The sequence below is a fragment of the Roseburia sp. AM16-25 genome, assembly GCF_003473825.1.
GTDB classification, from domain to species: Bacteria; Bacillota; Clostridia; order Lachnospirales; family Lachnospiraceae; genus Pararoseburia; species Pararoseburia lenta.
In genome coordinates this window covers 424,135-481,805 of the sequence record NZ_QUCW01000001.1, presented here as the reverse complement: position 1 = coordinate 481,805, position 57,671 = coordinate 424,135, and the positions used below count along the sequence as shown (strand labels likewise).

At 42.2% G+C, this 57,671-nt stretch carries 56 protein-coding genes and 2 pseudogenes (2 of these 58 only partly in view); 44 read left to right on the top strand and 14 right to left on the bottom strand.

Annotated features, from left to right (window positions below; translation table 11 throughout):
• Positions 1-3,007: the 3' portion of a glycoside hydrolase family 3 C-terminal domain-containing protein gene (locus tag DW183_RS02370; RefSeq protein ID WP_158572999.1), read on the top strand. It extends 116 nt beyond the left edge of the window; only the last 3,007 of its 3,123 coding nucleotides appear in the window; its start codon lies beyond the left edge, outside the window; it ends in the stop codon at positions 3,005-3,007.
• Positions 3,008-3,051: 44 nt separating this feature from the next.
• On the opposite strand, the gene DW183_RS02365 is transcribed toward DW183_RS02370, so the two are convergent.
• Positions 3,052-4,116 (bottom strand): undecaprenyldiphospho-muramoylpentapeptide beta-N-acetylglucosaminyltransferase, encoded by a 1,065-nt coding sequence (locus tag DW183_RS02365; RefSeq protein WP_118280455.1) that lies wholly within the window; start codon positions 4,114-4,116, stop codon positions 3,052-3,054.
• A 148-nt stretch (positions 4,117-4,264) separates the two neighbouring features.
• Here DW183_RS02365 and DW183_RS02360 point away from each other — a divergent pair, with 148 nt between their 5' ends.
• From DW183_RS02360 to dusB, 9 genes are all read left to right on the top strand, one after another.
• The gene (locus DW183_RS02360; RefSeq protein ID WP_118280454.1) at positions 4,265-4,591 is read left to right on the top strand and encodes a hypothetical protein; all 327 of its coding nucleotides are present in this window, start codon (positions 4,265-4,267) and stop codon (positions 4,589-4,591) included.
• 148 nt (positions 4,592-4,739) lie between these two features.
• Positions 4,740-5,876, top strand: a complete 1,137-nt coding sequence (locus DW183_RS02355; protein ID WP_118280453.1) for a cell wall hydrolase — start codon at positions 4,740-4,742, stop codon at positions 5,874-5,876.
• A 64-nt stretch (positions 5,877-5,940) separates the two neighbouring features.
• Positions 5,941-6,120 (top strand): diguanylate cyclase, encoded by a 180-nt coding sequence (locus DW183_RS02350; protein WP_178009481.1) that lies wholly within the window; start codon positions 5,941-5,943, stop codon positions 6,118-6,120.
• 90 nt (positions 6,121-6,210) lie between these two features.
• Positions 6,211-7,128 (top strand): SPFH domain-containing protein, encoded by a 918-nt coding sequence (locus tag DW183_RS02345; RefSeq protein WP_118280451.1) that lies wholly within the window; start codon positions 6,211-6,213, stop codon positions 7,126-7,128.
• Between the two features lie 139 nt (positions 7,129-7,267).
• On the top strand, positions 7,268-8,254 hold the full coding sequence (argF, locus tag DW183_RS02340) for an ornithine carbamoyltransferase (RefSeq protein ID WP_118280450.1): 987 nt from the start codon (positions 7,268-7,270) through the stop codon (positions 8,252-8,254).
• A 24-nt stretch (positions 8,255-8,278) separates the two neighbouring features.
• Positions 8,279-9,052, top strand: coding sequence for a biotin--[acetyl-CoA-carboxylase] ligase (locus DW183_RS02335; protein WP_118280449.1), 774 nt, complete (start codon positions 8,279-8,281; stop codon positions 9,050-9,052).
• A gap of 17 nt (positions 9,053-9,069) precedes the next feature.
• Positions 9,070-9,408, top strand: a complete 339-nt coding sequence (locus tag DW183_RS02330) for a DUF6145 family protein (protein ID WP_118280448.1) — start codon at positions 9,070-9,072, stop codon at positions 9,406-9,408.
• Between the two features lie 11 nt (positions 9,409-9,419).
• Complete coding sequence (locus tag DW183_RS02325) at positions 9,420-10,208, top strand: type III pantothenate kinase (protein ID WP_118280447.1); 789 nt, start codon at positions 9,420-9,422, stop codon at positions 10,206-10,208.
• Between the two features lie 13 nt (positions 10,209-10,221).
• On the top strand, positions 10,222-11,205 hold the full coding sequence (gene dusB / locus DW183_RS02320) for a tRNA dihydrouridine synthase DusB (protein WP_118280446.1): 984 nt from the start codon (positions 10,222-10,224) through the stop codon (positions 11,203-11,205).
• Here dusB and DW183_RS02315 read toward each other — a convergent pair.
• Positions 11,197-13,455 carry a glycogen/starch/alpha-glucan phosphorylase gene (locus DW183_RS02315; protein ID WP_118280445.1) on the bottom strand — a complete coding sequence of 753 codons (2,259 nt, stop codon included), beginning with the start codon at positions 13,453-13,455 and terminating at the stop codon, positions 11,197-11,199. The two genes, dusB and DW183_RS02315, sit on opposite strands and share 9 nt — an antisense overlap.
• Positions 13,456-13,590: 135 nt before the next feature.
• Here DW183_RS02315 and DW183_RS02310 point away from each other — a divergent pair, with 135 nt between their 5' ends.
• The 14 genes and pseudogenes from DW183_RS02310 (at position 13,591) to DW183_RS02240 (ending at position 28,083) form a co-directional block, all read left to right on the top strand.
• Positions 13,591-14,478: a helix-turn-helix transcriptional regulator gene (locus DW183_RS02310; protein ID WP_118280444.1), complete on the top strand. Its 888-nt coding sequence runs from the start codon at positions 13,591-13,593 to the stop codon at positions 14,476-14,478.
• 166 nt (positions 14,479-14,644) lie between these two features.
• Complete coding sequence (locus DW183_RS02305; RefSeq protein ID WP_118280443.1) at positions 14,645-15,655, top strand: LacI family DNA-binding transcriptional regulator; 1,011 nt, start codon at positions 14,645-14,647, stop codon at positions 15,653-15,655.
• A gap of 114 nt (positions 15,656-15,769) precedes the next feature.
• Complete coding sequence (locus DW183_RS02300) at positions 15,770-17,077, top strand: ABC transporter substrate-binding protein (protein WP_118280442.1); 1,308 nt, start codon at positions 15,770-15,772, stop codon at positions 17,075-17,077.
• Positions 17,078-17,235: 158 nt separating this feature from the next.
• A complete protein-coding gene (locus tag DW183_RS02295) occupies positions 17,236-18,087 on the top strand; it encodes a carbohydrate ABC transporter permease (protein ID WP_118280441.1) in 852 nt (283 codons plus the stop codon).
• Positions 18,087-18,929, top strand: a complete 843-nt coding sequence (locus tag DW183_RS02290) for a carbohydrate ABC transporter permease (RefSeq protein WP_118280440.1) — start codon at positions 18,087-18,089, stop codon at positions 18,927-18,929. Before DW183_RS02295 ends, DW183_RS02290 begins: the two co-directional genes overlap by 1 nt.
• A gap of 35 nt (positions 18,930-18,964) precedes the next feature.
• Positions 18,965-20,449 (top strand): 4-alpha-glucanotransferase, encoded by a 1,485-nt coding sequence (gene malQ / locus DW183_RS02285; protein ID WP_118280439.1) that lies wholly within the window; start codon positions 18,965-18,967, stop codon positions 20,447-20,449.
• 124 nt (positions 20,450-20,573) lie between these two features.
• Positions 20,574-21,053, top strand: coding sequence for a transcription elongation factor GreA (greA, locus tag DW183_RS02280; protein ID WP_118280438.1), 480 nt, complete (start codon positions 20,574-20,576; stop codon positions 21,051-21,053).
• 18 nt (positions 21,054-21,071) lie between these two features.
• The gene (gene lysS, locus DW183_RS02275; RefSeq protein ID WP_118280437.1) at positions 21,072-23,120 is read left to right on the top strand and encodes a lysine--tRNA ligase; all 2,049 of its coding nucleotides are present in this window, start codon (positions 21,072-21,074) and stop codon (positions 23,118-23,120) included.
• 149 nt (positions 23,121-23,269) lie between these two features.
• Positions 23,270-23,668, top strand: coding sequence for a cytidine deaminase family protein (locus DW183_RS02265; RefSeq protein WP_118280436.1), 399 nt, complete (start codon positions 23,270-23,272; stop codon positions 23,666-23,668).
• Between the two features lie 276 nt (positions 23,669-23,944).
• Positions 23,945-25,285 carry an MATE family efflux transporter gene (locus tag DW183_RS02260; protein WP_118280435.1) on the top strand — a complete coding sequence of 447 codons (1,341 nt, stop codon included), beginning with the start codon at positions 23,945-23,947 and terminating at the stop codon, positions 25,283-25,285.
• A 22-nt stretch (positions 25,286-25,307) separates the two neighbouring features.
• A complete protein-coding gene (locus DW183_RS02255; protein WP_118280434.1) occupies positions 25,308-26,660 on the top strand; it encodes an MATE family efflux transporter in 1,353 nt (450 codons plus the stop codon).
• Positions 26,654-26,845, top strand: a pseudogene (locus DW183_RS02250) (LysR family transcriptional regulator); the annotation flags it as partial. The gene DW183_RS02255 and the pseudogene DW183_RS02250, both read left to right, overlap by 7 nt.
• A gap of 88 nt (positions 26,846-26,933) precedes the next feature.
• A complete protein-coding gene (locus tag DW183_RS02245) occupies positions 26,934-27,518 on the top strand; it encodes a LysE family transporter (RefSeq protein WP_118004843.1) in 585 nt (194 codons plus the stop codon).
• 328 nt (positions 27,519-27,846) lie between these two features.
• Positions 27,847-28,083, top strand: a complete 237-nt coding sequence (locus DW183_RS02240; protein WP_118280433.1) for a DUF6061 family protein — start codon at positions 27,847-27,849, stop codon at positions 28,081-28,083.
• 265 nt (positions 28,084-28,348) lie between these two features.
• Here DW183_RS02240 and DW183_RS02235 read toward each other — a convergent pair whose 3' ends face one another.
• From DW183_RS02235 to DW183_RS02220, 4 genes are all read right to left on the bottom strand, one after another.
• Entirely contained in the window at positions 28,349-29,266 is a 918-nt protein-coding gene (locus DW183_RS02235) for a sensor histidine kinase (RefSeq protein ID WP_118280432.1), read from the bottom strand.
• Between the two features lie 19 nt (positions 29,267-29,285).
• Entirely contained in the window at positions 29,286-30,041 is a 756-nt protein-coding gene (locus tag DW183_RS02230) for an ABC transporter permease (protein WP_118178324.1), read from the bottom strand.
• Positions 30,034-30,948 (bottom strand): ATP-binding cassette domain-containing protein, encoded by a 915-nt coding sequence (locus DW183_RS02225; protein ID WP_118178323.1) that lies wholly within the window; start codon positions 30,946-30,948, stop codon positions 30,034-30,036. Before DW183_RS02225 ends, DW183_RS02230 begins: the two co-directional genes overlap by 8 nt.
• A 79-nt stretch (positions 30,949-31,027) precedes the next feature.
• On the bottom strand, positions 31,028-31,711 hold the full coding sequence (locus DW183_RS02220) for a response regulator transcription factor (RefSeq protein ID WP_118178322.1): 684 nt from the start codon (positions 31,709-31,711) through the stop codon (positions 31,028-31,030).
• 197 nt (positions 31,712-31,908) lie between these two features.
• On the opposite strand from DW183_RS02220, the gene DW183_RS02215 reads away from it, so the two are divergent.
• The gene (locus DW183_RS02215) at positions 31,909-32,235 is read left to right on the top strand and encodes a helix-turn-helix transcriptional regulator (protein WP_118178321.1); all 327 of its coding nucleotides are present in this window, start codon (positions 31,909-31,911) and stop codon (positions 32,233-32,235) included.
• A gap of 75 nt (positions 32,236-32,310) precedes the next feature.
• On the opposite strand, the gene DW183_RS02210 is transcribed toward DW183_RS02215, so the two are convergent.
• From DW183_RS02210 to DW183_RS02190, 5 genes are all read right to left on the bottom strand, one after another.
• The gene (locus DW183_RS02210; RefSeq protein WP_118178320.1) at positions 32,311-33,018 is read right to left on the bottom strand and encodes a DUF6040 family protein; all 708 of its coding nucleotides are present in this window, start codon (positions 33,016-33,018) and stop codon (positions 32,311-32,313) included.
• A complete protein-coding gene (locus DW183_RS02205; RefSeq protein WP_118280431.1) occupies positions 32,996-34,717 on the bottom strand; it encodes a MobA/MobL family protein in 1,722 nt (573 codons plus the stop codon). Before DW183_RS02205 ends, DW183_RS02210 begins: the two co-directional genes overlap by 23 nt.
• Positions 34,674-34,958 carry a hypothetical protein gene (locus tag DW183_RS02200; protein ID WP_243069495.1) on the bottom strand — a complete coding sequence of 95 codons (285 nt, stop codon included), beginning with the start codon at positions 34,956-34,958 and terminating at the stop codon, positions 34,674-34,676. The genes DW183_RS02205 and DW183_RS02200 overlap by 44 nt, the downstream gene beginning before the upstream one ends.
• Before the next feature lie 86 nt (positions 34,959-35,044).
• Positions 35,045-35,359 (bottom strand): hypothetical protein, encoded by a 315-nt coding sequence (locus tag DW183_RS02195; RefSeq protein ID WP_006859028.1) that lies wholly within the window; start codon positions 35,357-35,359, stop codon positions 35,045-35,047.
• Between the two features lie 140 nt (positions 35,360-35,499).
• Positions 35,500-35,730, bottom strand: a complete 231-nt coding sequence (locus DW183_RS02190) for a helix-turn-helix domain-containing protein (RefSeq protein WP_004843519.1) — start codon at positions 35,728-35,730, stop codon at positions 35,500-35,502.
• 171 nt (positions 35,731-35,901) lie between these two features.
• Between DW183_RS02190 and DW183_RS02185 the strand changes: the two genes are divergently transcribed.
• From DW183_RS02185 to DW183_RS02140, 10 genes are all read left to right on the top strand, one after another.
• Positions 35,902-36,531 carry a helix-turn-helix domain-containing protein gene (locus DW183_RS02185; protein WP_118280429.1) on the top strand — a complete coding sequence of 210 codons (630 nt, stop codon included), beginning with the start codon at positions 35,902-35,904 and terminating at the stop codon, positions 36,529-36,531.
• Positions 36,532-36,617: 86 nt separating this feature from the next.
• Complete coding sequence (locus DW183_RS02180; RefSeq protein WP_008400148.1) at positions 36,618-37,913, top strand: tyrosine-type recombinase/integrase; 1,296 nt, start codon at positions 36,618-36,620, stop codon at positions 37,911-37,913.
• A gap of 514 nt (positions 37,914-38,427) precedes the next feature.
• Positions 38,428-39,141 (top strand): lantibiotic protection ABC transporter ATP-binding protein, encoded by a 714-nt coding sequence (locus DW183_RS02175; protein ID WP_055176472.1) that lies wholly within the window; start codon positions 38,428-38,430, stop codon positions 39,139-39,141.
• A complete protein-coding gene (locus DW183_RS02170; protein ID WP_004853398.1) occupies positions 39,134-39,865 on the top strand; it encodes a lantibiotic immunity ABC transporter MutE/EpiE family permease subunit in 732 nt (243 codons plus the stop codon). Before DW183_RS02175 ends, DW183_RS02170 begins: the two co-directional genes overlap by 8 nt.
• Before the next feature lies 1 nt (position 39,866).
• The gene (locus DW183_RS02165; protein ID WP_118203774.1) at positions 39,867-40,607 is read left to right on the top strand and encodes a lantibiotic immunity ABC transporter MutG family permease subunit; all 741 of its coding nucleotides are present in this window, start codon (positions 39,867-39,869) and stop codon (positions 40,605-40,607) included.
• A 14-nt stretch (positions 40,608-40,621) separates the two neighbouring features.
• Positions 40,622-41,284 carry a response regulator transcription factor gene (locus DW183_RS02160; RefSeq protein WP_118280428.1) on the top strand — a complete coding sequence of 221 codons (663 nt, stop codon included), beginning with the start codon at positions 40,622-40,624 and terminating at the stop codon, positions 41,282-41,284.
• Positions 41,272-42,648, top strand: coding sequence for a sensor histidine kinase (locus tag DW183_RS02155; RefSeq protein WP_118280427.1), 1,377 nt, complete (start codon positions 41,272-41,274; stop codon positions 42,646-42,648). Before DW183_RS02160 ends, DW183_RS02155 begins: the two co-directional genes overlap by 13 nt.
• Before the next feature lie 73 nt (positions 42,649-42,721).
• On the top strand, positions 42,722-43,588 hold the full coding sequence (locus DW183_RS02150) for a TrmB family transcriptional regulator (protein WP_118280426.1): 867 nt from the start codon (positions 42,722-42,724) through the stop codon (positions 43,586-43,588).
• The gene (locus tag DW183_RS02145) at positions 43,572-45,011 is read left to right on the top strand and encodes an MFS transporter (protein WP_118280425.1); all 1,440 of its coding nucleotides are present in this window, start codon (positions 43,572-43,574) and stop codon (positions 45,009-45,011) included. The genes DW183_RS02150 and DW183_RS02145 overlap by 17 nt, the downstream gene beginning before the upstream one ends.
• A gap of 2 nt (positions 45,012-45,013) precedes the next feature.
• Positions 45,014-45,796: an SGNH/GDSL hydrolase family protein gene (locus tag DW183_RS02140; protein ID WP_118280424.1), complete on the top strand. Its 783-nt coding sequence runs from the start codon at positions 45,014-45,016 to the stop codon at positions 45,794-45,796.
• A gap of 488 nt (positions 45,797-46,284) precedes the next feature.
• Here DW183_RS02140 and DW183_RS02130 read toward each other — a convergent pair whose 3' ends face one another.
• The gene (locus DW183_RS02130) at positions 46,285-47,502 is read right to left on the bottom strand and encodes an AraC family transcriptional regulator (RefSeq protein ID WP_118280423.1); all 1,218 of its coding nucleotides are present in this window, start codon (positions 47,500-47,502) and stop codon (positions 46,285-46,287) included.
• Between the two features lie 120 nt (positions 47,503-47,622).
• On the opposite strand from DW183_RS02130, the gene DW183_RS02125 reads away from it, so the two are divergent.
• The 6 genes from DW183_RS02125 (at position 47,623) to DW183_RS12830 (ending at position 54,235) form a co-directional block, all read left to right on the top strand.
• Positions 47,623-48,972: an MFS transporter gene (locus tag DW183_RS02125; RefSeq protein ID WP_118280422.1), complete on the top strand. Its 1,350-nt coding sequence runs from the start codon at positions 47,623-47,625 to the stop codon at positions 48,970-48,972.
• Positions 48,973-48,985: 13 nt separating this feature from the next.
• On the top strand, positions 48,986-51,313 hold the full coding sequence (locus DW183_RS02120) for a glycoside hydrolase family 2 TIM barrel-domain containing protein (RefSeq protein WP_118280421.1): 2,328 nt from the start codon (positions 48,986-48,988) through the stop codon (positions 51,311-51,313).
• A 326-nt stretch (positions 51,314-51,639) separates the two neighbouring features.
• Positions 51,640-53,133, top strand: a complete 1,494-nt coding sequence (locus tag DW183_RS02115) for a family 43 glycosylhydrolase (RefSeq protein ID WP_118280420.1) — start codon at positions 51,640-51,642, stop codon at positions 53,131-53,133.
• A gap of 245 nt (positions 53,134-53,378) precedes the next feature.
• Positions 53,379-53,723 carry a DUF4143 domain-containing protein gene (locus DW183_RS12835; protein WP_243069494.1) on the top strand — a complete coding sequence of 115 codons (345 nt, stop codon included), beginning with the start codon at positions 53,379-53,381 and terminating at the stop codon, positions 53,721-53,723.
• The gene (locus DW183_RS12610; protein WP_243069493.1) at positions 53,704-53,943 is read left to right on the top strand and encodes a hypothetical protein; all 240 of its coding nucleotides are present in this window, start codon (positions 53,704-53,706) and stop codon (positions 53,941-53,943) included. The genes DW183_RS12835 and DW183_RS12610 overlap by 20 nt, the downstream gene beginning before the upstream one ends.
• Positions 53,944-54,022: 79 nt before the next feature.
• Positions 54,023-54,235, top strand: a complete 213-nt coding sequence (locus DW183_RS12830; RefSeq protein ID WP_118280419.1) for a DNA alkylation repair protein — start codon at positions 54,023-54,025, stop codon at positions 54,233-54,235.
• 28 nt (positions 54,236-54,263) lie between these two features.
• Here DW183_RS12830 and DW183_RS02100 read toward each other — a convergent pair.
• Positions 54,264-54,422, bottom strand: a pseudogene (locus tag DW183_RS02100) (PrgI family protein); the annotation flags it as partial.
• 31 nt (positions 54,423-54,453) lie between these two features.
• Between DW183_RS02100 and DW183_RS02095 the strand changes: the two are divergent.
• Both DW183_RS02095 and DW183_RS02090 read left to right on the top strand, forming a co-directional pair.
• A complete protein-coding gene (locus tag DW183_RS02095; protein WP_243069491.1) occupies positions 54,454-54,591 on the top strand; it encodes a hypothetical protein in 138 nt (45 codons plus the stop codon).
• 30 nt (positions 54,592-54,621) lie between these two features.
• A complete protein-coding gene (locus DW183_RS02090; protein WP_118280418.1) occupies positions 54,622-55,524 on the top strand; it encodes a hypothetical protein in 903 nt (300 codons plus the stop codon).
• 18 nt (positions 55,525-55,542) lie between these two features.
• Here the strand turns inward: DW183_RS02090 and DW183_RS02085 are convergent, their stop codons facing one another.
• Positions 55,543-56,736 carry a helix-turn-helix domain-containing protein gene (locus tag DW183_RS02085; protein ID WP_118280417.1) on the bottom strand — a complete coding sequence of 398 codons (1,194 nt, stop codon included), beginning with the start codon at positions 56,734-56,736 and terminating at the stop codon, positions 55,543-55,545.
• 122 nt (positions 56,737-56,858) lie between these two features.
• Between DW183_RS02085 and DW183_RS02080 the strand changes: the two genes are divergently transcribed.
• A protein-coding gene (locus DW183_RS02080) for a glycoside hydrolase family 1 protein (protein WP_118280698.1) crosses the window boundary here: on the top strand, positions 56,859-57,671 show its 5' portion. Its footprint extends 507 nt past the window's final position; the window shows 813 of its 1,320 coding nt (coding positions 1-813); its start codon is at positions 56,859-56,861; its stop codon lies beyond the right edge, outside the window.

The following is a 57,671-nucleotide window of genomic DNA, read 5'->3' as shown; positions in this document are numbered from 1 at the left end:
TATGATGTCAACCACGATCGATACCTATATTGGCGGTGGCACATCTTATGTGAACACGGATGCGGTCAAAAACAAGGAAGACGGTAATTATTATGAAAATGCTGATATTTCAGCCAAGGATGCGAAAGATGCAGCCTATGAAGTAGCACAAAAAGTAGCAGAGGAGGGATCAACTCTCTTAAAGAATGATGGTATTTTGCCGCTGGCAAAGGAGTCTAATGTCATGCCATTTGGTTATGCCTATGAAAATCCGATCTACGGACAACTTTCCAGCGGTGGATCTGCAAAATGGGTAGTAGATCCGATCACACCGGAAGAAGGATTAGCTGCTTTTACGATCGATACGGCAGCCGTAGAGAAGATGGATGCGACCGATGATCCCGAAGGATTGACGGAAGCAGAAGGTACCAGCAGTGCAGGAGAAGCCGGATCTGTACTTGGTGGTGATTGCAAGATCTATGAGTATGATCCGGCCATCTATGAAGATATTGCACAGGCAGAGGATACAACCGGTATCGTATTCATTACCCGCTCCGGTCAGGAGGGACAGGACCAGAAGTTTGATGCCTATGCCGATGGAACACCACATTATCTGGCACTTTCCGAGAATGAAAAAGGAACGATCCGTGCGGCAAAGGAGATCTGCGGCAAGGTCGTTGTTGTCTTAGTATCTTCCGCGCCGATGGAAATGGGCGATCTGATGTCCGGGGAACTTGAGGCAGATGCTATCCTTTGGGTTGGTCATCCGGGAGAAAAAGGATTTTCTACCTTATCTTCTTTATTAGATGGTGACGTAAATCCATCCGGCAAGACGGTCGATACCTGGGCGGCTGATTTTACCAAGGATCCGTCTTACCAGAGTCTGGGCGAAAATACTTATTCCAACTTTACGATCACCAGCGGAGCTCTTATCGATGGTGGAGAATATGCTGCTATGTATAACGAATACATGGAAGATATGTATATGGGCTACCGTTATTATGAGACGGCAGATGCTATGGATGCAGGCTTTGTCTATGGTACTTTGGACGGACAAGGTGCAAGCGTTGAGGCGGGTGCTGTCTGCTATCCGTTCGGCTATGGTCTGTCCTATACCACTTTTTCACAGGAACTTTTATCCCTTGAAGATGATGGTTATACCATTACAGCAAAAGTAAAGGTAACAAACACAGGGGATGTGGCTGGAAAGGATGTCGTACAGTTGTATTACGGAGCACCATATACCCAGCTAGATCAGGAAAATAAGATTGAAAAGCCGGTAGCAAATCTTGTGGCATATGATAAGACAAAGGAGTTGAAACCGGGCAAGAGTGAAGAAGTTACCCTGACATTTACATGGGACGATCTGACTTCATACTGCTATACATATGATAACGGAAACGGAACAATGGGCTGTTATATGTTAGAGGCTGGAGATTATACGATCTCACTGCGTTCTGACTCACACAATGTCATTGATGAGCAACAGATCCAGAGAGCCGAGACCATCTGGTATGACGGATCTGACGAGGATCACATTCGCCAGACAGAAAAAGATGCACAGTCTGTCATGAATGATGACGGTACGATCAGCGATGAGACTGGCGATGGTGCTGACTATGTTGCCGCGAGCAACCAGTTCCAGACAAGCAGTGATTATATGAATGAAGTTTCTACCCTTCTTAGCCGTTCTGATTGGAATGGCACGCAGCCAGTAGGAACGGATACCAAAGAGATCCCGGAGAAATATTCCGAACAGTTGAATACAGAAGTATCTTTTGATGTGGAAAATGATCCGGAACTCGGAAATGTGGAAGGCAGCAAGGTCTACAGTGATAGCATGCCGACCTCCAATGCGGATAATGGTTTAGCACTTTCTGATATGCGTGGACTTTCCTATGACGATCCGCAGTGGGATGCATTTTTGGATCAGATCGACTGGGATGCCGATAAGGCTGACATTATCCAGAATTTCTCAGGTGATGCTTATACGACAGCGGCCATTGATTCTCTGGGCTTGCCGGCGACGGTAGCACAGGATGGTGCCAATGGTTTAAAAGTCAATGGTGTGACTGAGGACAAATCCGGTTATGATATGTCAAAGAGTTCGTCCTTTGGATTTGCACCGCTGATGGCAGCAACCTGGAATAAGGATCTGATGTACGAAGTGGGACAGGCATTCGGCGTAGAATCTTTAGCGAATGGTATCAGTGGCTGGTATGCTCCGGCGATCAATCTGCATCGGTCTATGTTCTCCGGTCGTGTCTTTGAGTATATGTCAGAGGATCCGGTACTTTCCGGCAATATTGCTGCAAAGATGATCTCAGGTGCCGGCGATCAGGGAATGTTCTGTTATGTCAAGCATTTTGCTTTAAATGAGACCGAGACAGGTCGTGCAAAACTCAGCAGTTACTGGGCAGATGAGCAGACCATGCGTGAACTTTACATGAAAGCATTTGAAATTGCGATCAAGGATGCCAAGATGACCATCAAGTATTATGATGCGGATGGCAATATGACAAGCAAGACTATGCGCGCAGCAACCGCAGTAATGGCAGCACAGAACGGTGTCGGCGTGGTAGCCGGAGAATGTAACTATAGTCTTTTGACCTCTGTTCTGCGTCAGGAATGGGGATTTGAAGGAATGGTCATTTCTGATTACTGGGTATGGAATGGTGATAATCTGCGTGACTATGCATTGCGTGCAGGTTGTGATACCTACTTATGTATGAATGTGCCGACCATGTGGACGATTTCAGACTACACAAGTGCAACGGCAAGAACTGCCATGCGAAAAGCCATCAAGAATCTCTGTTATGCGGTCGCAAATTCCAATGCTATGCAGGGAATGGCACCGGGAGCCAAGGTTGAGGTAAGTATGTCCCCTTGGAAGAAAGTCTTGATCGGACTTGACATTCTCGTTGTATTACTTGTTCTCTTAAATATCTGGAAGGTTGTCCATCGTTATAAGGTGGCGGCAGAGCACCCGGAATTATTTAAGGAAGATACAAAGAAAAAGAATAAATAAGCATAAAAAATCCCGGCATGATTTCGTGCCGGGATTTTTTATGGCTAGCGGCTGACTTCCTCGATCAAGCCCATAATGGTCTCAATCGCGTTCATTTGCCCGCTGTTTTTCATAGCATCGATATATTTGCTGCGATGTGCCATGACATCATCAATGGTTGCCATGAGTTTTTCGGATGTGACTTCTTCTTCCTCAAGTACCGCAGAAAAGCCCTGCTTTGCAAAGGAATTGGCATTTAAGATCTGATCGCCACGGCTGGCATTTCTGGATAGTGGGATCAGGATGTTTGGTTTATGTAGTGCCAGAAGTTCACAGATGGAATTGGCACCGGCTCTTGCAACAACGAGGTCTGCGGCTGCAAAAAGATCCGGGAGGTTCTCACTGATATATTCAAACTGTGCATATCCTTTTTTATCCTTGAGGGACTCATCGATATTTCCCTTGCCGCACAGATGGATGATCTGGTATTTGGTCAGCAGGGTATCAATGCATCCACGGATGGCATTGTTGATATAGACGGATCCGATGCTGCCGCCCATGACCATGAGGATAGGCAGGTCGCCGGTAAATCCGCAGAAATCTTTGGCTGCCTGCTTATTGCCGTGTAAAAGTTCCTGACGGATCGGAGATCCGGTAAGGACGGCTTTTTCTTTTGGCAGATAAGGCAGTGTTTCCGGGAAATTGCAGCATACCTTGGTAGCTGATGGCATCGCAAGTTTGTTTGCCAGACCCGGGGTCAGGTCGGATTCATGGATGATGACCGGGATATGTCTTGTCTTGGCTGCCATAACGACCGGCACAGAGACAAAACCACCTTTGGAAAAGACAACATTGGGACGGATCCTTCCCAGCAGGCGTCTTGCCTGAAAGAAGCCGTGAAGCACACGGAAAGGATCGGTCAGGTTTTTCCAGGAACGATAACGGCGGAACTTGCCGGAACTGATACCATAGTAAGGGATCTTCTTATCCTCGATCAATCCTTTTTCAATACCTTCGTAGGAACCGATATAATGGATCTCATATCCATCTTTTTGTAAAGAATCAAACAGAGCAATATTGGGCGTTACATGTCCTGCGGTACCGCCGCCTGTCATAACTATTTTTTTCATACAAAAACTCCTTTATTCTAATCTATATCAATCTTACCTTGCTTTTGCTAATTGTCAAGATGGTGACTGTCTACTTTTTACGTCATTTTTTGCAGACAAAGGCTTGTACCATTTTATATAGGAAGAAAAGCAAGAGGAGGAAGAACAGGTGGATATGACATGGCTGGAAAAATTAGCGGGAGCAGAGGGCTGGATCGGGCTGGGACTTTTGGCTTTACTGGTCCTGCTTTTGCTGATCTTTATCATTCGCTTTTCACGTTTTGCAAAAAAGTGTGAGCAGGCGGCAGGACAGATCCAAGTATATGTGCAGGATGTGCTGGGAGACTATGAGGAGACAGGCGAGGCGGCAGAAAAAAAGCCTTGGGCGACAGGGGAAGATCCCATCATAAGAGAGAAGAAAGAGGAAACGGATGCCATGACACCTGCGGAGCAGGAAGCCCTTTTACAGGAGATGCTGGGAAACCTTTTGGGATGAAAAATGAACAAAACTTGACAAAGTGAGGCGACTTTGTTATAATTCGTAATAAATTTGTAACAAATGTAACAAATTTTGTATAAAGTATCATAGAAATGCAATACTTGATATATAGATAGTATTACATGAATATGGAGGAATTATTTATATGAATTATAATTGGAAGAAGCGCGTTGCGCAGGGAACAGTGGTTGCTTTGGCAGTGACGGCGATGAGTACGACTACCGTACTTAGTCAGCCCAAAGAAGCGACAGACACTGTGAGCGGCTATCGTACCGCTGGTATTGTCCAGGCAGTCAGTACGATGGAAGCAGGTGCGTATGCGACTGCCAATGTCGTAGGTTCTCAGGTAACCGTAGTTGCTGCCGCAAATGAGCAGGCACAGGTCGCATATCCTGAGTGGCAGGATCGCCTGATGGCAAATGTGGATGAGTTCTTGTATGTGAGAGCAACTGCAAGTACAGATTCTGACATTGTCGGTAAGATGTATAAGGGCGATGTGGCAGAGGTTACAGCGACGGAGGGCGACTGGTATCAGATCACATCCGGCAATGTGAATGGCTATGTGCTCGGTGAGTATTGTCTTACCGGTGATGATGCACATGCACTGGCAGAAAGCGTCTGCAAGACCTATGCAAAGGCAAAGGAAGGCGGTATCCGCGTCCGTAGCGAGGCAAGTGCTGAGAGTGCGATCTATACCGTGATGGCGGTAGGCGATTCGCTGGAAGTAGATACGCAGGCTACGCCGGTAGACGGCTGGGTGGCCGTAAGCACCAAGGCTGGTACCGGATATGTCAGCAGTGATTATGTGGATGTCAGCATTGATTATGGAACAGCCATTACGATCGAAGAAGAACAGGCAGCCATTGCAGCAGCCAAAGCCGCAGAAGAAGCAGCGGCAGCAAAGGCACGCGCTGTGACCGTACAGAATCAGGCAGTGGCAGCATCTTATGATGATACGACACTTTTAGCAGCCCTGATCCAGTGTGAGGCAGGCAATGAACCCTATGAAGGTCAGGTAGCCGTTGGTGCGGTGGTATGTAACCGTGTCCGCAGCGGTGGTTATCCAAGTTCTGTTTACGGTGTTGTATATCAGAGCGGACAGTTTACACCGGCAGCGAGCGGATCTGTAGCATCCGTAGCGGCAAGTGGTCCAAAGGCATCCTGTATGCAGGCAGCGCAGGCAGCCCTTGCAGGAACGGACAACACAGGCGGAGCATTGAGTTTTAGACCGGTCAGCAGTGGACGCGGCGGCGTTGTGATCGGTAATCACGTATTTTTCTAAATTAAAATATGCAAAGCAAAAATCCCTTTTTGACATGGAATCATGTTGGAAAGGGATTTTGTCATTGTTTTGTCCTATATCCGGACTTTGGAGGAGAGATTACAAATTAAGTCTTGGCGCATCCTTCTATCGTCAGAAAGAGCAGATGAGCTTCGACCGCCTGTATCAGGAGGCGGATCAGGCAATGTACGCCAGCAAGAAGCAGGCAGGATTTGCTATGACAATTTATCATACAGTAGAATAGTAGACATAATCGCAAATTTGTTGCGCTATTAGCACAGATAGGGTACTATAAGATGGTAGCAAAGAATAAAATGCATATGGGAGGTAGTTTATGGTAGTAGTTATCATTTTAGTCGTGGTGATCTTATTGCTGGTTATTTCTTGCGTCAAGGTTGTACCGCAGGCACATGCTATGGTTATTGAGCGTTTGGGCGCTTATCTTACGACCTGGCCGGTAGGACTCCACTTCAAGGTGCCGTTTATTGATCGTGTGGCACGCAATGTCAACTTGAAGGAGCAAGTAGTTGATTTCCCGCCACAGCCTGTTATCACCAAGGATAATGTTACAATGCAGATCGACACGGTCGTATATTATCAGATCACAGATCCAAAGTTGTATTGCTATGGTGTTGAAAATCCGATCATGGCGATCGAAAATCTGACAGCGACGACACTGCGTAATATCATTGGTGATCTGGAACTCGACGAGACATTGACATCCAGAGAGACCATCAACACAAAGATGCGTTCTGCCCTGGACGTTGCAACAGACCCATGGGGTATCAAGGTCAACCGTGTTGAGTTAAAGAACATCATTCCACCGGCGGCCATCCGTGATGCCATGGAAAAACAGATGAAGGCAGAGCGTGAGCGAAGAGAAGCTATCCTGATCGCGGAAGGTGAGAAGAAGTCAACCATCCTGATCGCCGAAGGTAAAAAAGAGTCTGCCATTCTCGATGCTGAGGCAGAGAAGCAGGCACAGATCTTAAAGGCAGAGGCTGTCAAGGAAGCAACCATTCGCGAGGCAGAAGGTCAGGCAGAAGCCATTCTCAAAGTCCAGCAGGCGAATGCAGACGGTCTGCGTTTCTTAAAGGAAGCCGCTGCGGATGATGCTGTTTTACAGTTAAAGAGTTTAGAGGCATTTGCCAAGGCAGCAGATGGCAAGGCAACCAAGATCATCATTCCGTCTGAGATCCAGGGAATGGCAGGTCTGGTCAAGTCCATCACAGAAGTGGCAAAGGACGAGTAGAACATTTTCTATCGGAAATGAAAAGAGGCGGTCGCAGGCGCGGCTGCCTTTTCTTTTTTCCTTGCACAAGAGGGAAAAAGGAAATATAATACAATGAGAAAAAAGTGGGTAAAAATTAGGATAAAGGAGATCGATACATATGAATCTGTCAGGCAGAAATTTTTTGAAACTTTTAGATTATAGCCCGGAGGAGATCCGTTATCTCATTGATCTTTCAAAAGAATTGAAGGACAAGAAGAAAAAGGGGATCGCGCATGATGAATTAAAGGGCAAGAATATTGCCTTGATCTTTGAAAAGACCAGCACCAGAACCCGTTGCTCTTTTGAGGTGGCAGCGCATGATCTGGGTATGCATGTGACTTATCTGGATCCGTCCGGCTCCCAGATCGGTAAGAAGGAGAGCATCAAAGATACGGCAAGAGTACTCGGCAGGATGTTTGACGGTATTGAGTACCGCGGATATGGGCAGGAGATCGTAGAGCAGCTGGCAGAGTATGCAGGTGTTCCGGTATGGAATGGACTGACCAATGAATTTCATCCGACACAGATGATCGCAGATATGCTGACCATTGAGGAAAAGTTTGGCAAGTTGGATGGGATCAAGTTTGTTTATATGGGCGATGCCCGCTACAACATGGGCAATTCCCTTATGGTGACCTGTGCAAAACTGGGCATGGATTTTGTTGCATGCACCAATAAAAAGTATTTCCCGAATGAGGCATTGGTCGCAGAGTGCCGTGCCATTGCAGAAAAGACAGGGGCATCCATCACTTTGACAGAGGATGTGGCAGAAGGCTGTAAGGATGCTGACGTGATCTATACGGATGTGTGGGTTTCTATGGGCGAGCCGACCGAGGTCTGGGAAGAACGTATCCATGACCTGCTTCCATATCAGGTCAATGCCAAGGCACTTTCCTATGCCAAGGACACAGCCATCTTTATGCATTGCCTGCCGGCTTTCCATGATCTGGATACGACAGTCGGTAAAGAGATCCATGAAAAATTCGGTTTGACCGAGATGGAAGTGACCGATGAGGTCTTTGAAAGCAAGCAGTCTGTTGTTTTTGATGAGGCAGAAAACCGTATGCATTCCATCAAGGCGATCATGTATGCGACTTTAAAATAAAAGGATAAGAGAGCAAGACAGCATATGATACAGATGAGACATGAGTATTTAGAGAGTATTGATTCTACCAACAATGAGATCAAGCGCCGTGCGGTAGCCGGCGAGACGGAAGGGCTTGTCATTTCTGCCGGAAAGCAGACGGCAGGCAGGGGCAGGAGCGGACACCAGTGGGAGACACCGGCGGACATTTCGATCGCCACATCGCTTTTGCTGCGACCGACGGTAGCCATAGACCACCTCAGCAGTCTTACTCTGGTGGCTGCAGTGGCGGTGCGACGCGCCATTGAAGAACTTTATGGTATCGAGACCTGGATCAAGTGGCCCAATGATGTCATCATCCATGGCAAAAAGGTCTGCGGTATTCTGACAGAGATGAGTGCCAGCGAGGGTAAGGCAGAATATGTTGTAGTCGGCATCGGGGTCAATGTGCATCAGACTTCTTTTTCCGAGGAATTGGCGGACAAGGCAATCTCTGTGGATATGGCGCTTAAAGAGCAGGATCCTTTTGGGGCAAAGCGGGGCGACTGTAAAGAACTGACCTACCGCATCTGGCAGGAGTTTGCCCTTTTGTATGAGGCTTTTTGCATGACAGAAGATCTGTCTATCGTCATGGAAGAATACAATCGTTTTCTGATCAACCGCAATGCCAAGGTGCGTGTACTGGATCCAAACGGCGAATGGGAAGGTATTGCGCGTGGTATCGACGAATCGGGCAAACTACTGGTAGAGACTAAGGAGGACCTGCGGCAGGTGGATTCCGGCGAGGTCTCAGTCCGGGGTGTCTATGGCTATGTATAGAAAGGAACATTCGATAGATGAATGATGAAATCGTACTTTGTGGGGCAAGTTCCTACAATAAAAAATATTACTTTAATGAGCAGTTTTCTTCTCTGCCACAGGGGATACAGGACGAGTTGCACATTATGTGTGTGCTCTTTACGGCAGATGTCGGAGGTGTCCTGCAGGTTGTCTTTGATGAGGACGGCTCCCTGCAGTTGCGCACACAGACAGAGGAGGATGATATCCTCTATGATGAGATTGGTAGCGTTTTAAAGATCAAGCAGTTGCAGAGAGAAAAGGAAGAATTGTTTGAATCGCTGGAAATGTACTATCGTGTCTTTTATCTGGGAGAGGCATACGAAGGCGAGGAGTAGGAGAAGATAAGATGTTAATGACGATTGATGTAGGAAATACAAATATTACCGTGGGTATTTTTGACAAACAGAAGTTAGTGGGAAATTTTCGTCTGACAACAGGCATGACACGTACTTCCGATGAGTTCGGGACGGCGATCGGGGAGATCCTGCGCTACAATGATATAGAAAAGCAGGACATAAGCGATGCCATCATTGCCAGTGTAGTGCCAAAGATCATGCACTCCCTGACCAGCGGCATCATCAAGTATTTTGAGGTGCATCCGATCTTAGTGGAGCCGGGCGTGCGTACCGGGGTCAAGATCATTACGGAAAATCCGCGTCAGATCGGAGCAGATCGTATTGTCAATGCCGCAGGCGCACTGGGCTTGTATGGCGGACCGGCGATCGTCATTGATTATGGTACGGCGACCACCTATGATCTGGTCAGTGCAGAGGGGGCATATGTATCCGGTGTGATCGCGCCGGGCATCCGTACATCCGCAGAGGCACTCTGGTCAAAGACGGCAAAACTACCGGAGATCGAGATCCGCAAACCGGAGCATATCCTGGCAAAGGAGACGATTTCCTCCATGCAGGCGGGCCTGGTTTATGGACAGATCGGTCAGACGGAATATATCGTAAAACATATGATCGCAGAATCCGGCTACGAGGATATCAAGGTCGTAGCGACCGGTGGGCTGGGCAATCTGATCTCCAAGGAAACGGATTGTATCAATATCTATGATCCGGAACTGACCTTGCAGGGACTGCGTCTGATCTACGAAAAAGAGATGAAAAACCGCGGGGCAGATCGTTAGATAGGGGAAAAGCATGGACAAGTCGACATTACAAGGACTTCAAATAGGAAAGGTAAGACTGGAAAATAATCTGGTCTTAGCACCCATGGCAGGCGTGACAGACCTGCCATTTCGTACTTTATGCAAAGAACAGGGCGCAGGGCTGATCTGCATGGAAATGGTCAGCGCCAAGGCCTTACAGTACAACAATAAAAACACATATCAACTGCTGGAGATTGAGGAAAAAGAGCGGCCGGTCTCCTTACAGTTATTTGGCTCGGACCCGGATTGCATCAGCGAGATGGCAAAGCGGATCGAAGACCGTCCTTTTGATATCTTAGATATCAATATGGGCTGTCCTGTGCCAAAAGTCGTTAATAACGGCGACGGCTCCGCACTGATGAAAAATCCCAAACTGGCAGGGCAGATCATGCGAAAAACGGTAAAAGCCATTCAAAAGCCGGTCACAGTCAAGATCCGCAAAGGTTTTGACGATGCCCATGTCAATGCCGTGGAAATAGCAAAGATTGCGGAAGATGCCGGTGTGGCAGCCATTGCCGTACATGGCAGGACAAGAGAGCAGTATTATTCCGGCAAAGCCGATTGGGACATTATCGCCCAAGTCAAAGATGCCGTATCCATTCCGGTCATAGGAAATGGAGATCTTCTGGATGCCAAAGATGTGATCGCCATGAAAGAGCAGACCGGATGTGATGGCTTTATGATCGGCCGTGGTGCGCAGGGCAATCCTTGGATCTTTCATCAGATTCTGCATTATTTTGAGACAGGGGAAATGATAGGAAAGCCGCCGATCGATGTTGTGGTGGCTACCATGCTTCGGCATGCGAAGATGCAGATCGCCTTTAAAGGGGATGAATTGTATGGAATACGAGAATTTCGCAAGCATGCGGCGTGGTACACCAGTGGTTACCACAATTCCGCACGCTTACGTGGTATGATCAATGAGGTCAACACTTATCAGGACTTGGAAGACCTGATGGAGCGCGTCTTAAGATAAATGCCAGATGTCTTCATTATACTGGGCGATGGTTCGATCGGATGAGAAGAAGCCGGCTTTGCTGATATTGATCAGCATCTTCTTCGCCCAGGTCATGCGGTCTTCATAATCCGCATAGATACGTTCCTTGGTCGCCTTGTAATCTTCAAAATCCGGTAAGGTCATGAACCAGTCCTTGTTCAAAAGTTCATGGTAAAGACGTTCTAAGTTTTCTTTTTGTCCGACCGCAAGCATGGTATCGCTGATCAAAAAGTCGATGGCACGCTTGATGGCAGGATCTTTCTCATAGTAATCTCTGGAAACATAGTCAGCCTTCTCATAATGGGCGATGACCTCGTCTGAGGATTCGCCAAAGATATAGATGTTGTTGTCTCCGACAAATTCATGCATTTCCACGTTGGCACCGTCCTCGGTTCCGATCGCAATGGCACCGTTTAACATGAACTTCATGTTGGAGGTACCGGATGCTTCCTTGGAAGCAAGTGATATCTGCTCGTGGATATCTGCTGCCGGAATCAGTTTTTCAGCAAGTGTGACATTGTAGTTTTCTACCATGACAACGGACAGGTATGGAGATACCTCTGGGTCATTGGCAATGATCTCCTGTAAGCAGAGGATGACATGGATAATGTCTTTTGCAATGACATAAGCCGGAGCAGCCTTGGCACCAAAGATGACTGTGATCGGACGCTTTGGCAGTTTGCCTTCCTTGATCTCAAAATATTTATCGATCACATAGAGGGCGTTCATCTGCTGTCTCTTGTATTCATGCAGACGCTTGATCTGGATGTCAAAGACAGAATCCGGGTTAATGGCAATGTTTTGTGTCTGTTTCAGATAAGACGCAAGTTCTTCTTTCTTGCCCTGTTTTACGGCAAGCAGTTTCTCCAGTACCGCAGTATCATCGGCATAGGCAGATAATTTTTCCAACTCGGTCGCATCTTTCTTGTAGCCGTCTCCGATCAGTTCGGTCAAAAGATCGGCAAGCGGATGGTTGCAGTGGAGCAGCCATCTGCGGAAAGTGATGCCGTTGGTCTTATTGTTGAATTTTTCCGGATAGATCTTGTAGAAGTTGTTGAGTTCGCTGTTCTTCAAGATCTCGGTGTGCAGGTAGGCAACGCCGTTGACGGAATAGCCATAATGGATATCCATGTGTGCCATGTGTACGCGGTCTTCCGCATCGATGATGGCAACGCTTGGATCGTGGAAAGTATCATTTACTTTGTTGTTCAATTCGTAAATGATCGGAAGCAGTTGCGGTACGGCTTTCTGTAAGTAGTGGATCGGCCATTTTTCCAGTGCTTCTGCAAGGATGGTATGGTTGGTATAAGCACAGGTCTTTGTCACGATCTCGATCGCTTCTTCCATGCGGATTCCCTTTTGCATTAAAAGGCGGATGAGTTCCGGGATCACCATGCTTGGGTGGGTATCGTTGATCTGGATGGTTGCATAATCTGCCAGATCATGCAGGTTGCTGCCGCGCTCTAAGGCTTCGTCCAAGATCAGATGAGCGGCATTGCTGACCATGAAATATTGCTGGTAAACACGAAGAATACGACCATCCTCGTCCGAATCATCCGGGTATAAGAATAGGGTCAGGTTTTTGGCAATGTCCGTTTTGTCAAAATCAATGCCCTCTTTTACCAGTGATTCATCGACAGAATCAATGTCAAATAAATGCAGTTTCGTTGTTCTTCCCATATAGCCGACAACGTCGATATCATACATGCAGGAAGTCAGCGTCAGACCGCCAAATTCGATGTCATAAGTCCGCTTGGTCTTGGTCAGCCAGTTCTTGTTTTCAATCCAAGGGTTTGGCGTTTCCTGCTGCAGATTGTTTTCAAATACCTGCTTGAAAAGCCCGAAATGATAGTTCAAGCCGACACCGTCGCCGTTTAAGCCAAGTGTAGCGATGGAATCCAAAAAGCAGGCAGCCAGACGACCAAGTCCACCGTTTCCAAGAGATGGTTCCGGCTCAATGGTCTCGATCTCTGCCATGGTCTTTCCGTATTTTTGCAGGCAGGCTTCCACCTCGTCGTAGAGCCCCAGGTTGATCAGGTTGTTGGAGAGGAGTTTTCCGATAAGAAACTCAGCAGAAATATAGTAGAGTTTCTTCTTGCCCTCGGTGGTCACCTTTTTTTCGGCTTCTTCCTTTACCAGTTCTAAAAGAGCAACATATATCTGCTCGTTTGTGACATGTCCCGGATCCGTGCCAAAGGTATCCTTGACCTTGATTTCTAATGCATCCATAAAAACCTCCTAAATTACACATTCTTTTTATGCTTCCAGTATATAGGCTATGATGACTCTGGTCTTGTCATATCATAGCAAAAAGTAGTACAATCCTATCATTGGAAAAACAAAGAACAGGAAAAGAGGCAGAAAATGGATATAAAAGAATACGAAAACTATCATGAACGTAAAGAACACAGCCGACAGACTTTTCCATATAATACCTATTTGTGCTCCATGCCGCTGGATTTTAGCGAGGTGCCCATGCATTGGCATGACGAGATGGAGATCATCTATATAAAGAAAGGGCGGGGCATGGTCTCCGTAGAATTTGATGAGAGGATCGTGAGCGGAGGAGAGTTTGTCGTAGTCCTGCCGGGGCAACTGCATGGCATCCGTTCTGTGCCGGGGGAAAGTGTCGAGTACGAAAATATCCTCTTTCGCCCGGAAATCTTATATGGAAGAAAGGACGATGGCTTAAGACAGGACTTTTTTAATCCCCTTTTTCAGATGAAGATCGTCATTCCTGCCTTTTATGGGGAGGGAGTTCCCGGTTACTGGGAGATCAAAGAGGTTTTAGATGGCTGCGACAGCATTTGTAAAGAGCCTGTGGAGGGCTATGAACTTTTGCTCAAAAGCAGGCTCTATCTTCTGATATATCATTTGTGTCAGACCAGTGGGCAACGGGGCAGGGTCAAGAACAGCAGACCCCATGAGGAAATGAAACTGGTCTTAAAATATGTGGAACTGCATTATATGGAAAAGATCACGATCGCCGATATGGCGGAGGTCAGCGGTTTCAGCGCTTCCCATTTTATGAAATACTTCAAACAAAACATGGGACAGAGTTTCATTGACTACCTCAACGACTACCGACTGACCATGGCATCCCGCATGCTTGTGGCATCCGAGGCCTCCGTTCTGTCCATAGCCCAGGAGGTCGGTATTGATAACATGTCCTACTTCAACCGCGTCTTTAAGCGGAAATTCGGCATGACTCCAAGAGACTTCCGCAAGGTCAATGAAAACAGGAATTTGTGATCTTGCACAAAAATAATGGATTGCTTTCGTCGAAAATAGCAAAAATGACATAGGTATGTTGACATGGTAAATTTTGGGGTATAAGATATATGCATATCAACTGAAAACGTTTCCAGTAACGTTTCCGGTAACGTTTTCAACAAAATAAACGGGAAAGGGCACAGATATGACGATCAAAGATATAGCAAAAATCAGTGGCGTGAGCGTCAGCACCGTTTCCCGCGTATTAAACAACCACCCGGATGTGAGCGAGGATGTACGGCGCAAGGTCATGGCAGTTGTGGAGGAGTACAATTACATTCCCAACAACAGCGCCAGATCATTGGGACAGAGCAAGTCAGATAACATTGGACTGATCGTCCGTGGTATCTCCAATCCTTTCTATACATCCATCATCCATGAGATCGAGCAGGATATCGAGAAGGCTGGTTACACACTTGTGATGCAGCAGATCGGCGCCACGGAGGATGAACTCTTAGCAGGTGCCATGATGGAGCGGGACAAGAGATTGCTGGGCTTGATCTTTTTGGGAGGACGTCTGGACTATACCAAGGAACAGATCGCAGCGATCAGCGTACCTTTTGTTTCCTGTTCTTCCAACAATGCTTATGGATCCTTGGATGATACCTGTTATTCCAGTGTATCGATCGACGATACGCAGACTGCCTATGAAGCGGTCAAGGAACTCTATAAAGAGGGACACCGCAGGATCGCCGTTCTTCTGGCAAGACCGGATGACGGTTCGGTTTCCCAGATCCGCTATGAGGGATATGTCAAGGCATTGACCGAGGTGGGGATGGTTCCGACAGAAGATCTGATCATATCTGTGGACAGTTACAATATCGCAGATGCCTATCATGGGACAAAAGCGTGGCTGGATAAGGGAATAGCCTTTGATGCGATCTTTGCGATCGCAGACAACCTTGCCATGGGAGCCATGAGAGCGCTTCGGGAAAAAGGGATTATCGTGCCGAAAGATTGCTCCATTGTAGCGATCGACGGTATTGAGGTGTCAGAGTATATGGCACCGGCACTTTCTACATATTGTCAGCCGATGGAAGAACTGGGAAAGACCAGTGTGGACCTTCTCATCGATCTGATCGAGAAAAAGGGAGAACACAGGCAGATCATCCTGCCGACGATCTTTCGCGAGGGGGAGACCATTGCAGTCCGATAAATCGGTCATAAATAGCAGTGGCCCTGCATATAATGATTTTTGATTGTGGCAAAAGCGCAGTGCCATAATTGGAAATAAATACTTATCAATTATCACGAGAAGGAGAGGGTAATCATGAAACTAAAAAAAGTATTAGCATTGACAATGGTTGCTACAATGGCAGTTGGCGCATTTGTCGGATGCGGCAATTCCAAAGATGGGGGAGATTCTGCTAAGTCAGATTCCGGAAAGGTCTACTATCTGAACTTCAAACCCGAAGCAGACGATGCGTGGCAGGCTTTGGCAAAGGAATACACCAAGGAGACAGGTGTTGATGTTACGGTTGTAACAGCAGCATCCAACAAGTATGAAGAGACACTGATGGCAGAGATGTCAAAGAGTGAGGCTCCTACTTTATTCCATGTAAACGGACCGGTTGGATTGAAGAACTGGAAAGATTACGCAATGGATCTTTCAGATACAGATGTATATAAGAACTTAAACGGTGATGAATATGCATTGAAAGATGGCGACGAAGTTAAGGGTATCGCAATGGCTGTTGAGACATACGGTATCATTACAAATACAAAGTTATTAAAAGAAGCAGGATATACTGTAGATGATATCCAGAGTTTCGATGACTTAAAGAAGGTAGCAGAAGACATCACAGCAAGAAAAGACGAACTTGGATTTGCAGCATTTACTTCTGCAGGTATGGATGATTCTTCTGACTGGAGATTTAAGACACACCTTTCAAATCTTCCAATCTATTTTGAGTATCAGGATGAGAACGAAACAAGCACAGATGCGATCAAGGGAACCTATCTTGACAACTACAAGAACATCTTTGATCTGTACATCAACAACTCAACATGTGATCCAAAGGAACTTGCAAGCAAGACCGGTGATGACTCAGAAGCTGAGTTTATCAATGGCGAAGCAGTATTCTTCCAGAATGGTTCATGGGAATATGGCAACGTAGTAGGTGATAAGAAGTTATCTGCAGATGATGTTACAATGATTCCTATTTACATTGGTGTTGGTGATGAAGCAAATCAGGGACTCTGCACAGGTACAGAGAACTACTGGTGTGTAAACAGCGCTGCTGATGAAAAGGATATTCAGGCAACACTTGATTTCATGAACTGGTGTGTATCTTCTGACAAGGGAACAACAGCAATGGCTGATGACATGGGATTTGTTATTCCTTTCAAGGATGCAAAGGATACAGACAACGTATTCGTTCAGAAGGATAAGGAAATGCAGGCAGCAGGCAAGACAACAATTCCTTGGGACTTCACAACCATCCCTTCAGAGCAGTGGAAGGCTGACCTTAGTTCTGCACTTACAGCTTATGCAGCTGGAACTGGATCATGGGATGATGTTAAGACAGCATTCGTAGATGGATGGGCAAAAGAGTACAAGGCAGCAAATCAGGAATAATCCGCATTTGCAAATTTCATAGATGCATCGATTCCCTTGCGCAGGAATAGCATCGCTTATAATTGTTTTGAATAACCGGAGGGCGGGCAAACAACGCCTGCCCTCTATATTTATGCCCAAAAGGCAGATGATTTTATCGTTTTTTAAAGGAGGTTACCATGGAAAAAGCAGTTAGAAAATATTGGCCTGTCTTTGTGCTGCCGACCGCTGCGGCTTTTTGTGTAGGCTTTTTGTATCCGTTCATTCAAGGATTATATTTATCTTTCTGCAGCTTCATTACGATTGACCGGGCAAAGTTCAACGGATTGCAGAATTATAAATACGCACTTACCGATGCAACTTTTTTGCATGCATTCTGGTTTACGGCATTATTTACGATCGTGGTTACGATACTGATCAATGTCGGAGCATTTGCACTTGCACTTGCACTCACCAGTAAGTTGAAAGCATCCAATCTTTTCCGTACCATCTTTTTTATGCCAAACCTGATCGGCGGTATCGTCTTGGGATATATCTGGCAGATTCTGCTCAACGGAGCCTTGACTTTACTGGAAAAGCCGCTTTTGGCATTGGATGAAAAGTACGGATTTATCGGTTTGCTCATACTGATGTGCTGGCAACAGATCGGTTATATGATGATCATTTACATAGCAGGATTGCAGTCGATCCCGGATGATTATATTGAAGCAGCAAAGATTGATGGAGCTACAGAAGGACAAATATTATGGAAGATCAAAATTCCGAATGTTATGCCGTCAATTACCATTTGTATGTTCTTATCCCTTACCAATGGCTTTAAGTTATTCGATCAGAACTTAGCACTGACCGGCGGTGAACCGGCACATGCTTCCGAAATGCTGGCGCTGAATATCTACAGTACTTTCTATGCGAGAAGCGGACCACAGTGGAAGGGTTATGGACAGGCGAAAGCCGTGCTCTTCTGTATTTTAGTCATCATCATTTCCATGATACAGTTGAAGGCAACCAAATCTAAGGAGGTGCAGCAGTAATGAAAGAGAAAACAACCTTAAAAAGCAAGATCTTATTTGTTGTACTTTTGATCCTTAGTTTAGCATGGATCTATCCGGTATTTATGATCCTGATCAACTCCTTTAAGACGGATCGAAATATCACGACAAGAACGGTATTCCAACTGCCGAATGCAGATAGTTTTGCCGGTCTGTCAAACTTTGTGGATGCACTAACCTCCAAGGGTTTTGCAAAGGCATTTGGTTACAGTCTGATGATCACGATCACCTCAGTTGTACTGATTCTGATCTGCTGCTCTATGTGTGCATGGTTTATCACAAGAGTCAATGGCATCATATCCAAGATTTTATATTTCCTCTTTGTATTTTCTATGGTAGTGCCATTCCAGATGTTGATGTTTACCTTATCTTCTACGGCAGACAGATTGGATTTGAATAAACCATACAATATCTGTATTATTTACCTAGGATTTGGAGCGGGACTGGCGGTATTTATGTTCTGTGGTTTCATGAAGTCCATACCATTGGAGATCGAGGAAGCGGCGATGATCGATGGCTGTAATCCTTTGCAGACCTTCTTTTTGATCGTACTTCCGATCTTAAAACCGACACTGATCTCCGTTGGAATTTTGGAAACCATGTGGTTGTGGAACGATTATCTCTTACCATATCTGGTACTTGATCGTAAGAAGTATATGACCATTCCGATTTTGATCCAGTACTTCCAGGGAAGTTACGGAAAAGTAGAAATGGGACCAATGATGGCTTGTATCCTTATGACGGTATTGCCGATCATCATTGTATATCTGGTTTGCCAGAAGTACATTATCAAGGGTGTTATGGCTGGTGCTGTCAAAGGCTAAGACTTGTTCCCTTATAAGATTATGAGGTGAAAAATATGAATAGAAGTAGTGGAATATTACTTCCCATATCTTCGCTTCCATCACCATATGGTATAGGCACCTTTGGAGCGGCAGCATATGCTTTTGCTGATTTTTTGCATGAGGCAGGGCAGAAATACTGGCAGCTTTTACCACTGGGGCCTACCAGTTATGGGGATTCGCCTTACCAGAGTTTTTCCACCTTTGCGGGAAATCCGTATTTTGTGGATCTGGATCTTTTGATCGAGGATGGACTGCTTTTGGCGGAGGAAGTAGAAGCATGTGACTGGGGAGAAGATCCCCGTCATGTGGATTATGGAAAGATTTACGAAAGCCGCTTTGCCATATTGGCAAAGGCAAAGGCAAGAGGCTATGCGAGAGACTATGAGGATGTGCAGGCTTTTTGTCAGGAAAATGAGCAGTGGCTGGATAATTATGCACTTTACATGGCATGTAAAAAGCATTTTGGCATGAAGGCATGGAGTGAGTGGGAGGATAAGGATATCCGTATGCACCGCCCGGAAGCGGTCGAAAAGTACCGCCGGGATCTGCAGGAGGATATGGAACTCTTTATTTACATCCAGTATCTCTTTTTTAAACAGTGGAATGCCCTGCGTGCCTATATCAATGATCTTGGCATTGAGATCATCGGGGATTTGCCGATCTATGTATCCATGGATTCTGCGGATGTGTGGGCAGAACCGGAGTATTTTGTTTTAAATGAGGAGCGTATCCCATTGGAAGTGGCAGGTGTACCGCCGGATTATTTCAGTGAGGATGGGCAACTCTGGGGCAACCCGATCTATGATTGGGAGGCTATGGCAAAAGATGGATACGGTTGGTGGATCCGACGGATCGAAGGAGCCGGCAAGTTGTATGATGTGATCCGTATCGATCACTTCCGCGGATTTGATACCTATTGGGCAGTGCCTTATGGGGAAAAGACCGCTAAGATCGGTCAGTGGAAGCATGGACCGGGCATGGATCTGGTCGGACTTTTGAAAAAGACATTTCCAAAACTGGAATTTATCGCAGAAGATCTGGGTGAGCAGTCACCAAGTGTCAGACAGTTGCTTGCAGACAGTGGCTTCCCAGGCATGAAGATCTTAGAGTTTGCCTTTGATTCGGATGAGCCAAGTGACTATCAGCCGCACACCTATCCGAGACACTGCATTTGTTACACCGGAACCCATGATAACAGTCCGGTCATGCTCTGGAAGGCAGAGGCAAAGCCGAAAGATGCCGCCTATGCAGCAGAGTATTTAGGCATTGGGGACGAACCTTATTATTGGGGCTTTATCCGCGGTGGCATGCGGTCGGTAGCACTTCTCTTTGTGGCACAGATGCAGGATTATCTGGGACTGGGCAAAGGACATCGCATGAATGTGCCGGGGACGGCAAGTGGAAACTGGACCTGGCGTATGCTTTCGGGAGAGGCAACGACAGAGATTGCAGAGAAACTATATCGCATGACCAAGATATACGGTCGTCTGCAAAAGTAAATAAAAAAGAAAAGAGGTGGCTTTAAGACCCGTAAGAACGTGGTTTTAAGGGCACCTTTTCTTGACAATCAGAGGGCTTTTTGCCTATAATAGATTGATTAAATATCAGAAAGGATATGCAGACATGGAAAAGAAAAATATCTTGACATATGGTGGACTTAAAAAATACGAAGATGAACTTCAGGAGTTGAAGGTTGTTCGTAGAAAGGAAGTTGCTCAGAAGATCAAAGAAGCAAGAGAGCAGGGCGACTTATCAGAGAACGCAGAGTATGATGCAGCAAAGGATGAGCAGCGTGATATTGAGGCTCGTATCGAGGAATTAGAGAAGATTCTTAAGAATGCAGAAGTTGTAGATGAGGAAGAAGTAGATCTTGACAAGATCAGTGTTGGATGTCAGGTCAAGATTTTGGATATTGAATTTGACGAAGAACTGGAGTACAAGGTTGTAGGTTCTACAGAGGCAAACAGCCTGACAGGCAGAATTTCTAATGAGTCACCGGTTGGCAGAGCCATCATGGGAGCAAGCGTTGGAGATATCGTGACCGTTGAGACTCCGGCAGGCGATTTACAGTACAAGATTTTAGAGATTCAGAGATCAAACTAATAGATATAGAGGTGTTACATGGCAAATCAGAATAATACACAGGGACAGGATCTGGGACAACTTTTACAGATCAGACGTGAAAAGTTAGCCAACTTGCAGGCAGCAGGTCAGGATCCTTTCCAGATCACAAAGTATGATGTGACCCATCATACATCCGACGTAAAGGAAATCTATGCCGCACATGAGGCAGAACTTCTTGCTGGCAGAGAGGATCCGGATACCGAGGGCATGGATGAAGGGGAAGCAAGAGAGATCATCAAGAAAGAATACGACGAGAGAAGAAGCATTATGGATGCTTCTCCGATCCGGGTGTCTATCGCCGGACGCATGATGTTCAAGCGTGTGATGGGCAAGGCTTCTTTTGCAAATATCCAGGATTTAAAGGGCAACATTCAGATCTATGTGGCAAGAGATGCCATTGGTGAAGATCTGTATGCAACCTTCAAGAAATCCGATATCGGTGATATCTGGGGCATTAAGGGATATGCTTTCCGTACAAGAACAGGAGAAGTTTCCATTCATGCAGAAGAAATGACACTTCTTTCTAAGTCTTTACAGATTTTACCAGAGAAATTCCATGGATTGACAGATACAGATACCCGTTATCGTCAGAGATATGTTGATCTGATTATGAATCAGGAAAGCAAGGATGTATTTGTAAAGAGATCACAGATTATCAAGGAAATCCGTAAGTTCTTAGATGGACGTGATTTTATGGAGGTGGAGACACCGATGCTGGTATCCAATGCCGGTGGTGCTGCTGCTCGTCCATTTGAAACACATTACAATGCTTTGAATGAAGATGTAAAACTTCGTATTTCTTTGGAATTATATCTGAAGAGATTAATTGTTGGTGGATTAGAGCGAGTATATGAAATTGGACGTGTGTTCCGTAACGAAGGTGTAGATACCAGACATAATCCGGAATTCACATTGATGGAATTATACCAGGCATATACAGATTATGAAGGAATGATGGAACTTACAGAGTCTATGTTCCGTTATTTGGCAGAGACTGTATGTGGTGGAACCAAGATTTCTTACCAAGGTACAGAGATTGATTTAGGAAAGCCATTTGCACGTCTTACTATGACAGATGCTGTCAAGAAATATGCTGGCATTGACTTTGATCAGGTGGCAGATGATGAAGAAGCGAAGAGATTGGCAGAAGAACATCATGTTGAATATGAAGAACGCCATAAGAAGGGCGATATTCTGAATCTGTTCTTTGAGGAATATTGTGAGCATGAATTGGTTCAGCCGACATTTATTATGGATCACCCAATTGAGATCTCTCCACTGACAAAGAAAAAGCCGGAAGATCCAAACAAGGTAGAACGTTTTGAATTGTTTATCAATGGATGGGAAATGTGTAATGCATATTCAGAGTTGAATGATCCAATTGATCAGCGCGAACGTTTTGCAGCGCAAGATGCAAATGCAGCAGCAGGTGATGATGAAGCAGAACATACTGACGAAGATTTCTTGAATGCACTTGAAATCGGTATGCCTCCAACAGGTGGTATTGGTTATGGTATTGACCGTCTGGTTATGTTGTTGACAGACAGTGCTGCCATTCGTGATGTTCTTTTGTTCCCGACAATGAAGTCACTCGGTGATGTAAATAAGAAAAATGATGAAAAAAATCAGGCTGCCGAAGAAATGAAAGCAGAGCCAGAGAAGATTGATTTTTCAAATATAAAGATTGAGCCTTTATTTGAGGAAGAAGTTGATTTTGACACATTCAGCAAGTCAGATTTCAGAGCTGTAAAGGTTAAAGAGTGTGTTGCAGTACCGAAGTCAAAGAAACTGTTACAGTTTACTCTTGATGACGGAACAGGCACAGATCGCACGATTTTAAGCGGTATTCACGCTTATTACGAGCCGGAAGAACTGGTTGGTAAGACACTGATTGCCATCACAAACCTTCCACCGAGAAAGATGGTGGGTATTGAATCTTGTGGTATGTTACTTTCAGCAGTAAACAATCTTAAGGATTCAGAGGATGAAGAACTTCATCTTCTTATGGTTGATAACCACATTCCAGCAGGTGCAAAGCTCTATTAAGATGATGTAAAGATGTACCAATTGATGCAGAAATCGGTGCAAGCAAGAATAAATCGCATAATTAGTACAAAGAGTGGGCAATTCCAATCGGAGTTGCCCTTTTTTAAAACAAACAGAAATACAAATCGGGATTTAATGAGGTAAGTGATATGTGGAACGAATTATATAATGCAGCGGTTAAGGTGCAAAACGGTCGAACAATTTCCCCATTTATAGAGGCAGGTGGTGTCGCAGCAGCTATTCTTACAAAACAAGGAAATATTTATGTTGGTGTATGCATCGATACAGCATGCACACTTGGAATGTGTGCAGAAAGAAACGCCATTGCCAATATGATTACGAATGGAGAAAGTCAGATTGATAAGGTCGTTGCAGTTATGCCTGATGGTCGAGTGGGTTCTCCTTGCGGTGCTTGTCGTGAGTATATGATGCAATTAGACAAGAATAGCGGAGAAATTGAAATTCTACTTGATCTTGAAACTAAAAAAACAGTCAGACTCAAAGAGTTAGTCCCAGATTGGTGGGGATATGACAGATTTGGAGAATAGTCAAATAACTTCAAGTTTGCAGAACTAATAGAGAAATAACATATAAAACAATAAATATGGCGCCACAATTCCGTAATGATTAATGCTTGAAAGTCTCCTGAAAGAATGCTATAATACTGAGCGTAAAATTTGAGTGAACTTTTCCGGATTCGGTCATCTTTTTGCCACACAGCTATCTTGTGATAGCCGTGTGGCTTTTTTGTTGTCTGCATACTGGAAAATCTGGCAGAACGGAGGATGGAAGCTGCCGGACACTTTGTGGAGAGGAGGGAAAGTATGCAGACCAATAATAAAATGGCGGTCGCTCCTGTTGGAAAGCTCATCTGGCAAATGTCGATACCGCCGCTGATTTCCATGTCCCTGCAATATTCCTATAACCTGATAGACAGCGCGTTTGTGGCGCGGTTGAGTGAGAATGCATTGACCGCTGTTTCTCTGTCATTCCCGATTACAACATTGATGAATGCAGCGTCTATCTGGATCGGTGTCGGCGTGAATGTGCTGATAGCAGGGTATCTTGGACAGAAAAAGCAGGATGAGGCAAATGCAACTGTCACACATGGATTGTTACTGGCTTTTGGAATAGGTGCTTTGCTCAACCTTATGTCATTACTGATTATGAAATCCTATTTTCGGGCATTCACCAATAATGAAGAAATTTATCAGCTGAGCATCGCCTATATGAGTGTGTGCTCCTTCATGCAAATTCCCAATATGGTGCATATCGCCATCCAGAAGATGATACAGGCCACCGGGAACATGGTCGCTCCCATGTGGTTCCAGATCGCGGGCGTGGTCGTTAACTTCGTGTTCGACCCCATTCTGATTTTTGGGATTGGTATTTTTCCGGCTATGGGAATCCGCGGCGCTGCGGTAGCTACCGTTGCAGGCTATCTGCTGTCCATGATTTTGGCATTTGCTTTACTGCTGGGCAAAAAGCAGAAAGTGCAGGTGAAAATCAAAGACTTTCATTTGAAAAAGCAGATGATCTACCGTATTTTTGCCTTTGGCCTGCCATCTTTTATCATGAACGCCCTCAGTTCGTTTGTGGTGACCTTTGTCAATCTGTTTTTGGTGGCGTATTCCGATACGGCGATCGCTTTCTTCGGCGCATATTTTAAGGTGCAGCAACTGATTGTTATGACGGTAAACGGCTTGATTCAAGGCTGTTTGCCTGTCATGCGGTTTAACTACGGCGCAGGCAACAGCGAACGGCTGCATTCAGCTTTCCGATATGGAACTGTTTTGGTCACCGGCATGATGATACTGGGGACGTTGGCTGTCCTCCTCTTTCCGGCGCAGATTCTGGGATTGTTTATGGCGTCGGAAGCCATGCGCTCCTTTGGAATCTCCGCCATGCGGATCATGGCGGCAAGCTATCTGTTTTGCGGCCTTTCTACGATGATTTCCACCTATTTTCAGACCACAGAAAAAGTAGGGTCCAGCATGGCGATCCAATTATGCAGGCAAATGCTTTTCCTTGTGCCTGCCCTGTGGTGTCTGGACAAATTGTTCCAGCTGAACGGAATCTGGCTTGCATTTCCGGTTGCGGAAACTGCCACTTTGCTCGTTGCACTTGTGATGATGGCATGGCATCGACGCAAAAATATCTCATAACGTGTTTTGCGAAGGAGGAATTATGAACGACACTTTCATGAAAGAGAAACCGATATTGCCGCTGATTTTATCCATGTCCCTACCGATGGTGTTATCCATGCTGGTCAACTCCCTCTACAACATTGTGGACAGCTTTTTTGTCGCGCAGATCAGCGAGGAAGCGATGACGGCGTTATCACTGGTTTACCCGGTTCAAAATTTTATCAATGCGGCTGGAATTGGGTTTGGTGTTGGGATCAACGCAGTGATTGCCTTCTATCTGGGCGCGGGAAATCACGAAAAAGCAGATCAGGCTGCCACACAGGGACTTGTGCTTGCCGTGATTCATGGCGTTGTTATGACAGTCTGCTGTATCGCAATTATGCCGGTTTTTCTGCGGATGTTCACTGCATCCGAAGCGGTCATTGAACTTGGCGTCCGCTATTCTGCCGTTGCGTTCGGCTTTACACTCATTGTTACCGTCAGCATGATGTTTGAGAAACTGTTCCAGGCAGTAGGAAACATGAAAACGACCATGATCAGCCTGATGTGCGGGTGCATCACAAACATTGTCTTGGACCCCGTTCTGATTTTTGGCTATGGCCCATTCCCGGAAATGGGGATTGAAGGCGCAGCGCTGGCCACCGGCATCGGGCAGGTCCTGACGCTTGCGATTTATCTGGTCATCTACTTTGTGCGGCCCATTCGCGTGCATATCCGCAGGCAGTACATTCTGCCCGGCAAAAAGATGGTCATAAAGCTGTATTCCATCGGCATTCCCGCAACCCTGAATCTTGCACTTCCGTCACTTTTGATTTCGGCGCTCAATGCGATTTTGGCCGCCTATTCCGAGGTGTATATCCTGGTTTTGGGAATCTATTACAAATTGCAGACCTTCATCTATCTGCCGGCGAATGGCATTGTGCAGGGGATGCGCCCTTTGATCGGCTATAACTACGGCGCGGGCGAAAGTAAAAGGGTCAGTCAGATTTATCAGATCGTCCTGTGCATGAACGGTATCATTATGGTGCTTGGGACCGCGATATGCCTGCTGATTCCCGGCCAGTTGATGGGGCTGTTTACCCACACAGAAGCGACGATCCAGGCCGGGGAAACCGCCCTGCGCATCATCGGGGCCGGATTTATCGTCTCGGCGGTTTCTGTTACTTCTTCCGGCGCATTGGAGGGACTGAGGAAAGGCACGCCCTCCTTGCTGATTTCCCTTTGCCGGTATGTGGTGGTCATCCTACCGGCTGCGTTTTGGCTCAGCAGGCTTTTCGGCGCCGTCGGCGTCTGGCATGCGTTTTGGGTCACGGAAGTGATCGCCGCGGTCATTTCCCTTATCATTTACCGCAAGTCGATTGCAAAACCTGTGACGACGGCCCGAAAGGAATGAATGCCTATACTATTTCAAGTGGCATTTTCCCGAAATATTTGAATGGAGAAAATATCATCTCTGTTCCGCTTGCAGAAAATGAAACAATGCATATTGGATATGTGCTGAATGAAAATCAGGAATTAAGTGAACTTGGAAAAAGCTATCTGGAAGAATTACGGAAATATGCTCCAGCCAATCCATAGTTATAGACTATGGATAATCATATAAAATAGGTGTTATGTATGTACCACTGTTTGCTGATATAATAACAGCAAACAGTGGTTGATGATTATGCCTATGGCGGTACTGAGCAATTTTCTGATTTATTGCGTTATAAATGCCTTTACTCCGGGACCGGGAAATATTCTGGCATTAAATACCGTAACAAACTATGGATATAAAAAAGGAAAGCCGCTGTTCTTTGGAATTTTTGCAGGCTACTATGTAGTGCAAATCTTATGCGCAATTTTTGTATATGGGGTTAGTTCTTTGCTTCCAAATGCAATGGAAGTGATGAAGTACATCGGAGCAGCCTATATCCTGTGGCTTGCGATTCATATTGCTTTCAGTAAGTCGTCAACAGAAAACGCAGAGCAATCGGCATCGTTTCTGAAAGGCTTCATGCTGCAATTTGTCAATGTGAAGATCTATATGTTCGGAGTTACCTCACTAACGGGTTATGTTGTAGGATATATGTCCTCTTTTCCGGCTTTGCTGTTTTTTGAGCTGGTTATTGCAACAATCGGAACGATCGCAACCTGTACTTGGACTGGCTTGGGCGTACTGATTCAGAAGTTTTATCTGCGGCATTTTCGTGTTATTAACATTATCCTTGCACTAACATTACTGGAGTGTATTTGGGGAATGTTAAGATAATTGTTGCTTTGAGAGCAATTCTAATTAACAAATTCCAGTTGATATTTCACTTATTTTAGGATATTTAATAACTGTTATATTTGATTATCAAATTCCTCATAAACCCTTGAAAATACTAAGTTTGTAGCAAGTGAACTTTCCCTTACTCTTTCCCTTGCGTTATATTCTCCCATTGGCTTTCATGAACCTTAATATGGGAAAAATTAAGGGAAAGAAAATTTCATAACACAGTATAACATATAACAATAATGACATGGTGAACTGATTGAAATGTTTTCGATATTTAACTCTGTAACTGATTATTAAAAGAAAATGGAGATAAGATACGATGAGAACAATTTATGCAGAATACAACATAAACCACGATAGTATTGATGTTTACACAAGTGCTGGATATATGCTTCGCATTGATTGCTGGGAAGCTGAAAAAGATTTAAAAACCACATATGGATCAGAATGTGCGCTTACTTCATTGGCTGTGGATGAACCTTTGGAATATGCGAGATTATATCTTAATGGTAATTTACAGATGTGGGTGGATGCAGAAGATTCACTTGAATTATAGGCAATTTAAACAAAAGTTTATATCTGATTTTTGATTGGAAAAATGAACGAGATGCAAACAAGGCAAGAGACTCGTTAACACAGATATTTTTTATATAATCAAAGTGGCAGGGGAGAAATCTCTGCCGCTTTTCTTCTTAGTAGGACCATTCATAATTCATTTATTGATATTATTCCTTTGAACGAGTATCCTCCTACGCCACCATGTTTGTTTGAGAATATTATTTGCACGAAAAATGGCGGATTTGAAACCGCCATCAAGTTTTTTATCCTTTTTGTTTAGGAAAGCACACTACAATTTCAAAAACATTATTATTTAGAGAAGCACTGATAGAACCGCCCATTTTTACTGTTAAATTCTTTGCTATTGTGAGACCCAAACCGGTTGTTTTGCGGGAACGGGATAAATCTGTTGTATAAAAACGATTAAATATTTTGTCTATATCAGATTCATTTATGCTGTCTGTAAAATTCTGAAAAGAAAAATGGTAATTTTCATTATCATCATAAGATGAAAAATGATAATCACTTTTCCCATGTGACAAGGCATTAGAAATGATATTTTCAAAAATTCTGGTTACTGCTTTTTCATCTCCATAAAATGGAAAAGAAATCTCTGCAATACTTAATACTGGAATGATTTTGCGTTCCTCAAAAGATTTAAAAAAGGAAACTGCAACAGAGCGTAAAACAGCATTTAAATCAAATGTAGTATAAGAAAAATCCATTTCATCAGCCTCTATTCGTGCAAATTCAAACAACTGATTTAGTAACTGATTTAAAACATTCAATCTTTCGTTTATAATAACTGCTGCATCTAAATCTTCCTCGGACAACTCAGGTGATTGTAGAAGCATTTGTGTATAGCCTTGAATAGCAGTCACAGGTGTTCTAAGATCATGGGCTAAATTTGTAATTGTTTCTTTGATTGCCTCATCCTTTTTTTGTAATGAATATACTTGTTTGTGGTAAACTCGAAGCAATTCATTTAAAGCATTTACAAGATCGGTTATATCGGAAGAAGGAAAATCTAATGTCAATTCCGCATGGGTAAATGAATGTAAAAGTGTTTGCAATTTCTGGCTTAACCGGGTTACCTCCCTACGATGAAACAAGTAAAATGATAAAACAATAATAAGAGATAGTGTCACAATGATAGCATATATTTGAAGTACCACACTCATAACATTATCCCTCCCTGCATTATGTAATATCTCTTTTCTTGAAAATTGTTCCTATAACTCCACCAAATATAATCATATAGGCGAAGAAAATGATAATTGCGGTTGGAAGCCATTGAACTGCCATATCTATTCTTGTTTTATTGATATTACTAATTGCCCAAAAAATTGTGATGTTATATCCTAAGCCCAAAATACTTTCCAATCCATGAAGAACCAGATAACCAAAAAATATAAGCAAAGCATTAACTGCCATGCTAACTGAACTGTTTCTTATGAGAAAAACAAGTGAAATTGCGAGCGTTGATACAGCCATATGATATAATGCCTCACAGAATATGTAGGACACTATATTGCTAATGTTTGTAAAAGTAAAACCGCTTATTCCAAAAAAAATTTTATTACATAACAAACCAATTAAAAAGGCAGACACCAAAAAAAAGGATGATACAATCCAGCCAATTACCAATTTTGAGAAGAAGTAACTCCATCGTGACAGACCTTTTTCTATATAATGTTTTACAGTCCCTTGACGAAAATCATTTGAGAAATAGTAGCTGCAAAAAATAATCAAAGGGAATACAACCGGGTAATAATTAAAAAAAGAATCCCAGTAATTTGCAGAAACTTTTGTACCTACCAAATATTCCCTCATGCCAATTGTTGCTTTTTGTGCATAAGCACATAAGAATATCCATCCTGTCATCATAAGAAAACATACTTTCAAGACTTTTCCATGTATTGTTTTATAAAAATCAGCTCTAATTAAATTAAGCATTGACTATGCCTCCTCTCATTTTTTCATTAAAGTAATCTTCCAGTGACTCCTTTGTTACAGTACATTCATCAACAGAAATTCCATGATTAACCAGTAAGGAGTTTACAATTCCGGGATTGTCTACATATTCAAAAATCCGAATATTATTATCGGAAAGAATTTCGTAGTTTTTAGTATGGAGATTTTTCTCTATTAAAATAGCGGCCTGTGCAGTATCTGATGCCTTAATTTTTAAACAACATTGACATTTTTCATTTAGTTCTTTTGCAGTAATTTCTTCAATCAGCTTGCCATTTTTAATAATGCCGTATTTCGTTGCAATTTTTGACAATTCCCCCAAGATATGACTGGAAATCATAATGGTAATATGTTCTTCCCTATTTAGTTTTAATAAGAAATTCCTCATATCTTGTATTCCAGTCGGATCTAAGCCATTGATAGGTTCATCAAGAATCAGAAAATCAGGATTTCCCAGCAAGGCAACGCCAATGGCTAAACGCTGTTTCATACCTAACGAAAATTTTTTGACAATTTTATTTTCATATTGTGACAAACCCACCTGCTTTAAAATTTGTTGTACAGATTCTTTGCTTGACAGTCCATATGCTTTTCTAAATACTTCCAAATTTTGTTTTGCGGTTAATTCTGTATAAAGTGCCGGAGATTCAATTACGCAACCCATACGATAACGCTCGGTTTGAGGAACAAAATTTCCAAATAGTTCAATAGAACCTTCTGATGGTTCGACCAAACCTGCAATCATTTTCATTAAAGTAGACTTACCAGCACCATTTTCTCCAATCAAGCCATATATTTCGCCTTTTTGAATGGAAATGGATACTTTATCAACAGCATAATAATTTGTGTATTTTTTAGATACTGTGTTCGTTCTTAGTATATATTCCATGATATATCCCTCCTTGTGATTTTAGTGTAAGGGATAAGTTTAAGTAAATTATTTTCTAAATCTAAGGATTTCATAAAGATTATATGTCCATCTTAAACCCAATTCCCCAAACCGTTTTAATATACGATTTACTATTATCTATTGCAGCAATTTTTTTGCGTAGGTTGCTGATATGAACATTGATAGCATTTTCAGTTCCCTCTAAAGCTTCATTCCATAATTGCTCATAAATCATATCTTTCGTAAATACTTGTTGCGGATGTCCCATAAGCATTTTCAATATAGCAAACTCATTTTTTGTAAGGGGCAATTTTTGATTTTTTAGAGTGGCCTCCATTCCTATTGTATCTAAATTTAAATCGCCACAACATAACAAGGAATTTGATGTATATTGATTTTCATAAATCCGTCGTAAAATCGTTTCAATCCTTGCAAGTAGTTCTTCTATATCGAAGGGTTTCGTTACATAATCATCAGCACCGTTTTTCAATAAGAAAATTTTACTTTTAGAATCTTCTTTTGCAGATAGACCGATTACAGGTACATTTTTTGTTTTCTTTATTTCTGCTAAAACTTGTTCACCAGAAAGACCGGGAAGCATTAAATCCAAAATAATCAGATTAACTTTTTGCTTTTCAAGAAAAAGAAGGGCTTCTGTTCCTGAATAAGCAGAATATGTTATATAACCATTTTTCCGAAGATATTTAACAAGCATATCATTGATGGCCATATCGTCATCAACTATTAGAATTGTGTAATTCATATAAAATACCTTTCTTTAACATTGATCAATTTGCAGAATATAATTTTATGGCATATTCGTATCAACTTTATCACAATCGTTTGCTATATTCAATCATGTGGCTATTTGATAGTGAAATAAAATACTATTTAACATCAAATTTCACTACATTCTCATAATTCAACCCGAAATGTACAATGATATAGGGTGATATGAGAATGAACCAAGATGAAATCAGGTTTGACTTTCATGGGCTCGGGCTGGCAATCAAACAAGCTAGAGAAGAAAGAGGCTGGACACAGGCCTATGTGGCGGAGCTAGTCAGCAAGACAGACCGCACGATTATGAATATTGAAAACAAGGGACAACATCCCAGCTTCAATTTATTTTTCAAACTCGTTACCATGTTCGATATTTCCGTAGACCAGTTTTTCTACCGGGAAGAACAGCGGGACGAACACAGTTGCAGAAAGCACATTATGTTAGTTTCCAATATTATTTACATTGCTGAAACAATGAAACAGACATATCCTAATATAAATTGAAAAGGAGAGAGTATAATAGCAGGGGACGATGTGTGTTTTATCCCCTGCTCGTATACGTTTTTTATCATATTTTCATCAATATAGCTTGGTATCTAACTGATTTTTCAAATAACATCTAAGTCCAACATATACTCCCTGCAAAAGTATAAAAAGCAATAGAAGATTTATTGACATTATTTTTTTGATTGATTCTCCAAAAAAAATAATGACAGAAGCACTCGTCAGTATCATCAGTAGGGTAATAACATCCCAACAGTTTTTCTTATATAATTCTATAACCTTTATTTCTATCAGTATCGCCAGTATCCCTGTCCCTGCCACACATATTCCTACAATCAATATTAGCAATAACCAATATATGATTCCGGCTATAATCTCATTTGGAATTTTTGTGCTGATCTGTGCCGCAGATTGCCCAGCATCAATCGTCCATCCGATAAAAGTCTGTATGAATGATGTTAAATCGTTGAAAAATAATTTACAATCGACAAGGAACATATCTGACTGTACTGCCTGAAAAAGAGTGGTTGTCAACGAATACCATGCAAGAAGGAACAAGGTTGTTTGGAACATTACCGTTTTTGCTTTATACTGTCCTGCAAGTCGCTCTTTTTGTGTTTCGTATTTTGCTTTTGCATTCTGATAGGCTGTCCGGTTACAGGCTTCACATTTTTCATAGAGTACCGGCTTTTCTACCGGTATTTCTACGATTTTCTGATGTGTCCGGGCATAATCCCGTTCCTGTGTTAAATAGCATATTTTATCTTGACATTCCTCTATCATGACGTTTGCGCTTCGCAACTTCTCTTTCTCGATCCGCAATGCTCTGTCTGCCAGCTTCAAGTCGTTCTTTAATGCTTGAATATTCCCGGCTCTGTTCTCTTTGTTTAATTTCTCGTTCAAGGTCAGAGATTCGCTGAGCTGCGTCTTCAGTTCCACGATAAGCTGTTCTTTCTGTTCTAGTTCTTCTTGTATCTCCTCGGTCAAGAGCAGAAGTTCTTCCAACTGTTCTGCGTTCTTTGATTCTCTGGATTCGTTCATCTATATCACGTCCTTTCCTTATTTGCTGTTCCAGTTCAGCAATTCGGTGTTCTGTTTCAGTAATAAACTGTTTTCGCTGTTCAGATTTTGTGCCAATTTCTGCCATTGCTGATTTTCGTTTTCCAAAAGTTCTATCTTTGTTTTCTGTTCCTCCATCTTGGAAAGCAGTTCCTCGGTATTTGGCAAAATGTTGAGCAGCTCGGATAACTCGCTGTTTAATTTTTGCAATTTCTGATTCTGTTCCTGCATAAGAGAGAGCTGGATGTCCCGGTTCTGCATTTCCAGAATCATTTCTGCCATTAGGTTCTGCTGTTCTTCGATTTGACCAATCATGGATTCCATTAAGGGTATAATTTCCCGGCTTTCTTCTAATGTCATTTAATCGCTCCTTCCATAATGATAATGCACCCGATACTTTTCCAAAGGTGTCCAGTATCCTTTGCAATAACGTGTTTTGTTGTTTTATGATTTGATTTTCCGCTACTTTCCACGAGCCTTTTATTTCCTGCCCGGCAAGAAACTTTTGTTCAATCTTTCTTGCGTCAGCTCCTTCATGGATGGTAGGAATCTGGAGTTTTCCCTGCTTTTCATAAGAACGGTGATCAACCTGATCATGCAAAGGCAGATGTTCGTTACACACCTTTGCCCATTCACTCCGCCACAGTTCACAGTTTTTTGGATTGTTCCATCCAGTAGCATCGGTCAGCACCCGTTTCCATTGCAGGCGGTTTCTTGCTCCAATCTTCTGAATTCCGTTTTCGTCTAATACAGGGATACGGATTCCATGACGGTCAGGGTTTTTCTTATCCTGCCACCAGTTCGGATGGGATTCATCAATCACGATATTTCCGTTTTTATCTCTGACAAAATCCCAATCCTTGACTTCTTTCTTTCCCCAAGAATGATCCGGGTTAAAAGGGCGCATAGTCAGAAGCAGATGGACATGGGGGTTGCCATCCCCTTTATCGTGGATACTCCAATCAGCACACATTCCCTTATCCACAAATGTTTTTTGGATATAGTCGGCTGTGTATTGAATCTGTTCCTGTCTGCTCCATTCTTTTGGGAGGGCAAATTCAAATGACCTACCAAGTTGGGCATCTGCACTTTTTTCAATCTTCAATACCTCATTCCATAACCTTTGTTTCTGAAATGTGATTTTGAATTTTTTTAAGGCAGCTTCTTTATCTTCTGACCTTTTGTATCGGACAGATTTCTGAAAGCGTTTTATATTTTCTTCTGGTACTATCTGCCATTCAGGAGGTGCGTTTTCGCACATCATCAGTCGGGTGTAGACCACTTCTTTTTTAGATGTGTAATAACTGATTCGCCCGGTTTCCTCATTTTTCATCACATCCCCATTGAGATATGCGGAAGCGGAGATAATAGATTTCCCTTTACTTCGCCCGACTATTTTGACTGTGTAATGAAAAATCGCCATGTCTGGATTCCTCCTTTCTGCACATCCGGCATAGATTTCCGGCAACATTGCTTTCAGTTTTAGAAAAAGCAGCATTGACGGAACGCCCTCTGCGTAAGAGTGCCCTGCGCATAACAGCCTGCATGGAATGCGCCCCTCTGGCGAAGAGTGCCTCCTGCGGCATGAGCAGGTCTGGCTGAAAGCCCCGCCGACGGAACGAGCCCGGCAAGCGTGAGCGCAGACCGGTTGCCACTTGTGGCAAACTTATTTGGACGACCTCTGGTTGTCCATAAGTGCGCCCTTCATGAAAAAGCAATGAAGGGAATGAAAAACTCATCCCCTCCGTCATTACACTTCCTCCATATCGGTATTTGTTTCTTTCTGCATTGCCTTTGAGAAAAATTTTCCATTGGCTTCCTGCTTTTTCAGAAAACCAATCAGCTTTGGGATGTCTTCCTCCTCAATAGGCGCACCAAGAACGGATTCCACCGCACCGCCAACCTGACAGAGCCTATGGGTTCGTTTTTTACTTTCTTCGGCTTTCTTTCGTTTCAGAAGTTCTTTCTTCTGTGCTGCATATCGTTTTGCTTTTTCAAGGCTTTCCTGTTCCTTCTTTTCCATTTCAAGCATTCGTTCTTCATAACTTTTTGTTGATTTTGCCATTATTACATTCCCCTTTCTTTTGCAAACATAAGTTCTTGGTTGCGTATCAGAAGAAGCACATGGTATAATCTTCTTGCGTGTAGGTATATCATGGCTTCGGTCTGATAGAACCTTTGGCGGTTTCTTTGGAAGCCGCCTTTTTAATTTGCCGCAGTTCTTGTTACGGCTTTTACATTTCCTCTATCCCTCAAATCACGACCTTCATTCGCTTCCATAAACATTTCCAGAATATCGGTTTTAATCAGGACTTTGCGACCAACCTTTAATACTGGAAGTTTCTTCCATTCTACAAGCTGTCTTAAGGTATTTCTGCCGATTCCCGTATAGTCAGCAGCTTCTTCGATGGATAATGCAATTTTTCTTTGCGTCATATAATCACCTCCTCATAAATTGCATTATGCAATTCTTGTGATGTAAGTATATCCTTTTCATATCTTTTTGTCAAGCGTTACGAAATATTAAAAACAAACTTTGTATTGCATATTGCAATTTTGGAAAAACAATGCTATAATTCATACATACCGAAAAAGGAGGCAGTCAGCATGAAAGATAAAGAATTACGCAAGCTGATAGGCAGCAGAATAAAACAGCGCCGTCTGGAATTGAATCTGACACAGCCTTATGTCGCAGAAAAGATGGGTGTTACTGCTTCTACAATCCTGCGTTATGAGAATGGTTCGATTGACAATACGAAAAAAATGGTGCTGGAAGGTCTTTCGGAAGCACTCCATGTATCTGTGGAATGGCTCAAAGGGGAAACAGATGAATATGAAACCGACATTACGGATAAGAGAGAGTTACAGATTCGTGATGCGATGGGAGATATTCTGGAACAGTTACCACTTGCCCTTACCAAAGAAGAAGATGCTTTTTCAAAAGATTTATTACTGCTGATGTTAAAACAATATGGTCTGTTTTTGGATTCCTTCCAGTTCGCCTGCAAAAACTTCAAGGGAAATGCAGGTCAGACGGATATTGCCAAAACAATAGGGTTTGAATCGAATGAGGAATATAATGAGATTATGTTCTTAAGGGAAATCACTCCTACCATCAATGCTCTTAATGAGATGGCGGACGTTGTAAGGCTCTATTCCAAGAAACCAAAAACAGCAGAACAAAGGCTTGCAAATCTTTTATCAGAAGTCTTATACGAAGATTCCGAATCGGTATAGTAAGACAACCGGAGTTATGATATACTTACACGCACGAAGCATTTCATCAGTTCCGATTGTCTAATATCGAAAGGAGATATACGATTATGGCAAAAGGATCTGTAAGAAAAAAAGGAAAGAAATGGTACTACCGCTTCTATGTAGAGGACGCAAGCGGCAATCTTGTTCAGAAAGAATGCGTTGGAACAGAAAGCAAAAGTGAAACTGAAAAGCTGCTCCGTCAGGCAATGGATGATTATGAGAAAAAGAAATTTGTTGCCAAAGCGGAAAATCTCACAGTCGGACAACTTCTGGATGTGTGGGCAGAGGAGGAATTAAAAACAGGTACGCTCAGCAATGGTACTGTGGAGAATTACCTCGGAACAATCCGAAATATTAAGAAACACCCATTGGCAGAACGGAAATTAAAAAATGTAACCTCTGAGCATTTGCAATCCTTCTTTGATTTGCTTTCCTTTGGGGGAGTTCATCCCGATGGAAAAGAGAGAAAGGGTTACAGCAAAGATTACATCCATTCTTTTTCCGCAGTCATGCAGCAGTCCTTCCGCTTTGCAGTATTTCCAAAACAGTATATTACGTTCAATCCCATGCAGTATATTAAACTGCGGTATCAGACGGACGAAGTTGATTTGTTTTCGGATGAGGACATGGACGGAAATATCCAACCAATTTCACGAGAAGATTATGAAAGACTGCTTGCGTATCTTCAAAAAAAGAACCCAGCCGCAATACTTCCAATCCAGATAGCCTATTATGCCGGGCTTCGTATTGGAGAAGCTTGTGGTTTGGCATGGCAGGACGTAAATCTGGAAGAACAATGCCTTACCATAAGACGCAGCATCCGATATGATGGCTCAAAGCGCAAATATATCATCGGACCAACCAAGCGGAAAAAAGTGAGGATTGTTGATTTTGGAGATACGCTGGTAGAGATTTTCCGTAATGCCCGGAAAGAGCAGTTAAAAAATCGAATGCAGTATGGAGAACTTTATCACACGAACTACTACAAAGAGGTCAAAGAGAAAAACAGAGTGTACTACGAGTATTATTGCTTAGACAGAACAGAGGAAGTCCCGGCAGATTATAAAGAAATTTCTTTCGTCTGCTTAAGACCTGATGGCTGTCTGGAACTTCCGACTACTTTGGGAACGGTATGCAGAAAGGTAGCAAAAACATTAGAGGGATTTGAAGGCTTTCATTTCCACCAGTTACGTCACACCTATACAAGCAACCTTTTAGCAAATGGAGCTGCCCCAAAAGATGTGCAGGAATTGTTGGGACACTCAGATGTCAGTACCACAATGAACGTCTATGCTCACTCCACAAGAGATGCGAAACGAAAATCGGTTCGGCTTCTTGATAAAGTGGTGGGCAATGACTAAAAAATTTCCCTTATTTCCCTTGTGATTATCTCATAAGGGCAAAAACAAGGGAAACTACATATCATTTTACTAATGGACAGGCGGGAAAGCCTGTAAAATGGGAAAGTTAGAGGGATAATTATATAAATTCCAGTTTGCCAACTTGCCCTTTGAGAGAGGAGAAATCCCTTTCTCAAAGGGTTTTTTCTATTTATACGGATATTCGCAAACTACAAGATAAAGCCAAAACTTCATATACTCTAAGCACAAGGAGGCCCCGGTTTGGCTATGAACAACAGCTTAGCAGAAGTACACCCGGAGCTTATATAGTTTGGATGAAATCACGGAGATATTCGGTAAATTGGGACTTTGTATTTGTAACAGCTTTGCTGATTTTAGTGAAAAGCCGAGTTCTGATAATGACATTCAATTGTTGGTTTATTCCATACGGGAATAAATCTTCATCAAATCTTTATTTTTTTCTGTTAGGTTATATTTCAGTAAGAAATGAAATATAGAAGGAAGGATAGTAAAGATGGAAATGATGTTACAGACACAAAATCTATGTAAATATTTTAGAAAACAGAAAGCGGTAAATAATGTTTCGCTTAATATCGAAAAGGGACAGATTTATGGACTGCTTGGACCGAATGGCGCTGGTAAATCTACCACATTGAAAATGCTGACCGGTATGATGAAACCAACTGCAGGAAAGATTTATTTTGATGGAAAACTTTGGGATAGGAAAGATTTATCAAAAATAGGAGCGTTAATTGAAAATCCGCCTATTTATGAAAATCTTTCCGCCAGAGAGAATTTGAAGGTAAGACAATTATTGCTTGGTACAGATGAAAACAGAATTGATGAGGTCTTGCAGATTGTATCACTTACAAACACCGGAAAGAAGAAAGCAGGACAGTTTTCTTTGGGGATGAAGCAAAGACTTGGCATTGCAATGGCATTGCTTGGAGAACCGGAACTTTTGATATTGGATGAACCTACGAATGGATTAGATCCAATAGGCATCGAGGAATTACGAGAGCTGATCCGGTCTTTTCCGGAACAGGGAATCACTGTAATTCTCTCCAGTCATATTCTCTCAGAGGTACAGTTACTTGCAGATAAAGTCGGGATTATTTCAGGTGGAATCTTAGGATACGAAGGAGCATTAAAGCAGGGAGATAATCTTGAAGATTTGTTTATGAATGTGGTAAGAAAAAACCAGAAAGCAGGTGAAATCCATGGTTAATATTATAAAAGCAGAACATCAAAAGGCCAAAAGAACCATGCGAAAAAAGTTTATCTGGGGATTTCCTCTTCTTACATTTGTTATGGCATTTATATTTACTCTTGGGATGACAAATGCTTATGCAGAAAGTGTTTGGAACTGGTGGTATACACTTTTGCTGCCGGGGATGATTGCTCTATTTTGTTATCTTTCTGTGGCGCAGGAGAAAAAGATAAAATACTATCATTTAATGACTATTCCCACAGACAGAAGAAAATTGTTGCTGGGGAAAATTATTTATATTGGGTACATGATTTTGTTTTCTAATGTGATTGTGTTTGCAGGAGCAACGCTTGGAGGCTTTCTTCTAACGACACATGTTCCAGTTGGAGGAGCGTTGATTGCAGTATTGTTTCTGACGGTTTCTGAGTTATGGGAGATTCCGGTAGCTTTATTTTTAAGTGAACGATTTGGAATGATTGTAAACCTGTTCGTCTGCCTGTTTATTACCGTCAGCGGTGTGGTAATATCACAAACCAGAATCTGGTATGTACTTGTTTCTGCAATCCCTATGCGAATGATGTGCCCGTTGCTTCATGTTTTACCAAATGGACTTGCCGCAGAAGCAGGGAATCCTCTTTTGGATACGGGAGTCATTGTTCCGGGAATGTGTCTCTCAATCATCTGGTTTGTTTTTGTAACGGTTCTGTTTTTGAAATGGTTTGAAAGAAGAGAGGTGAAATAAGATGATTGGAAGATCTCTTAATGCAGACTTGCGAAAGATGAAAGGAACATCTGTGATTCTGGCACACTTACTGATTCCGATTATAACCAGCGTTATATTTTTAATATATTACTTTTTTTCACCATGGAATGAAAATATGAAAGTGATTGCATTTTATCAGGCAATAGGAGCAGGACTTCCGGTACTTATTGGAATTTTTACAGCAAGTGTGATGGAACAGGAACAAAATGCAGGTGATTTTCAAAATCTGTTGTCTTTACCGGATAAAACTGCAGCATTTTTATCGAAACTGTTGATGCTACTGGTTTTGTGTCTGTGCTCTATCCTATTGACAGCAATCATATTCGGAATTGGATTTGGAAGAATCGCATCAAGCGATATCGAAATCATGAAAGGATGTATATTTGCAGCTTTGCTGCTGTGGGGAAGCAGTGTTCCACTTTATCTGTGGCAGCTGATTCTGGCTTTTCAGTTTGGAAAAGGGGTATCCATTGGAGCAGGGATTATATCAGGACTAATTAGTGCATTGATGCTTACCGGACTTGGAGATTATGTGTGGAAATATGTATTTGTCTGCTGGACGGGTAGAGTACCATATACTTATCTGCAATCTGTATTGGGAGAAACTAGTGTAGGTGAATGGTTGTCATTCATACCAGGTTGCTTAATATTTACAGGGATTAGTATGGTATACTATTTTTGGTGGGTAAACCACTGGGAAGGAAACAGAATATCGGAATAGAATCGAGGGAAACTATGGCAAAAATACTGGCAGTTGATGATGAACCGGCAATTCTGAAAATGATAGAAAGCATTTTGAATAAGGATGGACATCTGGTTACCAAAGTAAGTAATCCACTAAAAATTAATATGGAAGAATTACATCGTTATGACCTGATTTTACTGGACATTATGATGCCTGGAATTGATGGCTTCGAATTATGCAAAAAAATTAGGATACTTGTGGATTGTCCGATTTTGTTTCTTACGGCAAAAACGGAGGAAAACAGTCTGGTAAACGGACTTTCTTTAGGAGCAGATGATTATATTTCAAAGCCATTTGGAGTGATGGAACTTCGGGCAAGGATCAATGCACATCTTAGAAGAGAGCACAGGGAACATTCTGTCCGGATGGTTTTAGGGAGAGTCTGCATTCAGATGTCTCAAAAGAAACTGTTGATGGATGATAAAGAACTTCCGTTTACGAAAGCAGAGTACGAAATCTGTGAATTTCTGGCTAAAAACAGAGGACAGGTTTTCTCGAAGGAACAGATATTGGAAGCGGTCTTTGGCTTTGACAATGAGAGTAATGACAGTACTATAATCACGCATATCAAAAATATAAGAGCAAAATTTGCGGATTATGATTATATGCCGATAAAAACAGTCTGGGGGATTGGATATAAATGGGAAGAGTAAAGAGAAGCAATGCACTCAGCAGGATTTTTATGAGATATGTACTGGTCATGCTTGGATCATTAGTTGGTTTGGTGATTGTTGCTTATCTGCTGCTGTGCCTTTTGATTAGTGTGGGCTGTATTTATCCGGCAAATTATGCAGAGCAAAAGATTAATGAAGCATATGATACGATTCTACGTGCAGATAAAGTGACTGCTGAGATGATTCCCGCACTTTGTGATTATGTACTCTTTTCAGAGAATGGAAAGAAAATAGGTGGAGATTTGTCAGAACAATACGAACAGATAGCATGGAATGTTGCAAAGTACGGAAACGCATCCGGGAAATATTTTTATAAAGTAATTGTAAGGGAAAATGAATATGTTGTATTGCAATATCGCCTGACACCTCAATATCATTCAGCTTTTTTGAGGGAGCATTTTATAGAACCACAGAATGTGATGAGTATTATGTCTGTGATTGGAGCGGTAGCGATTATCATCATTCCGTCCATACGTTTTGGAAAAAGAATCAAAAAGCAGATGCAGCCTGTATTAGACGCAATCGGACAAATAAAGGATCAAAATCTGGAATATGAGACATCCTGTTCCGGGATCAAAGAGTTTGATGACTGTTTATCGGCAATCGATGATATGCGAGATGCATTGCGAAAATCTTTAGAAAAGCAGTGGAAAACAGAGCAGGAAAAGAAACAACAGATGTCTGCTTTGGCGCATGATATTAAAACACCTCTTACGATTGTACGGGGAAATGCAGAACTACTTTCAGAGACTGAACTGACCACAGAACAGAAGAATAATATCACTTATGTTTTGAACGGCACAACACAGATACAAAGTTATGTAAAACAGTTGATAGATGTCACAAAATCATGGAATTGCAGTGATGTTACCTATACAACGGTGAGGTTAGAAGATTTTTTCGCAGATATAAAGGAACAGGCACTCGGACTGGTAGAAATCTATCACCAGAAGATAGATTGGAAGGCGGAACAAAGTGATAAAAAGGTAACGATTGCTTATGATCCAATGTTCCGGGCCGTAATGAATGTGCTTCAGAATGCAGTGGAGCATACAAAAGAAAATGGAATCATTTATATTGACGCAAAGGAGCAGGATGGCCGGCTGACATTCATTGTGGAGGATAGCGGATCAGGATTTACAAAAGAAGCATTATTGCATGGCACAGAGCAGTTTTTTATGGATGACACAAGTAGAAATGGCGAAGCCCATTATGGGATTGGGCTTTTTTTCGCAAAAACTGTGGCTGAAAAATATGGCGGAGGGATTAAACTTTCAAGTTCTGAAAATACAGGTGGGGCGAGGGTAGAAATATTTTTCCTGAGTAGTCAGGAAACAAGCTAAATATCAAATATTTTAAAAAGAGATTGACAACGGAAAGATCTGCAATACAATAGTGGTGTGGGGTATAACTACTATGAAAAGTTTTGAATTTTTGGAAAAACTCGGTTTTTCATCTAACGAGGCAAAAGTATACGGCACGTTGATAAAATACAAAGTGCTAAACGGCTACGAAATCGCCAAATTGTCCGGCGTTGCGCGTTCGTTGGTTTATGAGGTCATCAATCGTTTGATTGCAAAAGGCGCGGTCATCCGTATAGACGGAGAACCTAATTTTTATAAGCCTATCGAGTATCAAGACCTTATCCGCAGCATTAAGGAAGAAAACGAAAAGAATATTGCCTGCGCCGAACGCGAACTTCAACAACTCGCAACGGAAAATGCCGACGTCGATTACGTAATGAATATAGTGGGCGAAGAAAAATACGTTGCCAAGGCAAAGGAACTTATCGACAGCGCGCAAGCGGAAATTTCGCTGTCCATTTGGCGGGAGTCGTTCGAAGTGCTGCGTAGTAATATCGAAAACGCAATATCTCGCGGAGTAAAGGTGCATATTTTTACCTTCGAAAGTATTTCGGTCGCCGGCGCAACGGTGTATTCGTACAATATCAACGACGTTTCAACTCTGTTTCCCTACCGCAGAACAACAATCATAATCGACGGCGGAGAGTGCTTAGTCGGCGAAGAGGGCGATCGCAACGTTTACGTGCATACGCGCAATCATTCGGTTGTTTCTCTTGCCACCGACGAAATAGTTTTGAATGTTTTTTGGAATAAACTTATCGAAAAAGAAAACCTGTTGTCCAAGGGTTGCTCCGGTGCGGATTTTTTGCAAGCCATACACAATTTGGCGGAGCGCTACGGCATTACCGACGAGATGACCAAGAATTTTCTTGTTTACAATTTTCAAAAGGAGAAAACTCAAAATGGCAAAAAATGTTGAACGATTACAGGCGCGCGAAGCCAAAGAACTTATCCGCCGCGAAAAGCAGTTAGGCGCAAGAAGCAACAAGTTTTATATGATTTACTTGTTTATGATTTTGGCGCTCATCTACATAACGGACGAAATGGCGTCTACTATATCCATTCAGTTTCAGGCGAATATAGTTACGGAATTCTTCGTAAAAAATATGGGTATGGAATACGGCGCGGGATTATCGCTCTTTTCCGCCATAGGTTTTATTTCCTATCCGGTAACGGTGCTTATTATTTTCTACCGTCCCCTTGCGGACAAATTCGGGCGTAAGCCGTTTTTGGTTATTAACACGTTATGTATGGGGTTAGGGCTGTTTATTGTGTATTTATCTAAGGATATCTACGTTTACATGATAGGCAGCATGTTGATGAGTTTTATGGTGTCGCACGATATGCAATGTGTGTACATACTGGAATGCTCCGACGAAAAGTCCCGCGCCCGTAACTACGCAATCGTAAAAGCGGTGGCGATACTGGGGACGTTGCTTGTTCCGTTGCTTAGGGCTACGCTTATGCAAAACGTAAGCGAGCGTTGGCACGTTGTATATTTAGTTCCGGCAATTATCGGTTTTGTAATGGCGTTTTTCGCGTTGCTTTTTGCAAAGGAAACAAACGCGTTTTTAACAAAAAGAATAGAGTACTTAAAAACTCCCATTGAAGAACGCGAACAACGCAGTAAGGAAGAGTGCGAGCAAAACGCTCAAGGCGGAATTCTGACCGCTGTAAAATTCGCATTCAAACACAGGCAATTACGCTTTTTGATCATCGCCTGCTGTTGTTTCTATCTTGCTTCGTTAGGTACGGCAACGTACAGTACGGTTATGGCAAAGTCTGCTTTGATGACGGAAGAAGAAATAACTCTTGCTCTATTCTTGTATCCCGTAGGCAACGCGCTGTTTACGTTGATATCGGGTTTTGTGTCGGACAAATTCGGGCGCAAAATAACTATAATTGCGATGTCTTGTTCGGCGTTGGCGTGCTATTTGCTGTTTATTTTAAGCGGTATGTTCAAGTTGACTCCGTATTTGACAGGCTTTGCAATCGGCGGATTTATGGGCAGTTACTGGGGCGCGGGCGATACTATCGGCGGAATAATGTTCTCCGAGTCTTCTCCTACAAACTTGCGTTCGTCTGTAACTGTAATCAACACGTTGCTTAACGGAATTATGGGCGGACTTGCAACGGTTATCAGTATGATACTGCTTCCTATCATTCCCGAAAAGATGTTCGGCTATATGTACTTGGGTTTGACTGTGCCGGGGCTTGTGGGCGCAATCGTAATAATGTGGCTGTTTGTCGGCGAAACTCGCGGGCTGGATCTTAAAAAGGTAACGGGTACGGAATGGGATAAGCCTAAAAAAATTAAAGAAGAAACACAGGACGGTGAATAAAAATGGATAACAAATGTTTTGAACTCGGCGCAAACGAACAGCCGTTGGATATTATCAAGGAAACATGCGGTTTTGCAGGCATATTCAAACAAATAGGAGTGATAGGGGATTCTTTGGCGTCGGGTGAGTTCGAAAGCCACGACGAAAACGGCAACATAGTTTATACCGATATGTACGAGTATTCGTGGCCCGCTGTTTTGGAACGCATTACGGGGACGAAGTACAACAATTATTCTCGCGGTGGAATGACCGCGCGTGAGTATATGCAAAGTTGGGCGGATACAAACGGATTTTGGCAATGGAATCAAGCGTATATCATTGCGCTGGGCAATAACGATTCGTTTGTCTTCGGACATCCGTTGGGAAGCGTCAAGGACGTTAACGCAGAATGTCCGCAGGATAACGCCGATACGTTCTTCGGCAATATGGGCAAAATCGTTTGCAAACTTAAAACGATCGAGCCAAATGCGCGTATTTTTGTCGTTACTCCGCAACTTCGCGGTGAAGACTGCGATAAAGATATTCGTTATATCGCAAGCGAACTTGCCAAATTGTGCGATATGTTTGACTTTACGTACTTGCTGGATATGACTGCGCATGCGCCCGTATACGATGCCGAAATGCGTAAGTCGTTCGGGCTGGGCTTCCATCCGAACCCGATGGGGTACTATGCTTACGCATTGATGGTGGCTAATTATATCGATTACGTTATACGTAGTAACCCTCGGGAATTTGCAACGATACCGTTTGTCGGTACGTCGCTCAAAAACAAAGATTACAAATAGTATGTATTTGCTGAAATGAAAAGTGTTGGCGTAAGTTTTAGTAGATAAGAGAAGGGATATGACACATTTAAACCATTTAAGTTTATAGGTGGTGTCGCTAAGGGGTATGCTTGGAGTACGGCAATCGGATTTCGGGCAGTGGACGGACTCAAACCATTAAAATATTTGATTGATACCGCCATTCAGAATATTGAAGGCAAGATTACGATGAAAGAAGCGCAGTTGTGGAGCTTTTTGAACTGAAAGGTTCAGGTGCTTCAAAACTTCTTTCCAATTTGGTGCAGGCGGATATTATTGAACCAGTGTCCGGTCACGGAAAAGGAAGATATAAATCAAGAAGTAATTAGAAATTCCAAGGAACGATGGCTATGAAGAATAAAGTAGAAAAGTCCTCGTCAATACCACTAGTGCCATTCTTTTATGCTAGGAGAAGGTGGAATCTTGTTATTTTATAGGAGATGGCAGAGGCATGCATGCTTCTGCCATCTTTAGGTTTGTGGGTATTGATTCGGAATTGAAGTGCCCAGACTTTTTTTTCTATATTGTAGAGGGGTGATATTATAGTGTTTCTTAAAGGATCTCTGAAAATGGCTCTGGTTAGCAAATGTTAACAAGGATGCTATTTCTGAAAGAGATTTGTCGGAATGAGCTAGTAGAATCTTCGATTCCTCGAGCTTCGTACGGATAATAAATTCCCCTGGTGTAAATCCAAGCTCTTCGTGAAAAAGTTTGCTTGTATGTGATCGACTATAGCCCAATTGTTGAGCAACATCATCTACAGTGAGGCTCGAATACACATTTTGGCGTATGAAATGAATACTTGAGAGCAGTGACTGATCAAGATTTTGGGGTAGCGGAATAGAGTGGACTTTCTCTGCAAAGAAAAGAGCGCAGCGTCCGATTAAAAAGTCAATTTGTTCAATATCTTCAAGCTTTGTAATGTCGGAGTAATAATTTGCAACAATCTCGCTACATTCCTTTAATGGTATTCCTCCTCGTCTGGCTGCCTCTGCAAACAGAGCGATAGAATAGTATCCAATCTGCTTATGTTGCATAATACTGTTCTCCCCCCACGGAAGTTCTGTGTATGCCTCTGGGGAGCAAAGGTATTCCATAACAGAATGGATATTACCAGTTTCTATGTACATAATAATTGAATCTGGCTCGATAAGCATGGAAGAGAAATCCTCGTTGAATGATTGTTTCTTCATATATGTTTGATTGGAGGTGTCGGACAAAGTGTCATTTTGCAGGCGGAAAAAATCATTCCTAGTAATATCATCCTGGTTAAAAATGTATTGCAGAAATAAAAGTCTGTCAATGAAGTCAAGCTGCGTATAGAGTGGTATAGTTTTATATATTCTTTCAATTGGTTTACGTTTCACAGCAGGCACCTTCATTTGGTAAAAAAGATAAGAAAGCTGATTATCTGATAATGGGAGCGAAGAAATAGGACCTATAAGAAGTTTATATTCGGTATCTTTTATAGAAATACTTCCCCAGAAGAAATTGTCTTTGGTTTGATAGTATGAGATTGAGTTACCAACGAAATTGGGGTTTTGTAATACCTCATGAGGATGATATGTCATTAATTCTGTTGGAATTGAAGATATCAGTTTTTCAGATTCATATAAATAAACAGGTATCCGGAAAATATTATATGAGTATTTACATATGGATTCCAAATTATGCTCTGACCAGTTCATTATTAATTCCCCCTAATAAGATAATAGTACAATAAAAGAGACGATTGTGCAATATTAAAAATATTAGATCTGATATATATAGAATAAAATAAAGATGTTCGTATACTGTAGGAGGTCAAAATGAGCGAGAAAAAAATAACAATGTTTCAAAAAGTGGTATGGAATTTGCCATCTCTAACATCGAATGGATTGTGGGGAATAATGGCGGGATATCTGACATATTATCTGACGCAGAGTGTGCTTTTATCATCGGCATCTGTTGGAGGAATCCTGATGGCATCAAAAATATTTGATGGTTTTACAGATTTAATTGCAGGATACATTATCGAAAAAACAAATTCGAAATGGGGAAAGGGACGTCCATATTCATTATTTGCTTCTGTCGCGTGGGTATTTATTATTCTAATTTTTGCTGTACCAAGTTTCTTTAGTACAACAGCAAAACTCACATACGTTTTTGTATGTTATACGCTTATCAATTCTGTAGCATTAACATTTTTTAACTGTTCTGAACAGGTTTATATGCTTAGGGCTATGCCAAATGAGAAGGATAAGTCATCTACTCTTGCAATAGGTGGAGCAATTGTAACCTATGGAAGCACAATACTTGCAATTGCAATGCCTATAATTATTACCACGTTATGTGCTAAAAAGCAGGGATGGACTGTTTTGGCTTTGGCAATGGGTATTCCTTCTATCATTTTAGCTGCACTCAGATTTGTTTTTGTAAAAGAAATTCCATTTACAAATGAAACAAATGATACTGCTAAAAAAACAAAGGTTTCTGTATTGGATATGATCAAGCATATTATTGGCAATAAATATGTATTGATCTGTCTTGGATTAGTATTCTTTTATTATTTTAATTCAAATTTGGGAACAATTGTAACAGGCTATTACTTTACATATAACGTCGGTAATCTTACATTATTATCAATCATCAGTGCGACTGCATTAATAACCCCAATTTTTCTTTTGTTTATTCCTAAAATGCTTGAAAAGTGGGGAAAAACTAAGGTTCTTAAGATGGGATTGTTATGTAATTTAATTGCATGTATTGTGAGAGCGTTAGCACCATTAAATCTTGTACTTTATGCAATAACTTCCCTTGTATGTTCATTTGGAACACTTCCTATGGTTTATTTTATTGGATTATTGCTTATGGATTGCATGGACTATGGCGAATGGAAAATGAAATACCGGGTTGAAAGTGCTTATTCAGCGGTGAGCAGTGCAGGCCAAAAAATTTCAGCCGGAGTGGCAAGTGGTGTGGCTGGACTTATCATGGGAGCAACAGGATTTGTTAGTGGTGCAGACACACAGAGCACTTTGGCAATGGCAGGAATCAAGGGATTAACCATTTATGCACCTATTATCGTGGGAGTAATACTGTTTGTTCTTATCAGTGTTTATAAACTGGACGACAAAATGGATCAAATCAAAAAAGAGATTGGACAAAACAGAGAATAGTAGAGAGAAAAAAATGGAATTAGATTTCAATAGAGATTGGCTTTTGATGAAAGAGGATGGGTCTAGTTGTCATGTTAATTTGCCACATGATGCAATGATTCATGAACAAAGAAGTTTTTCAAATAGAAATGGTGATAAGACAGGATTTTTTCCGGGCGGGAAATATGTCTATAAGAAGGAATTTTCGCTTGATAGCAGAAGTTCGGATGAGCAGATAATAATACATTTTAATGGGGTATACGGTCGAACTAAGCTTCTATTAAACGGGCAAAATGTAGGAAATCATTTGTATGGATACACTCCATTTGATGTGGACATAACGGATGCAAGTGTTGATGGGCAAAATGTTTTGGAAGTCATTGTTGATAATACACTCGTTCCCAATACCAGATGGTATTCCGGCAGCGGAATCTATAGAATGGTAACACTGATTAGGAGAGATAGAACACATATTGATGATGTTCGAATCAATACAGTTTGTATCAATCCCCCTACTATTCATGTTTCATGTAACATGAAGAATGCAAATGTAATAATAATAGATGCGGATGGTAAGATTGTAGCTGAAGGACCACTCGGTGACCTTGTGATTGAAAATGCTAATTTGTGGAGTTCAAAAACACCGTATTTATATACCTGTCAGATTAGCACTGAGTCTGAATATGTAGAGAAGAAGTTTGGAATTCGTGAGCTGAAGTGGAGTTCAGAGAAGGGGTTAACAATCAACGGACAGGTTGAAAAGTTAAGAGGTGGATGTATCCATCATGATAATGGTGTGATAGGAGCCTGTGCATTCAAAGATGCAGAATATCGTAAGGTTCGGATACTAAAGGAAGCTGGATATAACGCAATTCGTTCGTCACACAATCCTTGTTCTGAAAGCTTACTAGATGCTTGCGATGAGCTTGGAATGTATGTACTAGATGAAGCGTTTGATGGGTGGTATATGCCAAAGAATCATCATGACTATAGCAGAGTATTTTGGGATGAGTATAAAAGTGATTTATCGACAATGGTAGAGAGAGATTATAACCATCCTTCTGTCATTATATATTCTATAGGCAATGAGGTTAGTGAAGTTGGTACGGAAGAAGGAATTAAGCTGGCTTCAGAAATGACAGAATTTGTAAGGAAGCTGGATAGTTCAAGACCAGTAACCTGTGGAATAAATATTATGCTCACTGTCTGGGCAAAACAGGGAATGGGAATATATAGAGATGAAGCCGAATATGTAGCTGAACCATTACCAGAATTAGATTATGTTGAAGAAAAGAAATCGGGTTCCGCTTTCTTTAATGCTCTTGCACAGAAATTGGGATCTCTAATGTCAACCCAGACCAAGACAAAAAAGGCGGGAGTTGTTGTGGATGGGATAGCAGGTTCCTTTGATGTATTGGGATTAAATTATGGGCAATGCAGATATGATATGGAACTTAAAAATCATCCAGAACGAATATTGCTTGGTACGGAAACATATATTGGTGATTTGGCTTATAATTGGTCAAGAGTGATGAGTTCAAATGTCTTAATTGGCGACTTTTGCTGGACCGCTATGGATTATATCGGAGAAGCAGGAATTGGCGCATGGCAGTATGAATCGAGTAAAGAGATGCCACTTTTAGCCGGAAGTGGAGCAATTGATATCCTAGGAAATGCAGATGCACAAAATGGATTTCAAAAGGTGGTTTGGGGACTGGAAGATATATATATTGGCGTTCGACCGGTTAATATGAGTTCACAGAAAGTCTTAAAGAAAGCATGGAGATTTACGGATGCCATACCTAGCTGGAACTGGCCCGGGTATGAAGGCGAGAAGGCTCATGTTGAAGTCTACAGTAATGGAAGCTATGTAAAGCTTGAATTAAATGGAAAGACACTTGGAAAGAAGAGAGTTAAGGGCTATCGCACTGATTTTGTCTGCAAATATGATAAGGGGACGCTCACTGCAATATCCTATGATCTTCTGGGGAAGGAATTAGCTAGGACGGTGCTTTCTTCTGGCCACGGTATCTCAGAATTAAGTGTGAAAGCTGAGAAAAAAAACATGAAAGCAAATGGACAGGATTTGAATTACATTATTCTGGAGTCCATAGACGAAGCAGGAATATGGTGCCCCGCAGATGAAAAAGAGTTGACGGTTTCAATAGAAGGTCCTGCAGTGATTCAAGGCATAGGTACAGCGAAGCCCTACTCTAATCGCTCTTTTACGGATAATGCGCAGAAGACCTATCAGGGCAGATGTCAGATTGTGATAAGATCTTTATATGAGCCAGGAGAAGTTACTATACATATCAAGACAGCGGATGGGATGGATAAGACGGTAAGGATGGATGTGATGTGATTGGGGGAGGTGGAAAGTTGCGTTATTCCATACGCCAGCAAGAAGTGATGGTTTATAGATAAACTAAAATGTGTTAGGAATAAACCTGTTCGATATGATATAGAGTGAATTAAGGAATAATCCAAAGGAGACGTGGAACTGTCCGGTCGTATTTTATACGGGAACAAAGTATGAGAGTGAAGCATATCAGAGCATGGTAACAAGGTTATTGGAACTTCAGAAAAAATGGGTATCGGAGTCATTAATTTATGGGATGATGAGGAAATGAGTCAGGTATCCGAAACAGATTATGCACAATTTGAGTAAGAAGAAAGTAAGGAGGCAAAATGAAGAAGCAGGTATTTAATCCATATCTCCCGTTAGACACTTACATTCCGGACGGAGAACCACATGTGTTTGGTAATAGAGTTTATATTTATGGCAGCCATGATAAGGAGGGCGGGGACTGTTTTTGTCTTCTCGATTATGAAGCGTGGTCTGCACCAGTTGATGACTTAACAGATTGGCGTTGTGAGGGAATAATTTATCAAGCCAAGCAATGCAGACATTACTGTGAGGAACGGCAGGATATGTATGCGCCGGATGTCGTGCAGGGAAATGACGGACGCTATTATCTGTACTATGATTTATCAGGTCGGGGAGACCATGGATTTGATGGACCGATTTCTGTGGCAGTGTGTGATACACCCGCCGGTAAATATGAATATTATGGAGATGTCTGCTATCCGGACGGAAGACCTATGCAACGGTTTATTCCCTTTGACCCAGCGGTTATAAATGATAACGGGCATATTTACCTTACATATGGATGGGGACTTGGAATGGATACGCATGCACCAGTGATGAGGAAAATCATGCCGGGCATCATGAGCAAGGTTTTTAACAAAACAGTGGAAGAAATCAGGCAGGAAGAACCGCAGAGCATTTTAGGAGCAAATTTTGTGGAATTGTGTGGTGACATGCTTACAGTAAAAAGTGAGCCGGTAAGAATTCTGCCTGCACTCAACAATGCGAAAAAGGGCAGTGAACTGCGGAAACATAGCTTTTTTGAAGCAGCTTCCTTACGTAAATTTGGAGATTTGTATTATTTTATCTATTCTTCTCATGTCAACCATGAACTATGCTATGCAACCAGTAAATATCCGGATCATGGATATAAATACCGGGGTGTCATTGTATCGAATGGTGATATTGGTTATCATGGCAGAAGTGCGAAGGATCGCCTTGCTGCTACGGGAACCAATCACGGAAGCATTGAGTACATCAATGGAAAATATTATATTTTTTATCATCGACTGACACATAATACCGCTTTTTCCAGACAGGGATGTGCAGAAGAAATAAAAATCTTGCCGGATGGTACCATTAAACAGGTGGAGATGACAAGTTGTGGTTTAAACGGAGAACCGCTTGTGACAGAAGGAAAATATCCGGCAGCAATTTGCTGTAACTTGACCAACGGAAAAATGCCACATTTAAGTAATGTGCAAAAAGGAAAATATTCACCTAACGTCAATCACGAGGGGAATACGCGCTTTGTCAAGGATCTGGAAAATAAAACACTGGTCGGATATAAATACTTTGCTTTTAGTGGAAAAACAAATGTAAAGGTTGTGACGCGGGGAGCTTCCGGTATATTTTGTGTGATGACAGAACCGGGAAAGATCATTGCAGAAATTCCGTTAGAAGCTTCTGGCGAATGGAAAGAGAGCAAAAGTGTATCGTTTATGGCAGAAGGAGTGAAACCATTGTATTTTGAATACAGGGGAAGAGGAAAAGCAGATTTTCTGAAATTTATTTTGACGGGAAGAGAATCATGATGGACAGTTGCGTTGGTGCGAGGAATACATTCGCCTACAGATCGAAGCACTAGTAGAGCAGTTTGGACTTGAACATTTGAGAAGAGAGCAGTGAAGAATTATATGAATCAATTAAAGAAAAAATTTTATAAGGTTCCTATCTTTATAAAGATCAGGAAGCAAAGTACGATTATATAGCTGATGTGTTTGATACACTGATAGTGCGTGATATACGCAAAAAATACAAGATAAGAAATACGCAGCTGATGGATAGAATTGTGGATTTTCTTATGGACAATGTGTCTAATCTTTCTTCTGCGCGTAACATTACCAATACTCTCGGAAGCATGCAGGAGAAGATACACCATACGACAGTTGGTAATTATATGCAATACCTGTGCAATGCATTCGCGTTCTACAAGGTTAGGAGATATGATATTAAGGGGAAAAAGTATTTATCGAGCAACAACAAATACTATTTGAGTGACCATACTTTCCGTTATGCAAAGCTTGGAACAAAAAATATGGATTATGGACGCATATTGGAGAATATCGTGGCTGTTGAGCTTTTGCGTAGAGGATATGAGGTTTATGTGGGTATATTATATTAAGAAGGAAATAGATTTTGTCGCAGTAAAGCGGAGTGAGAAAATCTATATTCAGGTATCTGATAATATCAGTGAAGAAAAGACCTTTGAAAGAGAGGTAGTTCCACTTTTGCAGATTAAGGATGCATACCCTAAGTATGTGATAGCCAGAACCAGGCATGATGAATACCAGTATGAGGGAATAAAGGTTATTGATATTGCGGATTGGTTGTTGGATAAATAATTCTATTAGCCAAAAATGAAAAAAATAAGAAATTGGCTAATAGAACAAAGCGAACCAAATAAAGGATAAGGTATAAGGCATTGGTAATATTCGTAAGCGTTTTGTAACGTACAAGCAGGCTGCAGAATTATATAGCATCGGTTGGAGTTTGAGAGATTATTCTAAGACAAACCCTGATTGGGTAAGAAATTTTGTTGAAAGTATTCATAATGTTTATAATCACATACAGCAAAGTTTAGAAGATGAAGAAGATAATTTACCAAGAGGACGTACTTATCTAAATCCTTGGTAATGCACAAAACGATGTGGCACTGTCAGTTATAGGTGTTTGTAGAGTGAACTACCAACTTCTTGGGCATAAGAAATTCAGACTTAATCCACGCCCATATAAATTTCTCCGCTGTCATTCCGTTGTATTTCACAAATCCGAGAGCCGCAAACGGTGCTGCTCCCAAAATACACACCCACGATACTGTTTCTGATAATAGAAATCTTCATATAAGTGGACTTTTGAATGAAGAAAAAGTGGACATTCAAGACAAAAAAGTGGATATTGGAAGTGTGCTTTTCGGAAAAGGCAGTAATTTCTCAGTAAAAACGACGGTTCATATTCATAGACTTTTTGAAAAGGGATATGTTAAAATATAAGAATCATTGCAAAATAAAAGGAGCAGGCACATGAGAAAATATATCAAGCGTTTAAAAGCGAGAATTGCCTTGAACAAAAAGCAGTTTATTACATATTCCATACTCAGAACTCTGGTCATTTTGACAGCAGTACGCTGCATTTTTACACGGAATTACGAGAGTCTGGCGATATGTATTCTTTCTCTTATCCTGTTTCTCCTGCCATCCCTTTTTGAGCAGCTTTTGAAGGTGGAGATTCCGCCGGTATTTCAGATGATCATTTATGTATTCATCTACGCGGCAGAAATCTTGGGAGAAGTCAACAAATATTACACGGCGATTCCGGGATGGGACACCATGTTACATACCATCAACGGTTTCCTGTGTGCGGCGATCGGCTTTTCTCTTTTCAACATCTTAAACCGCGGTAGCAAATCCATGCAGTTGTCACCCTTTTATCTGGCAATCGTCGCCTTTTGCTTTTCTATGACGGTGGGTGTTATCTGGGAGTTCGTCGAATTTACCTTTGATCAGGTATTTCTCTTGGATATGCAAAAAGATTTCATTGTCTCAAATATTGGTTCCGTGACTTTGGACGAAAGCAAAACCCAGACCCCGGTGCGGATCTATGATATTACAAAGACGATCATAGAAACAAAAAATGGAGATACCTATGTAGTGGATGGCGGTTATCTGGATATCGGAATCATTGACACCATGAAAGACCTTATAGTCAATTTTGTCGGTGCCCTTGTCTTTAGCGTGATCGGCTATTTTTATGAGGCAAAGCATAAAGCAAAATCGCTTGCAAAGGATCTTTTGATCGAGCCATTGACGGAAGATGCGATCAAAGAATACGATGACGATATTGAAAAGAGTGTCAACAGCAAGGGCATCAGAAACATCCATGACTCTGGAGGCTATGGCTGCCAGCGAGGACACCATCAACGCTGAAATGGAAGGTATCGAGGCTTAGGCTCGTTGATTTCGGTATTGCAGAGGTGTGATGCCGTAGTGTTTTTTGAACACATTTTGAAAATAACTCTGACTGGAGAAGCAAAGATAGCTGCTGATCTCACCAAGCGATTTGTCTGTATATCGCAGGAGAGAGGCAGCTTCTTTCATGCGCCGCAGGGTTATGTAGTCGTTTACAGACATACCGGTTTCCTCCTTGAAATGGCGGAGCAGGGAGGAACGACTATGGGAAGAATGCGCTACAACATCAGAAACACCAATGGGCTGGTTGATATGTGTTGTGATATATTGCAGGCACTGCTTGGTATCAGCAGAGATCGTCCGGGGGGATTTCTGCATGGCTACACGGTTGGCAAAATCCATGGTCATATTGTATTGGAGATTTTTGACCGCATCTTCACTTTGCAGTTTTTCACATTCCTGTGTATAGGTATCAATCAACTGATAGGTCTCTTCAATGTCCATGCCGCCTGGAATGGCAGCGTCTTTACCAACACTGACAACCAGTCCGATCAATAAATTCTTAGCCTGTCGCAAGGGAGTTTCCGCCAGTTTTCCTTCTTTGACATTCAATGTTTTGGCGGTTCTTAGTAAAAAATTCTCCAGACCGATTACATCGCCCTGACGGACCAGGGACAGCATCTGTTGCTCAAAGAGGTAGGTGCCATGCTGTGCTTGTTCTTCTCTTGCTGTGTAGGCACGTTCTGCCTGTTGTTTTCCGATCTCTAACTGATATTTCGTATCGGTCAGACGAAAGGCTTCGTTTAAATCTAGTTTTTCCCCATTGAGAATAAAATGCAAAAAAAGTAAAAGTTCCAGAAATTGATTATATGTATACAAGGGAATAGCGGTTAAAAAGGATGCAATCTCGTCATATCTTGCTATTGGCAGACCATTCTTGGTCATATAGGAACGGATGAAAGATCTGTCAGGAGGCGTGCTATAGGCAGGCCCTAAGATGAAAAAATGCTGTTTGTCTTTGCAGACGACATAGCCATAGTACCCGGTGTCTGAGGATACATAGACGGATGGTGAGGAAGCATCACATAGTTTTGGCGTGACGAAAGGATAAGGATCCGTATTGTCATAAAATCCGGCAGAACACACATATTGATGACCTTTGTACAAGGCAATGGGCAGATAGTGGGCAGCAAAAAACATTTCGCAAAAGTTGGAATAATCATCTATCATAGTAAAAACCTCCTGATTCAAATATACAATAGAATGTACGATATTACAATACAGAGGCGTGGAGATTTCTTATACTGATAGAAAAAGAAGGGAAAAGGGGATCCCGGAAAGGGTGAATGTATATGGGAAAAGAGGGCTTTTCAGAAGGGTTTTTATGGGGAGCATCATCTGCAGCAGCGCAGATAGAGGGAGGCTGGCAGGAAGATGGGAGAACGCCGAGTATTTGGGATATTGCCAAGCCAAAGCAGATCAAACATGGGGAAAACTGTCATGAAAGCTGCGATCATTATCATCATTGGAAAGAAGACGTGGCTCTGATGAAGAAGATGGGGCTTAAGGCATACCGGTTTTCTATCAGTTGGTCTCGTGTGATACCGGAAGAGGGAAAGGTAAATCCAAAGGGAATTCAATTTTATTCGGATTTGGTGGATGAACTGCTTGCAGCAGGAATCGAACCCTTGGTTACAATTTTTCACTGGGATATGCCGGTATGGATGCTGAAAAAAGGAGGCTGGTTATCGTCCAAAATCATTCCGGCGTTTCAGGATTATACCAGGGTGGCAGTGGAGGCGCTTTCAGATCGGGTAAAGTGGTGGATCGTCATGAATGAACCGGGCTGTTTTATCATGAATGGTTATATGCAGGGAGAACATGCGCCTTTCAAACATCGCTATCTGGCGTTGTCGCGACTGACACGCAATTGTATGTTGGCACATGCCGAGGGGGTCAAAACGGTCAGAGCGTATGCAAAGCAGCCGGTCAAGATCGGGATCGCACTTTCAACTGGTGCGTATGTTCCCGACACAGAGTGTCCTAGCGACATACAAAGAGCGCGCGAACTTAGTATGGATAAAGGAAATGGTCTGATGGGGAATAAATGGTGGATGGATCCGATCCTTGCCGGAAAGCCGGTGCGTGCCTATGGTATTTATGCA

Excerpts from the sequence above, each read along its gene's own strand:
- DW183_RS02365 (WP_118280455.1), bottom strand. The coding sequence starts at position 4,116 with ATGAAAAAAATAGTTATGACAGGCGGCGGTACCGCAGGACATGTAACG.
- DW183_RS02355 (WP_118280453.1), top strand. The coding sequence starts at position 4,740 with ATGAATTATAATTGGAAGAAGCGCGTTGCGCAGGGAACAGTGGTTGCT.
- DW183_RS02345 (WP_118280451.1), top strand. The coding sequence starts at position 6,211 with ATGGTAGTAGTTATCATTTTAGTCGTGGTGATCTTATTGCTGGTTATT.
- argF (WP_118280450.1), top strand. The coding sequence starts at position 7,268 with ATGAATCTGTCAGGCAGAAATTTTTTGAAACTTTTAGATTATAGCCCG.
- DW183_RS02335 (WP_118280449.1), top strand. The coding sequence starts at position 8,279 with ATGATACAGATGAGACATGAGTATTTAGAGAGTATTGATTCTACCAAC.
- DW183_RS02330 (WP_118280448.1), top strand. The coding sequence starts at position 9,070 with ATGAATGATGAAATCGTACTTTGTGGGGCAAGTTCCTACAATAAAAAA.
- DW183_RS02325 (WP_118280447.1), top strand. The coding sequence starts at position 9,420 with ATGTTAATGACGATTGATGTAGGAAATACAAATATTACCGTGGGTATT.
- dusB (WP_118280446.1), top strand. The coding sequence starts at position 10,222 with ATGGACAAGTCGACATTACAAGGACTTCAAATAGGAAAGGTAAGACTG.
- DW183_RS02315 (WP_118280445.1), bottom strand. The coding sequence starts at position 13,455 with ATGGATGCATTAGAAATCAAGGTCAAGGATACCTTTGGCACGGATCCG.
- DW183_RS02310 (WP_118280444.1), top strand. The coding sequence starts at position 13,591 with ATGGATATAAAAGAATACGAAAACTATCATGAACGTAAAGAACACAGC.
- DW183_RS02305 (WP_118280443.1), top strand. The coding sequence starts at position 14,645 with ATGACGATCAAAGATATAGCAAAAATCAGTGGCGTGAGCGTCAGCACC.
- DW183_RS02300 (WP_118280442.1), top strand. The coding sequence starts at position 15,770 with ATGAAACTAAAAAAAGTATTAGCATTGACAATGGTTGCTACAATGGCA.
- DW183_RS02295 (WP_118280441.1), top strand. The coding sequence starts at position 17,236 with ATGGAAAAAGCAGTTAGAAAATATTGGCCTGTCTTTGTGCTGCCGACC.
- DW183_RS02290 (WP_118280440.1), top strand. The coding sequence starts at position 18,087 with ATGAAAGAGAAAACAACCTTAAAAAGCAAGATCTTATTTGTTGTACTT.
- malQ (WP_118280439.1), top strand. The coding sequence starts at position 18,965 with ATGAATAGAAGTAGTGGAATATTACTTCCCATATCTTCGCTTCCATCA.
- greA (WP_118280438.1), top strand. The coding sequence starts at position 20,574 with ATGGAAAAGAAAAATATCTTGACATATGGTGGACTTAAAAAATACGAA.
- lysS (WP_118280437.1), top strand. The coding sequence starts at position 21,072 with ATGGCAAATCAGAATAATACACAGGGACAGGATCTGGGACAACTTTTA.
- DW183_RS02265 (WP_118280436.1), top strand. The coding sequence starts at position 23,270 with ATGTGGAACGAATTATATAATGCAGCGGTTAAGGTGCAAAACGGTCGA.
- DW183_RS02260 (WP_118280435.1), top strand. The coding sequence starts at position 23,945 with ATGCAGACCAATAATAAAATGGCGGTCGCTCCTGTTGGAAAGCTCATC.
- DW183_RS02255 (WP_118280434.1), top strand. The coding sequence starts at position 25,308 with ATGAACGACACTTTCATGAAAGAGAAACCGATATTGCCGCTGATTTTA.
- DW183_RS02245 (WP_118004843.1), top strand. The coding sequence starts at position 26,934 with ATGCCTATGGCGGTACTGAGCAATTTTCTGATTTATTGCGTTATAAAT.
- DW183_RS02240 (WP_118280433.1), top strand. The coding sequence starts at position 27,847 with ATGAGAACAATTTATGCAGAATACAACATAAACCACGATAGTATTGAT.
- DW183_RS02235 (WP_118280432.1), bottom strand. The coding sequence starts at position 29,266 with ATGAGTGTGGTACTTCAAATATATGCTATCATTGTGACACTATCTCTT.
- DW183_RS02230 (WP_118178324.1), bottom strand. The coding sequence starts at position 30,041 with ATGCTTAATTTAATTAGAGCTGATTTTTATAAAACAATACATGGAAAA.
- DW183_RS02225 (WP_118178323.1), bottom strand. The coding sequence starts at position 30,948 with ATGGAATATATACTAAGAACGAACACAGTATCTAAAAAATACACAAAT.
- DW183_RS02220 (WP_118178322.1), bottom strand. The coding sequence starts at position 31,711 with ATGAATTACACAATTCTAATAGTTGATGACGATATGGCCATCAATGAT.
- DW183_RS02215 (WP_118178321.1), top strand. The coding sequence starts at position 31,909 with ATGAACCAAGATGAAATCAGGTTTGACTTTCATGGGCTCGGGCTGGCA.
- DW183_RS02210 (WP_118178320.1), bottom strand. The coding sequence starts at position 33,018 with ATGATAGAGGAATGTCAAGATAAAATATGCTATTTAACACAGGAACGG.
- DW183_RS02205 (WP_118280431.1), bottom strand. The coding sequence starts at position 34,717 with ATGGCGATTTTTCATTACACAGTCAAAATAGTCGGGCGAAGTAAAGGG.
- DW183_RS02195 (WP_006859028.1), bottom strand. The coding sequence starts at position 35,359 with ATGGCAAAATCAACAAAAAGTTATGAAGAACGAATGCTTGAAATGGAA.
- DW183_RS02190 (WP_004843519.1), bottom strand. The coding sequence starts at position 35,730 with ATGACGCAAAGAAAAATTGCATTATCCATCGAAGAAGCTGCTGACTAT.
- DW183_RS02185 (WP_118280429.1), top strand. The coding sequence starts at position 35,902 with ATGAAAGATAAAGAATTACGCAAGCTGATAGGCAGCAGAATAAAACAG.
- DW183_RS02180 (WP_008400148.1), top strand. The coding sequence starts at position 36,618 with ATGGCAAAAGGATCTGTAAGAAAAAAAGGAAAGAAATGGTACTACCGC.
- DW183_RS02175 (WP_055176472.1), top strand. The coding sequence starts at position 38,428 with ATGGAAATGATGTTACAGACACAAAATCTATGTAAATATTTTAGAAAA.
- DW183_RS02170 (WP_004853398.1), top strand. The coding sequence starts at position 39,134 with ATGGTTAATATTATAAAAGCAGAACATCAAAAGGCCAAAAGAACCATG.
- DW183_RS02165 (WP_118203774.1), top strand. The coding sequence starts at position 39,867 with ATGATTGGAAGATCTCTTAATGCAGACTTGCGAAAGATGAAAGGAACA.
- DW183_RS02160 (WP_118280428.1), top strand. The coding sequence starts at position 40,622 with ATGGCAAAAATACTGGCAGTTGATGATGAACCGGCAATTCTGAAAATG.
- DW183_RS02155 (WP_118280427.1), top strand. The coding sequence starts at position 41,272 with ATGGGAAGAGTAAAGAGAAGCAATGCACTCAGCAGGATTTTTATGAGA.
- DW183_RS02150 (WP_118280426.1), top strand. The coding sequence starts at position 42,722 with ATGAAAAGTTTTGAATTTTTGGAAAAACTCGGTTTTTCATCTAACGAG.
- DW183_RS02145 (WP_118280425.1), top strand. The coding sequence starts at position 43,572 with ATGGCAAAAAATGTTGAACGATTACAGGCGCGCGAAGCCAAAGAACTT.
- DW183_RS02140 (WP_118280424.1), top strand. The coding sequence starts at position 45,014 with ATGGATAACAAATGTTTTGAACTCGGCGCAAACGAACAGCCGTTGGAT.
- DW183_RS02130 (WP_118280423.1), bottom strand. The coding sequence starts at position 47,502 with ATGAACTGGTCAGAGCATAATTTGGAATCCATATGTAAATACTCATAT.
- DW183_RS02125 (WP_118280422.1), top strand. The coding sequence starts at position 47,623 with ATGAGCGAGAAAAAAATAACAATGTTTCAAAAAGTGGTATGGAATTTG.
- DW183_RS02120 (WP_118280421.1), top strand. The coding sequence starts at position 48,986 with ATGGAATTAGATTTCAATAGAGATTGGCTTTTGATGAAAGAGGATGGG.
- DW183_RS02115 (WP_118280420.1), top strand. The coding sequence starts at position 51,640 with ATGAAGAAGCAGGTATTTAATCCATATCTCCCGTTAGACACTTACATT.
- DW183_RS12835 (WP_243069494.1), top strand. The coding sequence starts at position 53,379 with ATGGATAGAATTGTGGATTTTCTTATGGACAATGTGTCTAATCTTTCT.
- DW183_RS12610 (WP_243069493.1), top strand. The coding sequence starts at position 53,704 with ATGTGGGTATATTATATTAAGAAGGAAATAGATTTTGTCGCAGTAAAG.
- DW183_RS02090 (WP_118280418.1), top strand. The coding sequence starts at position 54,622 with ATGAGAAAATATATCAAGCGTTTAAAAGCGAGAATTGCCTTGAACAAA.
- DW183_RS02085 (WP_118280417.1), bottom strand. The coding sequence starts at position 56,736 with ATGATAGATGATTATTCCAACTTTTGCGAAATGTTTTTTGCTGCCCAC.